We start from the raw sequence: 57,671 nt of genomic DNA on the forward strand, positions 1-57,671 counted from the left end.
AACCGGTTGATATTCCGGTACCCGCTGTGAAGCGTCAAACATCGAGCATCGTGATGCTAAGGCCGTGAAACCGCCGGGTGCGTCTTCGGACAATCTCGGAGTGGTGGAGCCGCCGGCCCAAGCGGTTAGTAGGTGAGTGATGGGGTGACGCAGGAAGGTAGTCCATCCCGGGCGGTGGTTGTCCCGGGGTAAGGGTGTAGGCCGGACGGTAGGTAAATCCGCCGTTCATTAAGGCTGAGACCTGATGCCGAGCCGATTGTGGTGAAGTGGATGATCCTATGCTGTCGAGAAAAGCCTCTAGCGAGTTTCATGGCGGCCCGTACCCTAAACCGACTCAGGTGGTCTGGTAGAGAATACCGAGGCGTTCGGGTGAACTATGGTTAAGGAACTCGGCAAAATGCCCCCGTAACTTCGGGAGAAGGGGGCCATGTCTGGTGAGCCGTCTTGCACGGTGAGCTGGGTGTGGCCGCAGAGACCAGCGAGAAGCGACTGTTTACTAAAAACACAGGTCCGTGCGAAGCCGTAAGGCGATGTATACGGACTGACGCCTGCCCGGTGCTGGAACGTTAAGGGGACCGGTTAGTCACTCTTCGGGGTGGCGAAGCTGAGAACTTAAGCGCCAGTAAACGGCGGTGGTAACTATAACCATCCTAAGGTAGCGAAATTCCTTGTCGGGTAAGTTCCGACCTGCACGAATGGCGTAACGACTTCTCGACTGTCTCAACCATAGGCCCGGTGAAATTGCACTACGAGTAAAGATGCTCGTTTCGCGCAGCAGGACGGAAAGACCCCGGGACCTTTACTACAGTTTGATATTGGTGTTCGGTTCGGCTTGTGTAGGATAGCTGGGAGACTGTGAAGCTCGGACGCCAGTTCGGGTGGAGTCGTCGTTGAAATACCAGTCTGGTCGTGCTGGATGTCTAACCTGGGTCCGTGATCCGGATCAGGGACAGTGTCTGATGGGTAGTTTAACTGGGGCGGTTGCCTCCTAAAGGGTAACGGAGGCGCCCAAAGGTTCCCTCAGCCTGGTTGGTAATCAGGTGGTGAGTGTAAGTGCACAAGGGAGCTTGACTGTGAGACCGACGGGTCGAGCAGGGACGAAAGTCGGGACTAGTGATCCGGCGGTGGCTTGTGGAAGCGCCGTCGCTCAACGGATAAAAGGTACCCCGGGGATAACAGGCTGATCTTCCCCAAGAGTCCATATCGACGGGATGGTTTGGCACCTCGATGTCGGCTCGTCGCATCCTGGGGCTGGAGTCGGTCCCAAGGGTTGGGCTGTTCGCCCATTAAAGCGGTACGCGAGCTGGGTTTAGAACGTCGTGAGACAGTTCGGTCCCTATCCGCTGCGCGCGTAGGAGTCTTGAGAAGGGCTGTCCCTAGTACGAGAGGACCGGGACGGACGAACCTCTGGTGTGCCAGTTGTTCTGCCAAGGGCATGGCTGGTTGGCTACGTTCGGGAGGGATAACCGCTGAAAGCATCTAAGCGGGAAGCCTGCTTCGAGATGAGGACTCCCACCCACTTGATGGGGTAAGGCTCCCAGTAGACGACTGGGTTGATAGGCCGGATCTGGAAGCCAGGTAACTGGTGGAGGTGACCGGTACTAATAGGCCGAGGGCTTGTCCTCAGTTGCTCGCGTCCACTGTGTTGGTTCTGAAACCACGAACGATCAGACCGTGTTTTGTTACCGGTTGCTGGTTGTGTGTTTCATAGTGTTTCGGTGGTCATAGCGTAGGGGAAACGCCCGGTTACATTCCGAACCCGGAAGCTAAGCCTTACAGCGCCGATGGTACTGCAGGGGGGACCCTGTGGGAGAGTAGGACACCGCCGAACAAATATTGAAAGAGCGGGTCCCTGAACTTCGGTTCGGGGACCCGCTCTTTTGCGTTGTGCGTCACTTGGTGTTCATCTCACCCCCGCACGATCGGTGCCATGGGGACCGTGGAATTGCTCAGGGCGGCCGGCGTGGGCGTCGGTGACGAGGTCGTCGTGCCGGCGTTCGGTGACAGCGAGCCCGCCGAGGCGGCACTACTGGCCGGCGCCGTGCCCGTCTTCGCCGACATAGATCCGGAAACGTACTGCCTCGATCCCGCCGCCGTGGAGGCCGTGGTGAGCCCGCGGACGGCGGCCGTGGTGGTCGTCCACCGCTTCGGTCTCCCGGCGCCGATCGACAGCCTGTACGCCGTGGGCCGACGGCACGGTCTGCTCGTGTTGGAGCAGAGCGAACACGGCTCGCGGTCCGCCGAGTTGACCTCGCGCAGGGAGCGGGCCGCGTATCTCGACCGGCGACTGCGCGGGGTGCGGACGCCGCAGGGCGGTGCCGCCCACACGTACGAGGAGTACGTCGTGCGGGTTCCCGGTAACGGCCGGCCGGACCGGGACGCGTTCGCGCGGGCCGTCCGCGCACGGGGGGTCGACTGCCGGGTGCCGGTGAAGACGCCCGTGCACCGCATGCCGGCCTTTCGGCGGGACGTCTTTCTGCCGGAGACCGAGCGGGCCGCCGACGAGACGCTGGCACTGCCGCTGGACGGGGCGTCGACGAAGCGCGAGCTGCAGCGGATCGTGTCCGTCTGCAATGCGCTCGGAGGGCTGCTGCAGAGTGCCTTCTGAGCGTGCCGCTCATGGTGCACGCGTGAAGGACACGTGGTTGGGAGCAGTCATCTGTTCGGGGTATGATCTCTCTCGTCGCCGCAGGGGAAACCCGAATGCGACAGGCCCCTATAGCTCAGTCGGTAGAGCGTCTCCATGGTAAGGAGAAGGTCAACGGTTCGATTCCGTTTGGGGGCTCCGACAGGAAGGCCCCGCCCTTTTGGGCGGGGCCTTTTTCATGCCCGTGCTGTCTCCCGGGGTCAGTTCTGCTGGGGCTCCGGAACGCGCATCGCGAGAATGGCCATGTCGTCCGAGGGGGCGGCGGAGGCGAAGCGCTCGACCGCCCGCATCACGCGCGCGGCGACCGCGCCCGCGGTCAGCCCCGTGCAGCCGGTGAGGACGTCGGCGAGGCCGTCGTCCCCCAGCATGCGCGTGCCCTCCCTGCGCTCGGTGACGCCGTCCGTGACGCACAGCAGCACGTCGCCGGGGTCCAGGGTCACCGTCTCCTCGTAGAGCTCCAGGTCGTCCATCACGCCCAGCAGCGGCTGCGGTTCGGCGGCCGACTCGACCGTGCCGTCCTGGCGCAGACGGAGCGGCAGCGGGTGGCCGGCACAGACGACCTTCAGGACCGCGCTGCCGTCCTCCTGCGGCCACAGCTCCCCGTAGAGCAGGGTGAGGAAGCGGCTGCGGGCTCCCTCGTCGAGGATCGCGGAGTTGAGGCGCTCCAGCACCGCCGGGCCGCCGAAGCCCTCGCGGGCGAGCAGTCGCAGGGCGTGCCGGGCCAGTCCGGTGACCGCGGCCGCCTCCGGGCCTGTGCCGCAGACATCGCCGATGGCGAAGCCGTAGGCGCCGTCGCGGATCGGGAACAGGTCGTAGAAGTCACCGCCCACCTCGTTGCCCTCGCCGGCGGCGCGGTAGATGACCTCGACCTCGACGCCGTCGATGCTCGGGAGCTCCGGCGGGAGCAGGCTGCGCTGGAGGGACTGGCTGATGGCCGTGCGTTCCGAGTACAGGCGGGCGTTGTCCAGGGCCAGGGCGGCCCGGCGGGAGAGGTCCTCGGCCAGTTCCAGGATCTCCTGGCGGAAGTGGTCGTCGGTGGGCTTGCCGAGCGTCAGCATGCCGATGACGCGGTTGCGGGCCACCAGGGGCAGCACCACCGTCTCGCCGCCGACCGCGGAGGCCGTGGCCAGAGTCGTGCCGACACCCGAGGTGGCGCTCGCGGGTTCGCCGAGGCCGAGACTGCGCATGGAGGTGCGCAGCGCCGCCTGGTGGGCGGCCTGGGCGGGGGCCGTCCAGACGCGGGCGCCGGGGGTGGGGATGGGCTCTGGCGGGTCGATCTTGGAGAGCAGGGCCTTGAGGCCGTCGATGCGCTCCTCGTCCTCGTGGAGGACGTAGGACAGGTAGGGGTCGGAGGAGGGTTCGGCGATGGTGTAGACGGCGCACCAGGTGGCGAGGGTGGGGATGGTCATCTGCGCCATGAGGGCGAGCGTCTGGTCGCGGTCCAGGGTGCCGGCGAGGAGGTCGGAGGCCTCGACGAGGAAGCTCAGCGAGCCCCGGCGCAGGCGTTCGAGTTCGCCGAGGCGGGCGGACTCGACGGCGAGCGCGATCCGGTCGGCGGCGAACTGGAGTCTGAGCGCCTCCTCGTTCGAGTACCGGGAGGGGGACTCCGCGGCGACGCCCAGGGAGCCGGTGAGGCGGCCCTCGACCTTGAGCGGGACGGTGACCACGGAACGCATGCCGGTGCCGCCGAGCAGGGGGACGGCACCGGGCACGGCGGCGAGGTCGTCGTGGACGGAGGGCATGCGGGCCGAGCCGTAGCGTCCGGGGCCGGCCTCGACGGGGACGCGGGCGAAGCGCTGGCGGGCGGAGGGCAGGCCGGTGGAGGCGCGGACCTCGAGTTCGGTCTCGTCGTCGGTGGCGAGGAGGAGGAAGGCGGCGTCGCCGTCGAGCATGTCCCGGGCGCGTTCGACCGTGCGCTGCAGGAGGCCGTCGAGGTCGTCGGGGGCGGGGGAGCCGATGAAGACCTCGAAGGGGTCCGCGGACTGGCCCTCGGCGGAGCTCGTGGTGTCGGTGTTCGGGGTGCGCAGGGGGGTCTGCAGGACGGCGCGTTCGTGGTCGCGCACCAGGAGGCAGACGGTGGACGGCTCGCCCGCGGTGTCCCGTACGCGCAGGTGGGAGGCGTAGACGGGGATCACCCGGCCGGTGGTGGCCCGGATGCCGTAGCTGCCCTCCCAGCGGGAGAGCTGGAGGGCCTCCGCGATGCCGGTGCCGGTGCCGGGGGTGTGCGGCCAGGCGGCCAGATCGGTGAGGGGCTTGCCGATGACCTGTTCGCCGGAGTAGCCGAAGAGCTCCTCCGCGTCCTCGTTCCACGCGGTGATGGCGGAGGCGCGGTCGATCTGGACCACCGCCACCCGGACCCGGCCGTCGGTGAGGGGGAGCAGGTCGGCGGGGAGCGCGGGGCCGGCGGCGCGGGTGCCGACGGGGCGGTCGGGGAGGTCGAGCTGGAACCAGACCTGCTTGTGGGTGGGGGTGTACTCGACGCCCCAGCGGGTGGCCAGGGCCGCGCAGAGCTGGAGGCCGCGACCGCCCTCGCGGTCGGGGCTGCCCATGGAGACGGCGGAGTTCTGCACGGGGAGCTCGCGGTCGGGGTAGAGGTCCGAGACCTCGACGCGGACGCCGTCCTCGGTGCGCAGGCACAGGACGTCGGCGGAGGTGCCCGCGTGGATGACGGCGTTGGTGACGAGTTCGCTGGTGAGGACGACCGCGTCGTCGACGATGTCGGCGAAGCCCCAGCCCTGGAGGGTGTCGCGGACGAAGGAGCGGGCGGTCGCCACCGACCGTCCGACGGGCTTGAAGCTGGCGGCCGCGCGCGCGGTGATCACAGCACTCCCCATGTGTCGGCGCCCCCTGGCTCCCATGCCCGATTCCCCGGTTGGATCACTACAGGGTAGTGGGGGCACCGGGTCCGTGTTCAGGGGTATCCCCATGTGGGCACGTCCCTGAACACTGGGGTGGCGCCTGTCGTGCCCGCTCGCGCCTTCCTGCGCCCCTCGCGCGCCCTCCGGGCGGTGGCGGGAGGCCGGGCGGGGTGCGGGGCGGGAGCGGGTGCCGGGGGCGCCGACCTGCGCGGTCGCCGTCCGAGGAGCCGGTTCTGGGCCGCCCGGGCGAGGTGTGGGACGGTGCCGGAGGGGCCCGCCCGGCGCGGTGTCACAGGAGCGCCGCCTAGGGTTACGGTCGTGGCCGGTCGTCCCGGTGCGTCATGGTGGAACACTGGGCAGGCTTCCAGGAAGGTCGCGCACACGGTGCGAGTGCCTTCCACGGCACCGGGCAGGCGCACGCGGCAGTGCCCGGCGGTCGGGTGGCGGCGACAAGCGGGCACGCGGAGTAACGGTCGATCCCTGCGGGAGGGACACAGTGGAGTCTGGCGCAGCGACGCGGAGTGCGAAGACGCGCGCGAAAGGCGGACAGTCCCTGGGTGGCGGGCGCTCGCGCGGTGGTACCACCGAGGTGGACACGGCGGCCCTGCACCGGCTGCTGGCCGCGCTGGCGGCCATGCGGGACGGCAACTTCCGCAGGCGGCTGACCGTCACGGGCGACGACGTCATGGCGGAGATCTCCGCGGTCTTCAACGAGGTCGCGGACCGCAATCTGCAGCTCACCGGTGAGCTGGCACGGGTCCGGCGGGTCGTGGGCCGGGAGGGCAAGCTCACCGAGCGGCTGGAGACGGGTGCCTGCGAGGGCTCCTGGGCGGCCGCGATCGACAATTCCAACGCACTCGTCGACGACCTCGTGCGGCCCGTCTCCGAGGTCGGCCGGGTGCTCACCGCGGTCGCGGAGGGCGATCTGTCGCCCCGGATGGACCTGAGGACGCCGGCGCCGGAGGGCGGCGGGAACGGTGCGCCGCTGCGGGGCGAGTTCCTCAAGGTGGGGCGGACCGTCAACAACCTGGTCGACCAGTTGTCGACGTTCACCGACGAGGTCACGCGCGTGGCCAGCGAGGTGGGCACCGAGGGCAAGCTGGGCGGGCAGGCCCGGGTGCGCGGGATGTCGGGTTCGTGGAAGGACCTCACGGACTCCGTCAACACGATGGCGTACCGGCTGACGGCCCAGGTGCGGGACATCGCGCTGGTGACGACGGCGGTCGCCAAGGGCGATCTGTCGCGCAAGGTGACGGTGCACGTGGCCGGCGAGATGCTGGAGCTCAAGGAGACCGTCAACACGATGGTCGACCAGCTCTCCTCGTTCTCCTCGGAGGTGACGCGGGTCGCCCGCGAGGTCGGGGTCGAGGGCGAACTCGGTGTGCAGGCGCAGGTGCCCGGCGTGGCCGGGGTGTGGAAGGACCTCACCGATTCGGTGAACCTGATGGCCGGCAATCTCACGGCCCAGGTGCGCGGGATCGCGGAGGTGACCACGGCGGTCGCCAACGGTGACCTGTCGCGGAAGGTGACGGTGAGCGCGCGCGGCGAGGTGGCGCAGCTGGCCGACACGATCAACCAGATGACGCTGACGCTGCGGACCTTCGCGGACGAGGTCACGCGCGTGGCCAACGAGGTGGGCGCCGAGGGGCAGCTCGGCGGGCAGGCGAACGTGCCGGGTGCCGCGGGGACGTGGAAGGACCTGACGGACTCCGTCAACACGGTGTTCCGGAACCTGACGACGCAGGTCCGTGACATCGCCGCGGTGACGACGGCGGTGGCCAACGGTGATCTGTCGCAGAAGGTCACGGTGGACGTGGCCGGCGAGATGCTGGAGCTGAAGAACACCGTCAACGGGATGGTGGACCAGCTCTCCTCGTTCGGTGCCGAGGTGACGCGGGTCGCGCGCGAGGTCGGCGTCGAGGGCAAGCTCGGCGGCCAGGCGCAGGTGCCGGGCGTGGCCGGGACGTGGAAGGACCTGACGGATTCCGTCAACACGGCGTTCCGCAACCTCACCGGACAGGTGAGGAACATCGCCACGGTGACGACGGCGGTGGCCAACGGTGATCTGTCGCAGAAGGTCACGGTGGACGTGGCCGGCGAGATGCTGGAGCTGAAGAACACCGTCAACACGATGGTGGACCAGCTGTCCTCGTTCGCCGACCAGGTGACGCGGATGGCCCGGGACGTGGGCACCGAGGGCCGTCTCGGCGGTCAGGCGCGCGTGGACGGGGTGTCGGGCACCTGGAAGGAGCTGACGGACTCCGTCAACTTCATGGCGGGGAACCTGACCTCCCAGGTGCGGCAGATCGCCCAGGTGACGACGGCGGTGGCGCGCGGTGACCTGTCGCAGAAGATCGACGTGGACGCGCGCGGGGAGATCCTCGAGCTCAAGAACACCATCAACACGATGGTGGACCAGCTCTCCGCCTTCGCCGACCAGGTGACCCGGGTGGCCCGCGAGGTGGGCACCGAGGGCCGCCTCGGCGGCCAGGCGCAGGTGCCCGGCGTCGCGGGCGTGTGGCGGGACCTGACCGACTCGGTGAACGGCATGGCCGGCAACCTCACCGCGCAGGTGCGCAACATCGCCCAGGTCGCCACGGCGGTGGCGCGCGGTGACCTGTCCCAGAAGATCGACGTGGACGCGCGCGGGGAGATCCTCGAGCTCAAGAACACGCTGAACACGATGGTCGACCAGCTCTCCAACTTCGCGGAGCAGGTGACCCGGGTGGCCCGCGAGGTGGGTACCGAGGGCATCCTCGGCGGTCAGGCGGAGGTGCAGGGGGTCTCCGGGACCTGGAAGGACCTCACCCAGTCCGTCAACTTCATGGCGAACAACCTCACCATTCAGGTGAGGAACATCGCCGAGGTGACGACGGCGGTGGCCAAGGGCGATCTGTCGAAGAAGATCACCGTCGACGCCAAGGGCGAGATCCTGGAGCTCGTCACGACCGTCAACACGATGGTCGACCAGCTGTCGTCCTTCGCCGAACAGGTGACGCGGGTCGCGCGCGAGGTGGGCACCGAGGGCATCCTGGGCGGCCAGGCCCATGTGCCCGGGGTCACCGGCATCTGGAAGGACCTCAGCGACAACGTCAACCTGATGGCCAACAACCTGACCGTGCAGGTGCGCAACATCAGCCAGGTCGCGGCGGCCGTCGCCAACGGCGATCTGACCCGCACGGTGAAGATCGAGGCGCGCGGCGAGGTCGCCCAGCTCGCCGACACCTTCAACACGATGGTGAAGACGCTGAGTTCGTTCGCCGACCAGGTCACCAAGGTGGCCCGCGAGGTGGGCACGGACGGCATCCTGGGCGGCCAGGCGCGGGTGCCGGGTGTGGCGGGCACCTGGAAGGACCTCACCGAGTCGGTGAACCAGATGGCGTCCAACCTGACCGGGCAGGTGCGCAACATCGCCATGGTGACCACCGCCATCGCCAAGGGCGACCTCACGAAGAAGATCGACATCGATGCCCGCGGGGAGATCCTCGAGCTGAAGACGACCATCAACACGATGGTCGACCAGCTCTCCTCCTTCGCCGACGAGGTCACCAGGGTGGCCCGCGAGGTGGGCACCGAGGGGCAGCTCGGCGCCCAGGCCCGCGTGCGGGACGTCGACGGAACCTGGCGGGACCTGACCGAGTCGGTGAACGAGATGGCCGGGAACCTGACCCGGCAGGTGCGCGCCATCGCCCGCGTGGCCACCGCGGTGACCCGGGGCGACCTCAACCTGAAGATCGACGTGGACGCCTCCGGCGAGATCCAGGAACTTCAGGACTACATCAACAAGATGATCGCCAACCTGCGCGACACCACGATCGCCAACAAGGAGCAGGACTGGCTCAAGGGCAACCTGGCGCGCATCTCCGCCCTCATGCAGGGCCGCCGCGACCTGGAGGACGTCGCCTCGCTCATCATGAGCGAACTGCCGCCCCTGGTCGCCGCGCAGCACGGCGCGTTCTTCCTCGGCATGCCGCTGGTCGACGGCCGGGACACCCGGGACGCGCGGGAGCTGGAGACGGGCAACGGCGACGCGTACGAGCTGCGGATGCTCGGCTCGTACGGGTACTCGATGGGCTCCATGCCGACGTCGTTCCGGCCGGGTGAGGCGCTCATCGGGACGGCGGCGCTGGAGAAGCGCACGATCCTCGTGGAGAACGCGCCCAGCGGCTACCTGAAGATCTCCTCCGGGCTCGGCGAGGCCCCGCCCGCGCAGGTCATCGTGCTGCCGGTGCTCTTCGAGGGGACCGTGCTCGGGGTGATCGAGCTGGCGTCCTTCACGAGGTTCACCGAGATCCAGCGCGACTTCCTCAACCAGATCGCCGAGATGATCGCGACCAGCGTCAACACGATCTCCGTCAACACCAAGACGGAGGTGCTGCTGAAGCAGTCGCAGGAGCTGACCGAGCAACTGCGCGAGCGGTCGGAGGAGTTGGAGCAGCGGCAGAAGGCGCTGCAGGCCTCGAACGCCGAACTGGAGGAGAAGGCGGAGCTGCTCGCCCAGCAGAACCGCGACATCGAGGTGAAGAACACCGAGATCGAGGAGGCGCGGCAGGTACTGGAGGAGCGTGCGGAGCAGCTCGCGGTCTCCATGCGCTACAAGAGCGAGTTCCTGGCGAACATGTCGCACGAGCTGCGCACACCGCTGAACTCGCTGCTGATCCTCGCCAAGCTGCTCGCCGACAACGCCGAGGGCAATCTCTCGCCGAAGCAGGTGGAGTTCGCCGAGACCATCCACGGCGCCGGTTCGGACCTGCTGCAGCTGATCAACGACATCCTGGACCTGTCGAAGGTCGAGGCGGGCAAGATGGACGTCTCCCCGACGCGCATCGCACTCGTCCAGCTCGTGGACTACGTGGAGGCCACCTTCCGGCCGCTGACCGCGGAGAAGGGCCTGGACTTCTCGGTGCGGGTCTCGCCCGAGCTGCCCGCCACGCTGCACACCGACGAGCAGCGGCTGCTGCAGGTGCTGCGCAACCTGCTGTCGAACGCGGTGAAGTTCACCGACTCCGGGGCGGTCGAGCTGGTGATCCGGCCGGCCGGCCAGGACGTGCCGCAGGCGATCCGGGAGCAGTTGCTGGAGGCCGGTTCGCTGGCCGACCCGGAGGCCGACCTGATCGCGTTCTCCGTCACCGACACCGGCATCGGGATCGCCGCCAGCAAGATGCGCGTCATCTTCGAGGCGTTCAAGCAGGCGGACGGCACGACCAGCCGCAAGTACGGCGGCACGGGCCTCGGGCTCTCCATCTCCCGGGAGATCGCCCGGCTGCTCGGCGGGGAGATCCACGCGCAGAGCGAACCGGGGCGCGGTTCCACGTTCACGCTGTACCTGCCGCTGCACCCGAGCGAGCTGCCGCCCCAGGGGTACGCGCAGCTCGCCCCCACCATGGAGCCGGGGGAGCTGCTCGCCTCCGAGGCGGAGACGGCCGGGAGCGAGGGTGCCGGGGCGCCCGCCGAGCCGAGGCGGCGTCAGGAGTCCCCCAACGGGACCGCGGCGCTGTTCCGGCGCCGTCGTGCGGCGCTGGAGGAGGCCTCGCCCGCCGAGCGGGGGCAGGCACTCGAACGGGGCTCCCAGGGGTCCGGAAGCGCGGCGGACGAGCCGGAGGCGGCCTCGCGGGCGAGTGCGGCCGTGCGGTTCGAGGGCGAGAAGGTGCTGATCGTCGACGACGACATCCGCAACGTCTTCGCGCTCACCAGCGTCCTGGAGCAGCACGGGCTGTCGGTGCTGTACGCCGAGAACGGCCGGGAGGGCATCGAGGTCCTGGAGCAGCACGACGACGTCGCGGTCGTCCTGATGGACATCATGATGCCGGAGATGGACGGCTACGCGACGACCACCGCGATCCGGCGGATGCCGCAGTTCGCCGGGTTGCCGATCGTCGCGCTCACCGCTAAGGCGATGAAGGGCGACCGGGAGAAGGCCATCGAGTCCGGCGCCTCGGACTACGTCACCAAGCCCGTCGACCCCGATCACCTGCTGTCGGTGATGAACCAGTGGATGCGGGAGGAGTGAGGGCAGCCGTCGCGCGCGGGACGGCAGTGGCGAGGAGCGGAGCGCGACGGCGGTGACGTGAGGGGCGTGGTGCGGTGCGCGAGAAGGTGCGGACACGAGATGTTCACCGTTCACCGCTGACGGACCCTGGTGGTTCGCGTGTAGAACTGCGGGAACCGGGGAACCTTCTGGTCTTCCGCCGCGTTTCCGCTACGTGCACGGTGACATCGCGGTGACAGGGTGTGGCGACGGGCGGGGTGCGGCTACCATGACCGGCACAAGGACGGACGGCGCAAGGGAGCCGTCCTCCGGGGCGGCGTCCGGTGCCGGCCCCAGTCCTTATGACAGGGGAGGCCCCACGCCGGGGCGAGGAGGGCGGGCCATGGTGCAGAAGGCCAAGATCCTCCTGGTCGATGACCGGCCGGAGAATCTGCTGGCGCTGGAGGCCATCCTCTCCGCGCTCGATCAGACGCTGGTGCGGGCATCGTCCGGGGAGGAAGCGCTCAAGGCGCTGCTGACGGACGACTTCGCGGTCATTCTGCTGGACGTCCAGATGCCGGGCATGGACGGTTTCGAGACCGCCGCGCACATCAAGCGGCGGGAGCGGACCCGGGACATCCCGATCATCTTCCTCACCGCGATCAACCACGGGCCGCACCACACCTTCCGCGGATACGCGGCGGGCGCGGTGGACTACATCTCCAAGCCGTTCGACCCGTGGGTGCTGCGCGCGAAGGTCTCGGTCTTCGTCGAGCTCTACATGAAGAACTGCCAGCTCAAGGAGCAGGCCGCGCTGCTGCGCCTCCAGTTGGAGGGGAACGGCGGCAGCAACGGCAGTGGCGGAACCGGCAAGGACGTGGTCGGCGACAGCAAGGAGGCGGCCGGCATCCTCGCCGAACTCTCCGCGCGCCTTGCGGCGGTCGAGGAACAGGCCGAGGCGCTGTCCAAGCAACTCGACGACGAGTCGGCCGACGCGGCGGCGGTGGCCACCGCCGCTCATCTGGAACGCAAGCTGACGGGGCTGCGCCGCGCCCTGGACGCGCTGGAACCCGGCGCCTCCGGCGGACCGACGGCGGTGTCGTAGCGTCCGGCGGACGCGACTGCCGGAGGGCGGGGCGCCCGTCGGCGGCCGCACCGCCCGCCGGACGGATGGTGATCCCGTGTCAGCAGGGCCTGCCGGTACGGGCGACACGAACGGGTGAAGCCGTGGGCACACGTGTCCATTGCCGTCTCCGACGGTAATCTCACACCCATGGCCCCACGTCCCGCAGCCAAGAAGCCGCCCGCGAAGAAGGCGGTCGCTCCCGCGAAGGCTCCGGCGAAGAAGGCCGTCGCGAAAAGGGCCGCGGCGAAGAAGGCGCCCGCCAAGAAGGTCCCGGCGAAGAAGCCCGCGCCCGCGGCGGCCCCCAGCCCGACCGCGGGCGTGTACCGGCTCGTGCGCGCCCTCTGGCTCGGTCTCGCGCACGCCGTCGGCGCCCTCTTCCGCGGCATAGGGCGGGGCGCGAAGGGACTCGACCCGGCGCACCGCAAGGACGGCGTCGCGCTGCTCCTCCTCTCGCTCGCGCTGATCGTGGCCGCCGGCACCTGGGCCAACCTGCGGGGTCCGGTCGGCGACCTGGTCGAGATCCTGGTGACCGGTGCCTTCGGGCGGCTGGACCTGCTCGTGCCGATACTGCTCGGCGCGGTCGCGGTGCGCCTGATCCTGCATCCCGAGAAGCCGGAGGCCAACGGCCGTATCGTCATCGGCCTGTCCGCGCTCGCCATCGGGGTGCTCGGCCAGGTCCACATCGCCTGCGGCTCGCCCGCCCGCAGCGGCGGCATGCAGGCGATAAGGGACGCCGGCGGCCTCATCGGCTGGGGGGCGGCGACTCCGCTGACGTACATGCTGGGCGAGGTCCTGGCCGTGCCGCTGCTCGTGCTGCTCACGTTCTTCGGGCTGCTCGTGGTGACGGCGACGCCGGTGACCGCGATCCCGCAGCGGCTGCGGCTGCTCGGGATCAAGCTCGGCATCCTGGCCGACCCGGAGGACGACCTCGTCGACCCGATGGACGCGGCCGAAGGAGCCGAAGGGGCGTACGCGGAGGGCCGGTACGAGGAGCAGTGGCGTGACGAGGTGCCCGCACGCCCCCGCAGGCGCCGGTCCGCCCCCGCCTCGCAGGGCCCGGCCGAGGCCGAGGAGGAGGCGCTCGCCAAGCGGCGCGGCCGCCCCAGGCGTTCCGCCGTGCCGCAGCCCGACATGCGCCGCCCGATGGACGCGGTGGACGTCGCCGCGGCGGCGGCCGCCGCCCTCGACGGCGCCGTCCTGCACGGCATGCCGCCCTCCCCGGTCGTCGCCGACCTCACCCAGGGCGTCGGCGGTCCCCGCGAGCCGTACGAGGAGACCACTCCCGTTCCGGCCGCGCGCACCAAGGAGCCCGTCGACGCGAAGCCGAGGCAGGACCGGCTTCCGGCCGGCAAAGCTCCCCAGCCGCCGAACGACGCCGCCGTCCCCGACCTCACCAAGAGGTCCCCGCAGGAACCCCGCGAACTGCCGCCGCGCGCCGAACAACTGCAGCTCGCCGGCGACATCACCTACGCGCTGCCCGCTCTGGACCTGCTGGAGCGGGGCGGGCCGGGGAAGTCCCGCAGTGCGGCCAACGACGCCATAGTGGCCGCCCTGACCAATGTCTTCACCGAGTTCAAGGTCGACGCCCGCGTCACTGGCTTCACCCGCGGTCCCACGGTCACCCGGTACGAGGTCGCCCTCGGCCCCGCCGTCAAGGTGGAGCGGATCACCGCGCTCGCCAAGAACATCGCGTACGCGGTCGCCAGTCCGGACGTGCGGATCATCAGTCCCATTCCCGGGAAGTCTGCGGTCGGCATCGAAATCCCCAACACGGACCGGGAGATGGTCAACCTCGGCGACGTGCTCCGGCTCGCGGAGTCCGCGGAGGACGACGACCCGATGCTGGTCGCCTTCGGCAAGGACGTCGAGGGCGGCTACGTGATGCACTCCCTGGCGAAGATGCCGCACATGCTGGTCGCCGGCGCCACCGGCTCCGGCAAGTCCTCGTGCATCAACTGCCTCATCACCTCGGTGATGATGCGGGCGACGCCCGAGGACGTGCGGATGATCCTCGTCGACCCCAAGCGCGTCGAACTGACCGCCTACGAGGGCATTCCGCACCTGATCACGCCGATCATCACCAACCCCAAGCGGGCCGCCGAGGCACTGCAGTGGGTCGTGCGCGAGATGGACCTGCGCTACGACGACCTCGCCGCCTACGGCTACCGGCACATCGACGACTTCAACCGGGCGGTGCGCGAGGGGAAGGTCAAGCCGCCCGAGGGCAGCGAGCGCGAGCTGCAGCCCTACCCGTACCTGCTGGTGATCGTCGACGAGCTGGCCGACCTGATGATGGTCGCGCCCCGGGACGTCGAGGACGCCATCGTGCGGATCACCCAGCTCGCCCGCGCGGCCGGCATCCACCTGGTGCTCGCCACCCAGCGGCCCTCCGTCGACGTCGTCACCGGTCTGATCAAGGCGAACGTGCCCTCGCGGCTCGCCTTCGCCACCTCCTCCCTCGCCGACTCCCGCGTCATCCTCGACCAGCCCGGCGCCGAGAAGCTGATCGGCAAGGGTGACGGGCTCTTCCTGCCGATGGGCGCGAACAAGCCCACCCGCATGCAGGGCGCCTTCGTCACCGAGGAGGAGGTCGCGGCCGTCGTACGGCACTGCAAGGACCAGATGGCGCCCGTCTTCAGGGACGACGTCACCGTCGGCAGCAAGCAGAAGAAGGAGATCGACGAGGACATCGGCGACGACCTCGACCTGCTCTGCCAGGCGGCCGAGCTGGTCGTCTCCACCCAGTTCGGATCCACGTCCATGCTCCAGCGCAAGCTGCGCGTCGGCTTCGCCAAGGCGGGCCGGCTGATGGACCTCATGGAGTCGCGCAACATCGTCGGCCCGAGCGAGGGCTCCAAGGCGCGCGACGTCCTCGTGAAGGCGGACGAACTGGACGGCGTGCTCGCGGTGATCCGCGGGGAGAGCGGGGAGTAGGACGGGGTGCCACGGTGGGTCACGGCAACGGGAACGTGACCCACCCGTAAGTGATCCGTGAGCAACCCTTCTCCTTGCGCGTACGTCAAGTTGAGGGGGGTAGGAAAGACCTCCCGGCGTCGGGACGACCGGCCATTCCGATGGCGTACAAAGTCCTACCGCCCGGTTGCCCCACCCTTTCGCACCCCCCCTAGACTGAGCTTCCAGCACAGGTGGCTACACCCTCGAAAGGCGCCCCCGTGTCCATCGGCAACTCCCCTGACGACAACCCCTCCAAGGACGCACGCCCGGTCGAAGACGCATCCTTCGGCGAGGGCGGTTCCGGCGACGACCACGAGGCCACCCGTGCCGCCGACCGTCCCTCGATCGGCACCGCCCTGCGCAGGGCACGCATCGACGCCGGTCTGACCGTCGACGAGATAAGCAACGCCACCCGGGTGCGCACCACCATCGTGCACGCGATCGAGCGGGACGACTTCGCGCCCTGCGGCGGCGACGTCTACGCGCGCGGGCACCTGCGCACCCTGGCGCGCGCCGTCCACCTCGATCCCGGACCCCTGCTCGAGCAGTTCGCCGAGGAACACGGCGGGCGCCCCGCGCCGACCCCGGCCGCCCCGCTCTTCGAGGCCGAGCGGATCCGCCCCGAACGCCGCGGGCCCAACTGGACCGCCGCCATGGTCGCCGCGATCGTCGCGGTCATCGGCTTCGTCGGCTTCACCCTGTTCAGCGGCGGTGACGACGAGGGCGGCACCGAGGCCAAGGTCGCCGGCGGGGCCACCGCCACCGCGAGCAAGCCCGCCAAGTCCGCCACCCCCAAGTCCGGCAAGCCCGCCGACCCCAAGCCCGACCCCACGGACAGCGCCATCGCGGCGGCCCCGCAGGACAAGGTGACCGTCAAGGTGAGCGCCACCGACGGCCGGAGCTGGATATCGGCCAAGGACCACAACGGCCGCACCCTCTTCGACGGCACCCTGGAGAAGGGCGACTCGCAGACCTTCCAGGACAAGGAGCGGGTCGACCTCGTCCTCGGCGATGCGGGCGCGGTACGGCTCCACGTCAACGGCAAGGAGATCAAGGACGATTTCCGGGCCGGCCAGGTCCAGCGGCTGACCTACACCAAGGGCGACCCCGAGGCCGGATGACCGGGCCGGGTCCGCGGCGCCCCACCCGGGCCGGGAGGATCCGGCAAGGGGGTACCGACAGGGCCAACCCCGTCGACGTGGGATGTCGGCGGGACGAAGTAGTCTTGAGCCCATGCCTGAACGCCGTACCGTCGCACTCGTCACTCTCGGCTGCGCCCGTAACGAGGTGGACTCGGAGGAGCTCGCAGGCCGTTTGGAGGCGGACGGCTGGCAGCTCGTAGAGGACGCCGAGGACGCGGACGTCGCCGTCGTCAACACCTGCGGATTCGTCGACGCCGCCAAGAAGGACTCCGTCGACGCCCTCCTCGAGGCCAACGACCTCAAGGACCACGGCAGAACCCGGGCCGTCGTGGCCGTCGGCTGCATGGCCGAGCGGTACGGCAAGGAACTCGCCGAGGCCCTGCCCGAGGCCGACGGCGTCCTCGGCTTCGACGACTACGCCGACATCTCCGACCGCCTGCAGACCATCCTCTCCGGCGGCATCCACGCCGCGCACACCCCGCGCGACCGGCGCAAGCTGCTGCCGATCAGCCCCGCCGAGCGCCAGGAGGCCGGCACCGCCGTCGCCCTCCCCGGGCACGGCCCCGTCGACCTCCCCGAAGGTCTCGCCCCCGCCTCCGGGCCGCGGGCACCGCTGCGCCGCCGGCTCGGCGGCGCGCCGGTCGCCTCCGTGAAGCTCGCCTCCGGCTGCGACCGCCGCTGCTCCTTCTGCGCCATCCCCTCCTTCCGCGGCTCCTTCATCTCCCGCCGCCCGAGCGACGTGCTGAACGAGACGCGCTGGCTGGCCGAGCAGGGCGTCAAGGAGGTCATGCTCGTCTCCGAGAACAACACCTCCTACGGCAAGGACCTCGGCGACATCCGGCTCCTGGAGTCCCTGCTGCCCGAACTCGCCGAGGTCGACGGCATCGAGCGGGTGCGCGTCAGCTACCTCCAGCCCGCCGAGATGCGCCCCGGCCTGATCGACGTGCTGACCTCCACCCCCAAGGTCGCCCCCTACTTCGACCTCTCCTTCCAGCACTCCGCGCCCGGCGTGCTGCGCGCGATGCGGCGCTTCGGCGACACCGACCGCTTCCTGGAACTGCTCGACACCATCAGGAACAAGGCCCCCGAGGCCGGTGTGCGCTCCAACTTCATCGTGGGCTTCCCCGGCGAGTCGGAGGCCGACCTCGCCGAACTGGAGAGATTCCTGAACGGCGCCCGCCTGGATGCGATCGGCGTCTTCGGGTACTCCGACGAGGACGGCACGGAAGCCGCCACGTACGAGAACAAGCTCGACGCGGACACCGTGGCCGAGCGGCTGGACCGGGTCTCCCGGCTCGCGGAGGAACTGGTCGCGCAGCGCGCCGACGAGCGCCTCGGATCGACCGTGCACGTGCTCGTGGAGTCCGTCGACGAGGACGGCGTGCACGGCCGCGCCGCGCACCAGGCGCCCGAGACGGACGGCCAGGTGCGGCTGACGGGCGGCGAGGGTCTGGACGCCGGCCGTATGGTCGAGGCGAAGGTGGTCGGGGCCGAGGGCGTCGACCTGGTGGCCGAGCCGCTCCCGGGCTCCCCGGGATGTACCAAGGAGGCGGGCAGATGACCGGAGTCCCGGCATCCGCGGCGGGCGGCCCTTCCGGCGCCCGTGGGACGGCTCCCGCCTCCGAGGCCCCCGGAGCGACGGCGGCGGATGTCGCGCGCGCGAGCGTGCGGGACTCCGGTGCGGGCGAGGGGACCACGGCCGTGCAGCCCGGGGCCGGGCCGCGTGAGGGCGCGCGGGCGGTGCGGGGCGGGAAGATCGGCGCCGCGGCGGTCGACCAGGCGAGCGTCTGGAACGTGGCCAACCTGCTCACCATGCTCCGCCTGCTCCTCGTGCCGGGCTTCGTCGCGCTGATGCTCGGGAACGGCGGCCACGACCCGGCCTGGCGCTCCTTCGCCTGGGCGGCCTTCGCCGTCGCCATGATCACGGACCTGTTCGACGGGCACCTCGCGCGTACGTACGACCTGGTCACCGACTTCGGCAAGATCGCCGATCCCATCGCGGACAAGGCGATCATGGGAGCGGCACTCATCTGCCTGTCCGCCCTCGGTGACCTGCCCTGGTGGGTGACGGCGGTCATCCTCGGCCGCGAACTCGGCATCACCCTGCTGAGATTCCTCGTCATCCGCTACGGCGTCATCCCCGCGAGCCGCGGCGGCAAGCTGAAGACCCTCACTCAGGGCGTGGCCGTCGGCATGTACGTGCTCGTCCTCACCGGATGGCTCGCCTCCCTGCGGTTCTGGGTGATGGCCGCGGCGGTCGTTCTGACGGTGGTGACCGGGCTCGACTACGTGAGACAGGCCATTGTGCTGCGCCGCCGGGGAATCGCCGAGCGCCGGGCCGCGTTGGAAGAGGCGCGAGGGTGACGTCCGGGGCCGCCGAAGTGCTGCGACTACTCACGGTGAGGGGCGAGACGCTCGCCGTCGCCGAGTCGCTGACCGGCGGTCTGGTGGCCGCGGAGATCGCGTCCGTGCCGGGGGCCTCGAAGGCCTTCCGCGGTTCGGTCACCGCGTACGCCACCGACGTGAAGCGGGACGTCCTCGGAGTCGAGGGCACCCTACTGGCCGAACGCGGTGCGGTGGATCCGCAGGTCGCGGCCCAGATGGCGGCCGGCGTACGCCGACTGCTGGGCGCGGACTGGGGAATCGCCACGACCGGTGTGGCCGGCCCCGAACCCCAGGACGGACAACCTGTCGGCACGGTCTACGTGGCCGTCGACGGCCCCTTCGAGACAGTTTTCGGAGAACCTGGTGGCGAGAAAGTGGTGTCGCTGCGGTTGAACGGTGACCGTACGGAAATTCGTATGGAGAGTGTACGGAGCGTACTCGCACTCCTCCTGGAGGAGCTCGCGGGCGAACAGACCGGGAATGAGCGGGCACAGGATACGGAACGGAACGGGGGGACTTGATGTTTGCAGCCCTGAGTGAACACGACAGCGCTCCCCGCACGGCCGCGGCGCGAGGCGGTACGGTGGGGCGTGAAGGATGCGGTTACGCGGTCCGAGGAGGGAGCCACCGATGATTCTGCTCCGTCGCCTACTGGGTGACGTGCTGCGTCGGCAGCGCCAGCGCCAGGGCCGTACTCTGCGCGAAGTCTCCTCCTCCGCCCGAGTCTCGCTCGGTTATCTCTCCGAGGTGGAGCGGGGGCAGAAGGAGGCTTCCTCCGAACTGCTCTCCGCGATCTGCGACGCGTTGGACGTACGGATGTCCGAGTTGATGCGCGAGGTGAGTGACGAACTCGCGCTCGCCGAGCTGGCGGCGTCGGCCGCGGTCACCGAACCGGTGCCCGCTCCGGTGCGTCGTCCCATGCTCAATTCCGTGTCCGTCGCCGGCGTCCCGCCGGAACGGGTCACGATCAAGGCACCCAGCGAAGCGGTGGACGTGGTCGCCGCCTGACGCGCTGTCCCGCGCGACATGACGAGCCCCGGTGGGGAGTTCCGGTTTAGTACGGAACTCCCCACCGGGGTTTTCGCATGCCATGGCGCTCGGCCGCCCGGCGCGCGGGTGCGTTTGCCGGGGTACGGCGGGGCGGTCAAGGTGGAGGGATGATCCGGACGGACCCGACCGGTGCGGGAGGTGCCGTGCGCGCACCGCGGGTGTGCGGTGACGGCACGACCGGCCGTGACGGTGCGCCCGTGTGCCGTCGGTGCGCCCTCCCCCTCCCGTGTGACGGGCGGCTAGCGTCTGGCGGCAGGTGGCGGCCATGACCGGGCGCGCGGCGCGCTGGGGGGTGGCGCTGGCGCTCGGCGGGCTGTGGTGGTGGGGACTGCTGCGGCTCGTCCTGGCACCCGAACCGGGACTGCTGGAGGGGGCGGTCGCCACCGGGGGGTGGGGGCTCAGCCTGCTGCCGGTGCACTGTGTGCCGAAGGCCCGCGTGGCGGGCCGGACCGATGGGGGGAACCCTGGCGGTGGCGGAGGCTGGGCATCGGCCGTGCGGCGGCGTGACGAGGGGGAGCCGGGCCGCCGCACGGCCGAGGGGGAGGCAGGACCCTCTACGAGCGCCGAGTGACCGTACGGGGAGCGGGGGCGGGCGCCGGGCCCGATTGGCACACGGGGCACCAGTACGTGGGGCGCTCGCGGGAGCCGTCGCCCTGGTCGGCCAGCCGGATGCGGGTGCCGCAGCGCAGACAGGGCCGTCCCGCGCGGCCGTACACGAACAGGGGCTGCTCGCGGCGGCCGGTGGTGTTGCGGACGGGGCGCTCGCGGTTGGCCTCCAGGACCTTCCGCGCGAGCGCGGGCAGCGCGGCGAGGTGACCGGGGGGCAGCTCGCCCAGCGGGAGCCAGGGGGTGGCCCGCAGCAGGAAGCACAGCTCGCTCTTGAAGACATTGCCGATGCCGGCGAGATTGCGCTGGTCGAGCAGGGCCTCGCCGAGGGGGCGCGTGGGCTCGCGCAGGAGGTGGGCGAGGGCCGTGTCCGGGTCCCAGTCGGGGCTGAGCAGGTCCGGGCCCAGATGGCCCACCGCGCGGGACTCGTCCTCGGTGCGCAGAAGCTCGAGGACGGGCAGGCGGTAGCCGACGGCCGTGCGCTCCTCGGTGCCGAGGATCGCGCGGATCTGGTGGGCGGGGCCGCCGGTCCAGCGCTTGCCGGGCGCGTACAGCTTCCACGCGCCGTCCATGCGCAGATGGGAGTGGAGGGTGTAGCCGCCCTCGATGCGGGTGAGCAGGTGCTTGCCGCGGGGGGTGACGTCCAGGACGGTGTGGCCGGTGAGGTCGGAGGTGGCGAACCGGGGGACGCGGAGGTCGAACCGGGTCAGCCGCCTGCCCGCGAGGGCGGTGTGCAGTCGGGCCGCGGCCTGATGGACGGTGTCGCCTTCGGGCATGGGTACAGGGTGACACGGTGGCGGGCGGGAGGGGGACCGCCCTCCCCGCCCCTGCCCTTGCCCCCATCGGGGGTCCGTCCACCGGGGGCTTCGCCCCCTTCGACCTCGGGGGGCGCCGTACCCCGTGGGCCGGGCCCGCGCCCGGGCGGGGCTGCTCCGCCCGCACCCGAGGAGGCACGGGCTCGCCGCCGGGTGTCTCCGCGGTCGCCTCAGGCTCTGATGCGCAGGCCCCTCGGGGTGGCCACGAAGCCCGAGGTCTCCAGCAGGGTGCCCCAGTCAGACGTGAGGGCGGCGACGCCGTTGATGCGTTCGACGGTGAGGGTGCCGAGGGAGCCGGCGCGGGCGGCGGCGGACAGCGCCTCCGCGGCGGCGGGCAGACGGGGGTCGTCCCGTGGCGCGGTGTCCGGTGCCGCGGGCCAGGCGAGGAGGGTCTTTCCCCCGCGCTCCATGTAGAGCGTCAGCTCGCCGTCGACCAGGACCACCAGGGAACCGGCCTTCCGGCCCGGCTTGTGCCCGGCGCCCTCCGGCGGCTCGGGCCAGGACAGTGCCGCGCCGAAGGCGTTCGCCGGATCCGCCGCGGCCAGGACGACCGCCCGGCTCCGGCCGCCGGCGGAGCGGCCGCGCCCGTGGCCGGGCGGGGAACCGGGGGGACCCGGCTGCCGTGCCGGACCGCCGCCGCCCGTGCCGGAGCGCGGGCCGCCGTAGCCGGGGGCGGACCAGGGATCGTCCGTGTCCACCGGCCCGCCCGCGTCGCCCTCGCCGTCGTAGGGGGTGTCGAAGGCGTCGAGGAAGCCCTCACCGGCGACCGAGCCGGTGGCCGCGCCCGTTGGGACGGGTGGTGTTCCGCCGCGTTCGCGGGCGTTGGCGACCGCGCGCAGCCGGTCCACCGCGCCGTCCATCGCGAACTGTGCCGCGCCGAGCCCCTCGACCACATAGCCGCGGCGGGCCTGGCCGCTGTCCTCGAAGGCGGACAGGACGCGGTACACCGCGGAGAAGCCGCCCTCGACGCCCTCGGCGCCGACCGCGCCCCGGGTCACCACCCCGTGCCGGTCGAGGAGGGTGCGGGCGAGCGCGTGGGCACGCACGGTGGGGTCCGCCTCCGGTGAGGGGAGCAGCGACCAGCGGCCCGCGACCGTGGGCGGGCCCGTGCGCGACTGGGGGCGTGCGGAGGCTGTCAGGGAGCCGTACCGTCCGCGCGGGACGGAGCGCTTGGCGCGGTGTGCCGTGGAGCCCGCGGTGCGGCCGGAACCGAGGAGGGAGCGCATCGGTGCCAGCGTGTCGTTGGTGAGCCGCCCCGACCAGGCCAGGTCCCAGATCGCGTCGGCCAGTTGGGGGTCGGTGGCCTCGGGGTGGGTGGTGGCGCGGACCTGGTCGGCGATCTGACGGAAGAACAGGCCGTAGCCGCCGGAGAGCGTGTCGAGCACCGACTGGTGGAGCGCGGACAGCTCGACGGGGTGGGGTGGGGGCAGCAGCAGGGGAGCCGCGTCGGCCAGGTAGAGGGAGACCCAGCCGTCCTTGCCGGGCAGGGCGCCCGCGCCGGCCCACACCACCTCGCCCGCGGCGGTCAGTTCGTCGAGCATCGCGGGCGCGTAACCGGCGACGCGGGAGGGCAGGACGAGCTTCTCCAGGGCGGACGCCGGCACGGACGCCCCCTGCAACTGCTCGATGGCGCGCACCAGTCCGTCGATACCGCGCAGGCCGTGCCCGCCGCCGACGTGCTGCCACTGCGGCAGGAACTGCGCCAGCGCGGCGGGCGGCACCGGCTCCAGCTCGTGCCGCAGCGCGGCCAGCGAGCGGCGCCGCAGCCGGCGCAGCACCGTCGCGTCGCACCACTCCTGGCCGATGCCCGCCGGGTGGAACTCGCCCTGCACGACCCGGCCGCTCGCCGCCAGCCGCTGCAGCGCGCCCTCGGTGACGGCGGTGCCCAGGCCGAAGCGGGCGGCGGCCGCGGCCGAGGTGAACGGGCCGTGGGTGCGGGCGTAGCGGGCGAGGAGGTCACCGAGGGGGTCCTTCACCGGCTCGGTGAACGCCTCGGGCACGCCCACGGGCAGCGCGGTGCCGAGCGCGTCGCGCAGCCGGCCGGCGTCCTCCACCGCGGCCCAGTGCTCGGCGCCGCCGATGCGCACCCGGATGGCCCGCCGGGACGCGGCCAGTTCGGGGGCCCATCCGGGGGCGGCGCCCCGCTCGGCGAGTTCCGCGTCGGTGAGCGGGCCCAGCAGCCGCAGCAGGTCGGCGACGCCCTCGGCGTCCTTGACGCGGCGGTCCTCGGTGAGCCACCGCAGCTCCCGCTCCAGCTCGGTGAGCACCTCCGCGTCGAGGAGTTCGCGCAGCTCGGCCTGGCCGAGCAGTTCGGCCAGCAGCCGGGAGTCCAGCGACAGGGCGGCGGCGCGCCGTTCGGCGAGCGGAGAGTCCCCCTCGTAGAGGAACTGGGCGACGTAGCCGAACAGCAGGGAGCGCGCGAAGGGGGAGGGCTCCGGGGTGGTCACCTCGACCAGGCGCACCTTGCGGGACTCGATGTCGCCCATGAGTTCGGTGAGCCCGGGGACGTCGAACACGTCCTGGAGGCATTCGCGGACCGCCTCCAGGACGATCGGGAACGATCCGTATTCGCTCGCCACCTGCAGCAGTTGGGCCGCGCGTTGACGCTGCTGCCACAGGGGGGTGCGCCGGCCGGGGCTGCGGCGCGGCAGCAGCAGCGCGCGGGCGGCGCACTCGCGGAACCGGGAGGCGAAGAGGGCGGAGCCGCCGACCTGGTCGGTGACGACCTGGTCCACCTCGCCCTTGTCGAACAGGACGTCCGAGGCGCCCACGGGGGCCTGATCGGCCTCGTGGGCCGTGCCGGTCGCCGAGGGTTCCCCGTCCAGCAGGTCCAGGCCCATCAGATCGGCGTCGGGCAGGCGCAGCACGATGCCGTCGTCGGCGTGCATGACCTGGGCGTCCATGCCGTACCGCTCGGAGAGCCGGGCGCCGAGCGCGAGCGCCCAGGGGGCGTGGACCTGCGCCCCGAAGGGGGAGTGCACCACGACCCGCCAGTCGCCCAGCTCGTCGCGGAACCGCTCCACGACGATCGTGCGGTCGTCCGGGACGTGACCGCAGGCCTCGCGCTGCTCCGCGAGGTAGGAGAGCACGTTGTCGGCCGCCCAGGCGTCGAGTCCCGCCGTCAGCAGCCGCAACCGGGCGTCCTCCTCGGACAGCGCGCTCACCTCGCGCAGGAACGCGCCCAGCGCGCGGCCCAGTTCCAGTGGCCGGCCCAGCTGGTCGCCCTTCCAGAACGGCAACCGGCCCGGGACGCCGGGGGCGGGGGAGACCAGGACCCGGTCGCGGGTGATGTCCTCGATGCGCCAGGAACTCGTGCCGAGCGTGAACACGTCGCCGATCCGCGACTCGTAGACCATCTCCTCGTCGAGTTCGCCGACCCGGCCGCCGCCCTTCTTGGGATCGGCTCCGGCGAGGAAGACGCCGAAGAGTCCGCGGTCCGGGATCGTGCCCCCGGAGGTGACGGCCAGGCGCTGGGCGCCGGGGCGGCCGGTGACGGTGCCCGCCACGCGGTCCCACACCACGCGGGGGCGCAGTTCGGCGAAGGCGTCCGAGGGATAGCGGCCCGCGAGCATGTCCAGGACCGCCGTGAACGCCGATTCCGGCAGCGAGGCGAAGGGGGCCGCGCGGCGGACCAGGGCCAGCAGGTCGTCGACCTGCCAGGTGTCCAGCGCCACCATGGCGACGAGCTGCTGCGCGAGCACGTCCAGCGGGTTGGCGGGGACGCGCAGCGACTCGATGGAGCCCGTGCGCATCCGTTCGGTGACCACCGCCGCCTGCACCAGGTCGCCCCGGTACTTGGGGAAGACCACGCCGGTGGAGACCGCGCCCACCTGGTGGCCGGCGCGGCCCACGCGCTGCAGCCCGGAGGCCACCGAGGGCGGCGACTCCACCTGGATCACGAGGTCCACCGCGCCCATGTCGATGCCCAGTTCCAGGCTCGAGGTGGCCACCACCGCGGGCAGCCGGCCCGCCTTGAGGTCCTCCTCCACCAGAGCGCGCTGCTCCTTGGAGACCGAGCCGTGGTGGGCGCGCGCGAGGACCGGGGGCGCTCCCTGGGCCGCGCCGGAGTTGCCCATCAGCTCGGCGGGGGAGTGGTGTTCGTCCAGGGGCTCGCCGGTGGCGCGTTCGTAGGCGATCTCGTTGAGCCGGTTGCACAGGCGCTCGGCGAGGCGGCGCGAGTTGGCGAAGACGATCGTCGAGCGGTGCGCCTGCACCAGGTCGGTGATGCGCTCCTCCACGTGCGGCCAGATGGAGGGGCGTTCGGCGCCCTCGTTGCCCTCGGCCACGGGGGAGCCGCCCAGCTCGGCGAGGTCCTCGACGGGGACGACGACCGACAGGTCGAACTCCTTGCCGGACTCCGGCTGGACGATCTCCACCTTGCGGTGCGGCGAGAGGAAGCGCGCCACCTCGTCCACCGGGCGGACGGTGGCCGACAGGCCGATGCGGCGGGCGGGGCGCGGCAGCAGTTCGTCCAGCCGCTCCAGGGACAGCGCGAGGTGTGCGCCGCGCTTGGTGCCCGCGACCGCGTGCACCTCGTCCAGGATCACCGTCTCCACGCCGGTCAGGGCGTCCCGCGTGGCGGAGGTGAGCATCAGGAACAGCGACTCGGGGGTGGTGATCAGGATGTCCGGCGGGCGCGTCGCCAGGGCGCGGCGTTCGGCGGCCGGGGTGTCGCCGGAGCGGATGCCGACCTTGACCTCCGGCTCGGGCAGGCCGAGCCGCAGCGCCTCGTGCCGGATGCCGGTCAGAGGGCTGCGGAGATTGCGCTCGACGTCGACCGCGAGGGCCTTCAGCGGGGAGACGTACAGCACCCGGCAGCGCTTGCGGGGTTCGGCCGGGGGCGGGGCGGAGGCGAGCTGGTCGAGCGCGGCGAGGAAGGCGGCCAGCGTCTTGCCGGAGCCGGTGGGGGCGACGACGAGGACGTCCGAACCCTGCGCGAGGGCCTGCCACGCGCCGGCCTGGGCCGAGGTGGGCGCGGGGAACGCCCCCGTGAACCAGCCGCGGGTCGCGGGCGAGAAGCCGTCCAGGGCTCGATGGGCGGAGCTGACCATGGGTCCATGGTGCCCTGCCCCACTGACAATGCGCGTGACCTGCGGCTTCGGCCGCCACCGGGTCGGCCGGGGGCCGCCCCCCACCCGGGGCGCGCGCGGTGTCCGGCGCACGGCGGACAATGGAGGCATGGCGGGTGGCGAGGAGCGGGCACGGCACTGGCGGTACGAGGAACTGCCGGGCGTCGACCTGCTGCGCGCCCGATACGTGGAGAAGCGGTTCGTGCGCCACACCCACGAGGAGTTCGTCATCGCCGCGATCTCCTCCGGCGTCGAGGTCTTCCACCACGGCGGCAGCGACCAGTACGCGGGCAGCGGCGCGCTCGCCCTGGTCAACCCCGACACCCCGCACACCGGCCGCGCCGGAGTGCCCGAGGGCTGGCGGTACGGCGCCGTCTACCCCTCGCCGGACCTCGTGGCGGACATCGCCGCGGAGACGACCGCGCTCCGCGGCACCCCCGGCTTCGTCAGCCCCGTGCTGCACGACCCCTACGCGGCCGGACTGGTCCACGAGGTGCTGCGCGCGGCCGAGGAGGGCAACCCGCTGGCCGCCGACACCCTGCTGCGGGTTGCCGTGACGCGCCTGCTCCGGCGGAACGGCGGAACCCTGCCGCGGCGGACCGTGCGGACGGCGGGCGCCCGGCTGGCGGCACGCGCGCGTGCCGTGCTGGAGGAGCGGATGGCCGAGCCGCCGAGCCTGGACAGACTCGCCGCCGAGCTGGGAACGGGTCCCTTCGCGCTGCTGCGGGCCTTCCGCGAGGCCTATGGGATGCCGCCGCACACCTGGCTCACCGACGCGCGGGTGCGCGCGGCCCGCCGGCTGCTGGACGCCGGTGTCCCGCCCGCCGAGGCGGCCGTCGCCGTCGGCTTCACCGACCAGCCGCACCTCGGCCGGCACTTCACCCGGATCGTCGGGGTTCCGCCGGGGGCGTACCGGCGGGAGCGCAAGAACATACAAGATTCCAGGCCGCGCGCTTCGTAGCGTGGGACGGGTGGCAGAACAGACAGCTTTCGCGGACGAAGGAGCGGGGACGGCGGGGGCGACGGCGGCGGAGGCGGACGGGAAGCCCGACGCGGCCGTGGTTCGGGACGCCCTGGGCGTCGGGATCGCCGTCGGACTCTCCGGGTTCGCCTTCGGAGTGACCTCGGCCGGCAGCGGCCTGACCCTCGCGCAGACCTGCGTACTCAGCCTCCTGGTGTTCACCGGAGCCTCCCAGTTCGCCCTGGTGGGCGCCCTCGCGGCCGGGAGCAACCCGCTCACCGCCGCCGCCGGGGCCTTCTTCCTCGGCGTGCGCAACGCCTTCTACGGGCTGCGGCTCTCGCAATTGCTGGCGTTGCCCCGCGTGGTGCGTCCGTTCGCCGCCCACTGGGTCATCGACGAGACGACCGCCGTCTCGCTCGCCCAGCCCTCCCGGCGGGCCGCCCGGCTCGGCTTCACGGTCACCGGCCTCAGCCTCTACGTGCTGTGGAACCTGACCACGCTGCTCGGCGCCCTGGGCGCGGAGGCGATCGGCGACACCGACGCGTGGGGACTCGACGCCGCGGGTCCGGCCGTCTTCCTCGCGCTGCTCGCCCCCATGCTGCGAACCACCACCGAGCGCGTCGTGGCCGGCCTCGCCGTACTGCTGGGGCTCGGGCTGCTGCCCGTCCTGCCCGCCGGCGTACCGGTGCTGGCCGCGGCGCTCGCCGCCCCGCTGGTGCTCTTCCTGAAGGGCCGGCGGAAGGCCGCACGGCCGGGAGGGGAGGAGCGGTGACCGTCTGGTTCGCGATCGCGGCGACCGCGGTCGGCGCCTATGTCGTCAAGCTCGCCGGTCTGCTGGTGCCCCAGGGGGTCCTGGAGCGGCCCCTCGTGCGGCGGCTGGCCGCCCTGCTGCCCGTCGCCCTGCTGGCCGCCCTCACGGCCCAGCAGACCTTCGCCGACGGCCGTGCGCTCGTCCTGGACGCCCGCGCGGCCGGGCTCGCCGCGGCAGCGGTCGCCCTGGTGCTGCGCGCCCCCTTCCTGCTGGTGATCGCCGCCGCGGTGGTCGTCACGGCGGGGGTGCGGGCGATGACGGGCTGACCCGGCCCGGGAGCCCTGCCGGGGCGCTCCCCGGGAGCGGGATACTGGTGCCATGCGGTTGACGGTTTTCTGGCAGCGGATGTCGGAGCACTTCGGTGCGGGCTACGCCGACACCTTCGCGCGCGACCACGTGATGACGGAACTCGGCGGCCGCACGGTCCACGAGGCGCTGGACGCGGGCTGGGACGCCAAGGACGTGTGGCGCGTGGTGTGCACCGCCATGGACGTCCCGCAGGAGCGGCGCTGAGCCCCGCCCGGCGGGCGAAACCGGCGGCTCGCGCCCTTCCCCGGCGCCGTGCGGTGTGTCCCGGGTCACGTCAGGGACGGGCGGTGACCGGGTTGTCGGTGGAGTAGGCGAGACTTGCCCCGTGGCCCCGACTGACGAGACCGCGCAGGTCCCCCCGCACCCGGCGCCGGCCGACCCGCCCCGGCCGCCCGGACCCCCGCCCGAGGGCGCGGCCGGGCGTCCCGCCCGCATGCCGCGCTGGCTGCCCCGGGCGATGGTGCTGGCGCTGGCCCTGATCGCCGCCTTCCAGCTCGGCAGCTGGGCCTTCCACCAGCTCACGGGACTGCTGATCAACATTCTGATCGCGTTCTTCCTCGCGCTCGCCATAGAGCCCGCGGTGAGTTGGATGGCCTCCCACGGCCTGCGCCGGGGACTGGCCACCTTCCTGGTCTTCCTCTGTCTGCTGCTCCTGACCGCGGGGTTCGTCGCCCTGCTGGGCTCGATGCTCGCCGGGCAGATCATCAAGATCATCGAGGGCTTCCCGGAATACCTGGACTCGCTCATCCAGTGGACGAACACGACCTTCCACACCGAGCTCAGACGGGTCGACGTCCAGAACAACCTGGTGCACTCCGACTGGCTGCGGAAGTACGTGCAGAACAGCGCCACCGGCGTGCTGGACGTCTCCGCGCAGGTGCTGGGCGGCCTGTTCAGACTGCTGACGATCACCCTGTTCTCGTTCTACTTCGCGGCCGACGGGCCCCGGCTGCGGCGTGGCCTGTGCTCGGTGCTGCCGCCGGCCCGGCAGGCGGAGGTGCTGCGCGCCTGGGAGATAGCGGTCGACAAGACCGGCGGCTACCTGTACTCGCGCGGCCTCATGGCACTGATCTCGGGCGCGGCGCACTACGTCCTGCTGCAGGCCCTGGAGATCCCCTACGCGCCCGTGCTCGCCGTCTGGGTCGGCCTCGTCTCGCAGTTCATCCCGACCATCGGCACGTACCTGGCGGGCGCCCTGCCCATGCTGATCGCGTTCACCGTCGACCCCTGGTACGCGCTGTGGGTGCTGGGGTTCGTGGTGGTGTACCAGCAGTTCGAGAACTACATGCTGCAGCCGAAGCTGACCGCGCGGTCCGTGGACATCCACCCCGCCGTCGCGTTCGGCTCGGTCATCGCGGGCACCGCCCTGCTCGGCGCCGTCGGCGCGCTGGTCGCCATCCCGGCGATCGCCACGCTCCAGGCGTTCCTGGGGGCCTATGTGAAGCGGTACGACGTCACGGACGACCCGCGCGTCCACGGGCACCGCAACCGGCGTCCGCCGGGCGGGGTCTCCCGGGGGTTGCGCCGGCTCTGGGCGGCCAGGCGGGGAACCGGACCTCGGGGAGAGGCCTGACCGCGCGCCCTCGGCGCGGCCAAGGGGTCCGCGGTCTCGGCGGGGTGGTCAGGGGCTGACGAGCGCCCACAGCCCCGCCGCCAGGACGGCCACCGTGCAGCAGGCGATCGCCGCGCCCACGGTGCGGCGCCGCACCGTGGCGCTCCACGTGGTGCGGGACAGCAGCCGGGCCACGGCCGGCAGCACCAGCACCGCGTGCAGGCCGACCCCGTGCAGCGGCTTGAGCGGGGCGGTCGACCGGTAGGCCGCCTCCTGGTGTCCCGTGCGGGTCAGCAGGACGCCGTGGGCGATCATCGCGGCGCCGGAGAGCAGGGCCACGAGGAGGAGCGCGAAGCCCGCGCGCACGGCGGGGGCCATGCCCTCCGGTCCGGACGGGCGGTGCCGGAAGGCGGCCAGGGCGAAGGCCGACAGGACGGCGACCAGAACACCGCCGCCCACCGCGAGGGACATGGCGACCGCCGTGTCGAAAGGGGTCTCCATGTTGAGGTGCGAGGGCACCCGGCGCCACGCCTGGAGCGTGATCCCGGCCACCTCCACCACGCAGTCGACGGCGAGGACGGCGAGCAGGACGGTACGGGCCCGGACACCGAGGCGCACCCATGAGGTGACCCAGGTGAGCGCGGCCAGGGTCAGGCCGAAGGACAGCCCGAAGGTGACGGGCTTGCGCCAGGAGACCGGGCCGTACCAGGGGCCGCCGTCGACGGCGAACACCGCCAGGTGCGCCAGCCCCGACAGGACGAGCAGGGCGCCGATCGCGTAGCAGAGGCGCTCGACGGGGCGTGGGGCGACGGCGGCGGTCCGGCCGCTGGACTCGAGGATTGCCATGCCACCAGCCTCGTGGCGGGACGCCGCCCCGTCGTCCTCCGGCCGAAGGCGGCGACCGTACGTCCGGTGGAGTAGAGGGGAGGCCGCCCCGCCGTGGATCGAGTTCCCGCCGCCGGCCGAGGCCCTGTGCGTGGCGGCGGTGACCGACGACGAGCGCTTCACCGGAGGGCGCCTCGTCCGGGCCTCCCGCCGTGAGCTGCTCGGACGGCCGGGCGCGTACGGCCTGGGCCCCGAGCGAGGCCGCGGCGGCGGAGGAGTGGCCCGGCAGCCCGAGGAGTGGCCTCCGGCTGACGGGGGCACCGGCACGGCACCGACGTGACACCGGTGCCGCGTGGCACGCTTGACACGAAAATCGAACATCCGTTCATATGGGAGTTCCGGCGGAACGCTCGGTGGAGGGAACGTCCGTGTGATTCGCGGCGAAGTGCCCGAGTTATCCACAGGCCGGAGGGCGTCGAGGCGCATTGTCAGTGGCAGGCGTTAGCGTCTTTGACGTGAAGCGATCGACACAAACGAACCGGGTGGAACCCATGGCAGGAACCGACCGCGAGAAGGCGCTCGACGCCGCGCTCGCACAGATTGAACGGCAATTCGGCAAGGGCGCGGTCATGCGCATGGGTGACCGGACGAACGAGCCCATCGAGGTCATCCCGACCGGATCCACCGCGCTGGACGTGGCCCTCGGCGTCGGTGGCCTGCCGCGCGGCCGAGTGGTGGAGATCTACGGCCCGGAGTCCTCCGGCAAGACGACCCTCACCCTGCACGCCGTGGCGAACGCGCAGAAGGCCGGCGGCCAGGTCGCGTTCGTGGACGCCGAGCACGCGCTCGACCCCGAGTACGCGAAGAAGCTGGGCGTCGACATCGACAACCTGATCCTCTCCCAGCCGGACAACGGCGAGCAGGCCCTGGAGATCGTGGACATGCTGGTCCGCTCCGGCGCCCTCGACCTCATCGTCATCGACTCCGTCGCCGCGCTCGTCCCGCGCGCGGAGATCGAGGGCGAGATGGGCGACAGCCACGTGGGTCTGCAGGCCCGTCTGATGAGCCAGGCCCTGCGGAAGATCACCAGCGCGCTCAACCAGTCCAAGACCACCGCCATCTTCATCAACCAGCTCCGCGAGAAGATCGGTGTGATGTTCGGCTCACCCGAGACCACGACCGGTGGCCGGGCGCTGAAGTTCTACGCTTCGGTGCGCATCGACATCCGCCGCATCGAGACGCTGAAGGACGGCACGGACGCGGTCGGCAACCGCACTCGCTGCAAGGTCGTCAAGAACAAGGTCGCGCCGCCCTTCAAGCAGGCCGAGTTCGACATCCTCTACGGCCACGGCATCAGCCGCGAGGGCGGCCTGATCGACATGGGCGTGGAGCACGGCTTCGTCCGTAAGGCCGGCGCCTGGTACACGTACGAGGGCGACCAGCTCGGCCAGGGCAAGGAGAACGCCCGCAACTTCCTGAAGGACAACCCCGACCTCGCCAACGAGATCGAGAGGAAGATCAAGGAGAAGCTGGGCGTCGGTGTCCGTCCGGCGGAGCCCGCCCCCGCCGAGCCGGGCGCGGACGCGGCCGCGGCGGCTCCCGCGGCGGACGCCAAGGCGGTGCCCGCACCGGCGGCCAAGGCCACCAAGGCGAAGGCCGCGGCGGCGAAGTAGCGGAGCATGACACGACGCACCGAGTGGGCCGAGCACACCCACGAGCCCCCCGCCCCCTCCGGTCGGGGGAGCGGTGACGCCGGTGGCCGGGCCGGCGCGGAAGGAGACGGGGGACGCGAGGAGCGCCCGTACGGCGCCTACGGGGGGCCGGGGGACGGGACCGGCGAGGGCGGCACGCGGCGCGGCGGCGCACGCCGCGCCGGGGGCGCGTACGCGGGACGGGGCCGAGGACGGCGGCGCGGTTTCGGTGAGGGAACCGGCGCCGCACAGGACGGGGGCTCCTCCGCCTCGTCGAGGGCCGAGCAGGAGGAGCACCCGGGGGACCCGGTGGAGCGGGCGCGGGCGATATGCCTGCGCCTGCTCACCGGGACCCCGCGCACGCGGAAGCAGCTCGCGGACGCCCTGCGCAAACGGGAGATCCCGGACGACGTGGCCCAGGGCGTGCTCGACCGGTTCGCCGAGGTCGGTCTGATCGACGACGGGGCGTTCGCGGACGCCTGGGTGGAGTCCCGGCACCACGGCCGGGGGCTGGCCCGGCGGGCGCTCGCCCGGGAGCTGCGGACGAAGGGCGTCGACCCGACGCTGATCGACGAGGCCGTGGGGCAGCTCGACGCCGAGCAGGAGGAGGAGACGGCGCGGGAACTGGTCGCCCGCAAGCTCCGGGCGACGCGCGGGCTCGACCGCGAGAAGCGGCTGCGCCGCCTCGCCGGGATGCTGGCCCGCAAGGGCTATCCCGAGGGCATGGCCCTGCGAGTGGTCCGGCGGGCGCTGGAGGAGGAGGGGGAGGACACGGAGGATCTGGGGTTCGAGGGGGATTGAGGGGGATTGAGGCGAGGGAGGCCCGCTGCCGCGGGTTCCGGCCCGGCGTCTCCCCTCGCCGGCCGCCCGGCCCGCCCCACCGGCACCCGCCTGTCCCGGTCCCTCTCGTGGTGGGACCGAGCGCGGGCACCGGAGGGACCAAAGGCCGTTCCGCCTCAGCCGGACGTGGGGGGCATCGGCGCCGTCGGGGGACGTCCCGGCTCGAACGTCACCGGCAGGCCCTCGGCGCGCCACGCCTGGAAGCCGCCCGTCAGGTCGGTGGCCCGGTGCAGGCCCAGTTGCCGCAGCGACGCGGCGGCCAGGCTGGAGGCGTACCCCTCGTTGCACACGACGATCACCCGCAGGTCGTGGCCGGTGACCTCGGGGATGCGGTGGCTGCCGTTCGGGTCGAGGCGCCACTCCAGTTCGTTGCGCTCGACCACGGCGGCGCCCGGGATGAGGCCGTCGCGGTCGCGCAGGGCGGCGTACCGGATGTCCACCAGCAGGGCGCCCTCGTTCCGCGCCGCCTCGTGGGCCTGCCGGGGCCCGAGGCGGTCGAGCCCGGCGCGGACCTGTTCCAGCAACTCCTCCACGCTCCGCGGAGGTCGGGGGCGGTGGGGTCCGGGGCGAGAGGTCACTGCCAGTCCTCCGGGCTCTCGACCTGCTCCAGGCGCAGTACGTGGCCCGAGCGGGAGTAGCGGCGGATGCGCGGCAGGGGCGGGTAGTAGGCGTGCACGGAGACGGCGTGCGCCTCGATGGACTCGTTGAGCACCTCGTGCACGTGGTGGCGGCCGAAGGCGCGGCCCTCGCCCGCCGGCAGCCGGCGCTCCCGGTCGACGCCCTCTGTCAGTTCGAGGGTCTTCCAGCCGTCGGTGGGCAGCCGGGCGGCGAGCGCGTGCTCCTTCAGTTCGCCGCGAGCGGTGAGGAAGGCGCCGACCGAATCGGCGTGGTCGTGCCAGCCGGTGCCGGTGCCGGGGGGCCAGCCGATCAGCCAGGCCTCGCTGCCGCCGGGGCCGTCGAGACGGATCCAGGTCCGGCCCTCCGGGTCGAGCGGGAGGGAATCGACAAGCTCCGCGTCGGCGGCGGTGCGGCGGACGAAGTCGAGGAGTTCGGCCTGGGTGGGGGCGGTGCCGGGCCGGCCATCGGCGGGGTGGGCGGAGCCGTCGTGGCCGGCGGAAACGTAAGGGGTCGCGGAAGGCGTTGCAGACATCGGGAGACCGTCCTGAGTCGTCCGTGGCTTCTCCGCGCCACGCGGCGGCCGTACATGGGCATGCGTGCGCGGGGGCGGAGAGCCGGAGATGAACCTGGGGGCCGGAAAGACCGGCCGGGGAAAAGGGGTTCAGCAGGACGGGCTACATACGCAGCCTGCGTAGCGGACGAGGTCCATGTGGACCCTCCGCCAGAGGTGTACGCAGGTGTCGGTCATGGTCGGGAGTAGACCACGGGGGCGGCGAGTGGTCAATTCCGGGGCGGGAGTGTTGTTTCGGGCGTGTTGCACCCCCGCCGTCAGGAGGTGTACGCGGTGGGTTCCCGCGCCGCCAGTGCCGCCGCCGTGGCCGTGTACAGCGCGGCGGGGTGGACGCCCGCCTGGGCGGTGACCAGGTGGCCGTCCGGGCGGATCAGCAGGACCGTGTGGGGGGCGGCGCCCGGGTAGCCCTCCGTGACCAGCAGCTCCGCGGGGTGGGGCAGCGCCGTCACGGCCGCCGCGAGCCGGGGCATGATCCCGGCCGACATCCAGTGCCGCCGCGCCCACACCCCGGTGCCCGGGGCGACCAGCACCACCAGCAGCGCCCCGCGTCCCAGCCGGTCCCGCAGCCGCACGAACGTGCCGTCCTCCGCCGTCACCGTGACGTCGGCCACCGGCGCCCCCGGCGGGGTGGCCACCGGCACCGTCGCCTCCTCCTCGGGCGCGGCCAGGGGCGATTCGGCGTACGTGCCGGGACCTCCCAGCGGGCCCTGCCCCAGGTGGCCCTCGGCGAGGAGCGTGTCGTGGCCGCGCGCCGATCCGGGGACGTAGGAGCGCAGGCCGCGTCCGCCGCGCACCACCGGCAGCATCTGGTCGGCGGCGCGCAGCCGGGCGGAGACCACCGCGCGCCGTTCCTCCTGGTAGCTGTCGAGCAGGGCGTCCCGCCCGCCCTGCGGCTGGTGCCAGACCGCCGCCAGCTTCCAGGCGAGGTTGTCCGTGTCCCGCAGCCCCTCGTCCAGCCCCTGCGTGCCGAGCGCGCCGAGGAGGTGCGCGGAGTCGCCCGCCAGGAAGACGCGGCCGGCGCGCCAGCGGCGTGCGAGCCGGTGGTGCACGGTGTGCACGCCGGTGTCCAGGAGTTCGTACGCCGGTGTCGTGTTCCCCGTCCAGCCGGTGAGGGTCTCGCGGACGCGGCCGACGAGCAGTTCCGGTGTCACGAGGTCCTTGCCGGGGGGCAGCAGCCAGTCCAGCCGCCACACCCCCTCGGGGAGCGGCCGTGCGGTGACCTCGCCGGCCGAGGGGCCCGAGGTGCGCCACGGCGGCAGACGGTGCAGCAACGCCTCGCCGTCCCAGGGAAGTTCGGTGCGCAGGGCGGCGACGGCGTACCGTTCGACGGCCGTGCGGCCCGGGAAGCGGATGTCCTGGAGCTTGCGGACCGTGGAACGGGGACCGTCGCAGCCGACCAGGTAACTCCCGCGCCACCAGGTGCCCTTGGGTCCTCGTGTGTGGGCGGTGACCCCGGAGGAGTCCTGTTCGACACCGTCGAGCCGGCTCTCCACCGCGACCTTCACCAGCGGTTCCCGGGCGAGGGCCGCCCGCAGGAGGCCGGTCAGGACGTGCTGGGCGATGTGCAGGGGCGCGGGACCGGCGTCCGCGCCCTCGGGGCCGACGGCTCCCTCGGCCGCACTCCCGCGCCCGGTGCCCGCGCCTCCCGCGCCGGGAACGGAACCGCCGCTCGCGCCGAGGCCGTAGCCGCCGCTCCCGTCGCCGCCGCCGAGCGCCTCGCCCGCCGCGCCGTCGAACACCAGGTGACGCACCACCTGCCTGCGCCGCATGGACCGCCAGCCGGTCCAGTGGACGCCCGCCCCGTCGAGCGGTGCACCGGTCAGCCGTTCGACGAGAGCGGTGGTGTCCTCGCGCAGCACGGCGGTGCGGGCGAGCCGGGGCTCGTCCTTGCCCGGGCCGTCGTCGAGGACCACGGAGGGGACCTCCTGGCGGGCCAGCGCGAGTGCCAGCGTCAGCCCCACGGGCCCCGCACCGACGATGATCACCGGGTCCACGACGCGGCGCCCCCCGCCCATGACGAAGTCCTCGGGAACGGACGGGAACAGGCAGGTGGAGCGGGGTGCACGATCACAGAACGTATGCAACCCATTGCCGCTGTCCGCGTCAAGCGACCGAGTCGGCCTTGATCATCGCGGGTTCGGACGTGCCCGCCAAGTGGGTCAGAGCCACCGTGCAAACGCGCGACGAGGCCCGCCGGTTCCCCGGCGGGCCTCGTTCACGGAAGGTGACCGCTCGTCACCTCTTGCCGACGTCGTCGGCGGGACCACCGGCCCCGGCCCCGGCGCCGACCACGGCACCGATGTCGGTCGAGTTCAGGTCCTCGACGTCCTCGGCACTCAGCACCGTGCCGGTGCCGCGCTTGCTGCGCCGCAGCCTCCGCTCCAGCCAGCCCGCGAAGGTGGTGAGGGCCAGGTTGAGCAGGATGTAGATCAGCCCCACCACGACGAAGCTGGGGATGACGTTGGCGTAGAACGCCGCCTCCGTCTTGCGGGCGTTGAGCAGATCGGTGAAGTTCAGCATCGCGCCACCGAGCGCGGTGTCCTTCACGATGACGACGAGTTGGCTGACGATCGCCGGCAGCATCACCGTGACCGCCTGCGGCAGCAGGATCGACGTCATGGTCTGCGACTTGCGCAGACCGATCGCGTGCGAGGCCTCGCTCTGGCCCTTGGGCAGCGACAGGATGCCCGCGCGGACGATCTCCGCGAGCACCGAGGCGTTGTACAGCACCAGGCCGGTGACGACCGCGTAGAGCGGGCGGGTCTCACTGCTGAGGTCCGTGGACTGCACGTAGACCTGGTTGGCGAAGACCATCATCAGCAGCACGGGGATGGAGCGGAAGAACTCCACGATCACCCCGGCCGGCACCCGGACCCACCTGTGGTCGGAGAGCCGCGCGATGCCGAAGAGGGCGCCCAGCGGAAGTGAGATCACCATGGCCAGGGCCGCGGCCTTGAGGGTCTCACCGAGACCGGGCAGCAGGTACGTCGTCCACGTCGTCGAGAGCGTGAACGGCTTCCACTTGGCCCAGGCCATCTGCCCGGCGTCGTCCATCTGCTGGTAGACCCACCACAGCAGCAGGCCCAGGAGGACCACGAAGGCGACGGTGTACAGGATGTTGCGCTGCTTGGCCCGGGGACCGGGCGTGTCGTACAGGACGGAACTCATCGCTTCACCGCCAGGCGCTTGCCGAGCCAACCGAGGATCAGACCCATCGGCAGCGTGAGGACCACGAAGCCGAGGGCGAAGATGAACGCGATGAGGACCGTCGCGGCCTCGTTCTCGATCATCTCCTTCATCAGCAGGGCGGCCTCGCCCACGCCGATGGCCGCCGCGACCGTGGTGTTCTTGGTCAGGGCGATCAGGACGTTGGCGAGCGGCACGATGACCGCGCGGAACGCCTGGGGGAGCACGATCATCCGCAGGACCTGGGTGAAGCTCAGCCCCAGGGCCCGGGCCGCTTCCGCCTGTCCCATCGGCACGGTGTTGATGCCGGACCGCAGCGCCTCGCAGACGAAGGCCGCGGTGTAGGCGCTCAGACCGAGGATGGAGAGCCGGAAGGACAGGGCGTCGAAGTCGTCCGACGCGCCCAGGGTCATGCCGAAGACGTCGGCCAGGCCCAGGGACGAGAACACGATGATGACGGTGAGGGGGATGTTGCGGACGGTGTTCACATAGAACGTACCGAAGCCGCGCATGAGCGGGACGGGACTGACCCGCATACCGGCGAGCAGGGTGCCCCATACCAGCGAGCCGATGGCGGAGAAGAGGGTCAGCTTCACCGTCACCCAGAACGCCGCGAGGACGTCGTAGCCTTCAAGAAAATCGAACACGATCTCCCGCGCTTCCACGAGTGCCGAGGGATGTCGGGATGTGCCGCGCCCGCGCGCTGCGGGCGCGGCACATCATGCGTACTGGCTCACCTGCCGTTTTCACGCCGGCCTGCTCGCCGTACCGGTTGCCGCAGGACGAGTGCCTACTTGACGATGTTGCCGATCTTCGGGGCGGGCTCGTTCTTGTAGTTCGCCGGGCCGAAGTTGTCCTTCACGGCCTTCTCCCAGGCACCGTCGGAAGCCATCTTCTCGAGCGCCTTGTTGATCTTGTCGGTCATCTTGGTGTCGCCCTTCTTGACACCGATGCCGTAGTTCTCGTTGCTGAGCTTCAGACCGGCCAGCTTGACCTTGCCCTTGTACTGGTCCTGCGAGGCGTAGCCGGCGAGGATCGAGTCGTCGGTGGTGACGGCGTCGACGGCGCCGCTGGTCAGTCCGTCGAGGCACTCGGAGTAGGTGCCGTACTTCCGCAGCTGGGCCTTCGGAGCGATGCTCTTCTTGACGTTCTGCGCGGAGGTCGAACCGGTCACCGAACACAGCTTCTTGCCGTTGAGGTCGGCGCCCTTGGCGATGTTGTCGTCCGCGCGGATCAGCAGGTCCTGGTGGGCGAGCAGGTAGGGGCCGGCGAAGTCGACCTTCGCCTTGCGCTCGTCGGTGATCGAGTAGGAGGCGACGATGTAGTCGACGTCGCCGCGCTGCAGCGCGTTCTCGCGGTCGGCGCTCGGCGTCTCCTTGAACTCGATGTTCTTCTCGTCGTAGCCGAGCTCCTTGGCCACGTACTTGGCGACGTCGACGTCGAAGCCGGCGTAGCTTCCGTCCGGCTTCTTCAGGCCGAGACCGGGCTGGTCGAACTTGATGCCGACCTTGACCTTGTCGCCGCCACCGGAGGAGCCGCTGTCCTTGTCGTCCGAACCGCAGGCGGTGGCGGTGACGGCGAGCGCGAGCACGGCGGCCGAGGCGGCGGTGATCTTGCGGAAGTTCATGTGTGTGTCCTTTGACTCGTGAAAAGCGGTGTGCCGAGGCCGGCGGTGCGGGTGCGGTGCGCCCAGCGGGTGCTGGTGCCGGTACGGAAGTCTGTGTGCGGGGGAGCTGCCCGGACGTCTCCGGGGCCGTCCCGCGCGGTACGAAGGTGTTGCGGGGGGGGGGGGGGGGGGAAGGAGGCACGAGCCGGTGCGGGCGGCGGGGTGCCGTGAAGCGGGGACGACCGGCCGGGCGGGCCGGCGTGGAGCAGTGGTTCAGTGGATCAGTGGTGCAGGATCTTCGACAGGAAGTCCTTCGCGCGGTCGCTGCGCGGGTTGCTGAAGAACTGGTCCGGGGTCGCCTCCTCGACGATCCGGCCGTCCGCCATGAACACCACGCGGTTGGCCGCCGAGCGTGCGAAGCCCATCTCGTGGGTGACGACGACCATCGTCATGCCCTCCTGGGCGAGCTGCTGCATGACCTCGAGGACCTCGTTGATCATCTCGGGGTCGAGCGCAGAGGTCGGCTCGTCGAACAGCATGACCTTGGGGTCCATCGCCAGCGCCCGGGCGATGGCGACACGCTGCTGCTGGCCGCCGGAGAGCTGCGCGGGGTACTTGTCCGCCTGGGTGCCCACCCCGACGCGGTCGAGAAGGGCGCGCGCCTTCTCCTCGGCCTGCTTCTTGTCCGCCTTGCGGACCTTGAGCTGGCCCAGGGTCACGTTCTCCAGCACCGTCTTGTGGGCGAAGAGGTTGAACGACTGGAAGACCATGCCCACGTCGGCGCGCAGCCGGGCCAGCTCCCGCCCCTCCTGGGGCAGCGGCTTGCCGTCGATGGTGATCTCGCCGGAGTCGATCGTCTCCAGACGGTTGATGGTGCGGCACAGGGTCGACTTGCCGGACCCGGAGGGCCCGATCACCACGACGACCTCGCCGCGGGTGATGGTCAGTTCGATGTCCTGGAGCACGTGAAGGGCGCCGAAGTGCTTGTTGACGCTTTTCAGGACCACAAGGTCACTGGTCGAGGCCGTACTGTTCTTGGCAACTGCTACTTCGGTCATTGCTGACTGGCTCCGTCCTCCTCGGTTTCGGAGGACAGTAATCAGCCAGGAAAGTGACCGTCAGCACATCTGAGGGAAGGTTGAGCATCACGATCGGATATCGTTCGGTCGCGTGCCGTCATAGGAGCGTGCCGGGCCCGTACCGGGTGGATAACAGAAGCCGCCCCCGGCCCGATCACTCTTGACGGGGTCCCGCGTCATCGGCGTCACTTCCATGTGCACACGGCACGGCCTCGTGTCCGCGTGACCACGGCGTCCGCGCGTCCGTACGCCCGTGCACCACCGTAGACGCAGCCGCAAGACCACCGAGGGACCGGAGGGCGCCACCGGATGAGACTGCTCCTCGTCGAGGACGACAACCACGTGGCCGCCGCCCTGTCCGCCGTACTGGCCCGGCACGGCTTCGAGGTCACCCACGCCCGCAGCGGCGAGGAGGCGCTGCGCGCGCTCGTCCCCGAGAGCGCCGGCTTCGACGTCGTCCTCCTCGACCTGGGCCTGCCCGACCAGGACGGCTACGAGGTGTGCGGCAAGATCCGCAAGCGCACCAGCACCCCCGTGATCATGGTGACCGCCCGCTCCGACGTGCGCTCCCGCATCCACGGCCTCAACCTCGGCGCCGACGACTACGTCGTGAAGCCCTACGACACCGGCGAGCTGCTCGCCCGTATCCACGCCGTCAGCCGGCGCACCCCGCACACGGACGACACCGGGAACGTGGAGACCGCGCTGCGCCTCGGCGCCGTGCACATCGAGCTGCCCACCCGGCAGGTCCGGGTGGACGGCACGCCGGTTCAGCTCACCCGCAAGGAGTTCGACCTGCTCGCGCTGCTCGCACAGCGTCCCGGTGTCGTCTTCCGCCGCGAGCAGATCATCAGCGAGGTCTGGCAGACCAGCTGGGAGGGCACCGGACGCACCCTGGAGGTGCACGTGGCCTCGCTGCGTTCCAAACTGCGCATGCCCGCGCTGATCGAGACCGTGCGCGGCGTCGGGTACCGGCTCGTCGCCCCGGCCGCCTAGCGGGGCCGCGTGCACGCACGTCTCCTGCCGCTGCTCATCGTCCTCATGGCGGCGGTCCTGCTCGCGCTCGGCATCCCGCTCGCGGTCAGCCTGGCCGCCGGGGAACAGCAGAAGGTCGTCGTCGACCGGATCGACGACACCGCGCGCTTCGCCGCGCTCGCCCAGTTCGTCACCGACCGGCCCGCGGGCTGCGCCACGCTCGCCGAGAGCGATGAGCGCGGCGCGACCCTCCAGAAGGAGCTCGCCACCTACCACGAGGTCTACGGCATCAACGGCGGCGTCTTCTACCGTGACGAGTGCCCCATGGCCCGCGCTCCCGGCGACTGGGAGGTGCCCGAGGAGGGCGAGGGCCGCGCCGCCTTCGACGAGGCCCTCGCCGGCCGCCGCAGCCACGACCCCCAGCAGGTCTGGCCCTGGCAGCACAGCTCCCTCTTCGTGGCCTCCCCGGTCATCCGCGACGGCGACGTCGTCGCCGTCGTCGTCACCGACTCGCCCACCGGGCAGATGCGCTCCCGGATCCTGCACGGCTGGGTGGTCCTCTTCGCCGGTGAGTTCGCCGCGATGCTGCTCGCCGTGGGCGCCGCGCTGCGGCTGGCCGGCTGGGTGCTGCGGCCGGTGCGGGTCCTGGACGCCACCACGCACGACATCGCCACCGGGCGGCTGAAGTCCCGGGTCGCGGCGGCCGGCGGACCGCCCGAACTCAGGCGCCTGGCCCGCTCGTTCAACGAGATGGCCGACAACGTCCAGAGCGTGCTGGAACAGCAGCGCGCCTTCGTCGCCGACGCCTCCCACCAGCTCCGCAACCCCCTCTCGGCACTCCTGCTGCGGATCGAACTGCTCGCCCTCGAACTGCCCGAGGGCAACGAGGAGATCGCCTCCGTGCGCACCGAGGGCAAGCGGCTCGCGCATGTCCTCGACGACCTGCTGGACCTGGCGCTCGCGGAACACGCCGAGGCGCAGCTCCGGCTCACCGACGTCGGGGCGCTGACCGCCGAGCGCGTCGCGGCCTGGGAGCCGGTCGCCCACGCCAAGGGCGTCCGGCTGGAGGGACAGTGCCCGGCCACCACGGCCTGGGCCGATCCCGTGGCCCTGTCCAGTGCGCTGGACGCCGTCATCGACAACGCGCTGAAGTTCACCCCCGAAGGGGAGCGCGTGGAGGTGGAGGTGACCGCCGAGCGCGAGACCGCGAGCATCGTCGTCCACGACCTCGGCCCGGGCCTCACCGACGAGGAACTCGGCCGGATCGGCGACCGTTTCTGGCGCAGCACCGCACACCAGAACATCAAGGGTTCCGGACTCGGCCTGTCGATCTGCCACGCCCTGCTGTCGGCCGGCGGCGGCACCATCGCGTACGCCCACCACGCCCCGCACGGCCTGACCGTGACGGTGACGGTGCCGCGGACGCACGTGCAGCGGGGGGCGTGACGGGCCGCCGGGGCCCTTCCGCGTCCCGCGCTGTCTCCCCGGCCTCCGCTACGGCTTCACGGACCTGTAGTACCGGCGGGCGCCCTCGTGCAGCGGCAGCGGATCGGTGTAGATCGCGGTGCGCAGGTCCACCCGCTGCGCCGCGTGCACCTTGCGCCCGATGCGGTCCCGGCTGTCGATCACCGTGCGGGTGAGCTGCTCGGTCAGGTCCGCGCCCGCACTCGCGCGGGTCACCAGCAGGTTCGCCACCGCGAGGGTGGGCACCGCGTTGCCGTGCTGGGCGTCGGGGTAGGCGTCGGCCGGCATCACCGCGGCCCGGTAGTAGCGGGAGGCGCCGCCCTGCGCGTGCAGCCTGCGCACCAGATCCGTGCCGATCGGCACCAGCCGTACCGGGAAGCGCCTGGAGAGCTGCGTCAGGGCGGCGGTGGGCAGCCCGCCCGACCAGAAGAACGCGTCCACCCCCCGCTCCTGGAGCAGCCGGGGCGCGTCACCGATGCCCTTGGGCAGCGGCGTGATGTCGCGCCGCGGATCGAGCCCGGCCGCGGCCAGGACATGGTCCGCTATCAGCCGCACCCCGGAGCCGGACTCCCCGACCGCGACCCGGTGCCCCTTGAGATCGGCCACGGACCGTATGCCGCTGGAGCGCGCCACGACGAGGTGCACGTAGTCGTCGTACAGCCGGGCGCAGCCGCGCAGGGCGTCCGCGCCCTGCCGGTTCGCCAGCTTGTACTCCTCCACGGCGTCGGCCGCGGCGATGGTGAAGTCCGCCTTCCCGGTGGCCACCCGGCGGACGTTCTCCTGCGAACCGTCGCTGTTCACGAGGCGCATGTCGAGCTGCGGCATCTGCTGGGCGACCTCGCGCTGGAGCAGGACGCCGTACTTCTGGTAGACGCCGGTGGGCGAGCCGGTACTGACCCTGATCGTGCCGCTGGGCGAGGTGCCCCCCAGTGGCAGCAGCCACCACAGCAGCAGCCCGAGCACGAGAAGCACGGCCCCCGCCGCGTACAGCATCCGGCGCCGGCCGAGCCCGGCGAGACCTGTGAACATGCGGGCGATCCTGCCAGCAGGAAGGCCGCGTCGGCCAGGGCGGTCCGCACGCGCCGCACCGGGAGCGGGCCCACGAGGCCCGTCGGAGGGCGGTGACGGGCGCGGTCGGGAGGCCTCCAGGAGGGCGGGGCGCGGGAGTGGTGACGGGGCGGCGGGGGCCGCCGCGGGACGGCCTACCCTGGAGGGCATGACCAGCAGCAGCGACCGGAGCCCGGCAGTGGACGTTCCCGCACCCAAGAGCTACGAGATCCGCACCTACGGGTGCCAGATGAACGTCCACGACTCCGAAAGGCTCTCCGGGCTGCTGGAGGACGCCGGGTACGTGCGGGCCCCAGAGGACTCCGACGGCGACGCGGACGTCGTCGTCTTCAACACCTGCGCCGTGCGCGAGAACGCCGACAACCGCCTCTACGGCAACCTCGGCCGCCTCGCCCCCAGGAAGGCCTCGCGGCCCGGCATGCAGATCGCCGTCGGCGGATGCCTGGCGCAGAAGGACCGCGACACCATCGTCAAGAAGGCGCCCTGGGTCGACGTCGTCTTCGGTACGCACAACATCGGCAAGCTGCCGGTCCTCCTGGAGCGCGCCCGCGTGCAGGAGGAGGCGCAGGTCGAGATCGCCGAGTCGCTGGAGGCCTTCCCCTCCACGCTGCCGACCCGGCGCGAGAGCGCCTACGCGGCCTGGGTCTCCATCTCCGTGGGCTGCAACAACACCTGCACGTTCTGCATCGTCCCGGCGCTGCGCGGCAAGGAGAAGGACCGCCGGCCCGGGGACGTCCTCGCCGAGGTCGAGGCCCTGGTCGCGGAGGGCGTCTCCGAGATCACCCTGCTCGGCCAGAACGTCAACGCCTACGGCTCCGACATCGGCGACCGCGAGGCGTTCAGCAAGCTGCTGCGCGCCTGCGGGAACATCGAGGGCCTGGAGCGGGTCCGCTTCACCTCGCCCCACCCGCGCGACTTCACCGACGACGTGATCGAGGCGATGGCCGAGACCCCGAACGTCATGCCGCAGCTCCACATGCCGCTGCAGTCCGGCTCCGACACGGTCCTGAAGGCCATGCGCCGCTCCTACCGGCAGGAGCGCTACCTCGGGATCATCGAGAAGGTGCGCGCCGCCATCCCGCACGCCGCGATCACCACGGACATCATCGTCGGCTTCCCCGGGGAGACCGAGGAGGACTTCGAGCAGACCCTGCACGTGGTGCGCGAGGCCCGGTTCGCCCAGGCGTTCACCTTCCAGTACTCCAAGCGGCCCGGAACCCCAGCGGCCACCATGGAGGACCAGATCCCCAAGAAGGTCGTCCAGGCGCGCTACGAGCGGCTCGTCGCCCTCCAGGAGGAGATCTCCTGGGAGGAGAACAAGAAGCAGGTCGGCCGCACCCTGGAGCTGATGGTCGCCGAGGGCGAGGGCCGCAAGGACGGCGCCACCCACCGCCTCTCCGGCCGCGCCCCCGACAACCGCCTGGTGCACTTCACCAAGCCGGAGCAGGAGGTCCGCCCCGGCGACATGGTCACCGTCGAGGTCACCTACGCCGCCCCGCACCACCTGCTCGCCGAGGGCGTCGTGCTCGGCGTGCGCCGGACGCGCGCGGGAGACGCCTGGGCGCGGCGCAACGCCCGGGAGCAGGAGACGAAGCGACACGGCGTCCTGCTCGGCCTGCCGAAGATCGGCGTGCCCGAGCCGCTGCCGGTGGCGGCGAGCGGCTGCGGCTGCGACTGATCCGGGGCGCGGCCGCTCCGAGGAGGACGGCGGCGCGAGGAGGACGGCAGCGCGACAAGGGCGACAGGAGCGACGGGAGCGACGAGGGCGACGGGGGAGGGGAAGGCACCGGCCGGGCTGAGGGCGCCGGGGGTCGGCGTTAGGCTGCCGATCATGCTTGTCGCCGCAGCCGTCTGCCCCTGTCCGCCCCTGCTGGTGCCCGAGGTGGCCGGGGGAGCCGCGCCCGAGCTGGAGGAGGCGCGGGCCGCGTGCGCGGACGCCCTCGGCGTGCTCGCCGCCGCCCGCCCCGAGCTGCTCGTCGCCGTGGGGCCCGCCGAGCGGCCGGCAAGGGGCCCGCACCCGGAGGGCACCCCGGGATCGTTCCGCGGCTTCGGCGTCGACCTGGACGTCCGGCTGGGCCGTGACCTCGGCACCGTGCCGGGGACCGTGCTGCCGCCCTCGCTGGCCGTCGCCGCCTGGCTGCTGGAGCGGAACGCGTGGTCGGCCGCGCCGGTCGAGGGGCTGGGTGTGGGTGCGCCGCTCGCTCCGGAGCGGTGCGCCGAGGCGGGCCGGGACCTCGCCACGCAGGCGGCCCGGGTGGCCCTGCTGGTCATGGGGGACGGCAGCGCGTGCCGGTCCCTGAAGGCGCCCGGTTACCTCGACGAACGGGCCGAACCGTTCGACGCACGGGTCGCCGAGGCCCTCGGCGCGGCGGACCGGGACGCCCTGATGGCGCTCGATCCCGAACTGGCCGGTGCCCTGAAGGCCTCGGGACGGGCCCCCTGGCAGGTCCTCGCGGGCGCCGCCGACTCGGTCGGCCTGGCGGGCACCCTGCTGTACGACGAGGCCCCGTACGGGGTCGGCTACCTGGTGGCGGCCTGGTCATGAGGAGCGCGGCGGCGTGAGGAGAGCGGGGCGGCGGTGGGGACACCCACGCCGCACCCCCGCCCCTCAGGACACCGGTGGCGGAGCCGCCCCGCCGTTGTCGCCCTCGTCGCCCGGCTCACGGCGGCCCAGCCGCTCCATCGCGTGCTTCGCCTTCCCCGAGCCGGTCCGGATGCGGTCGCGGTACTTGCCGCCGGTCTTCTCGTCGACGACGCGCGCCGCCCTGTCGATGCCCCGCTCGATCCTGTCCCCGTGCTGATCGGCGAGGTCCGAGACCTTGTCCTTGGCCGGGCCCAGCCTGGCCTTCACGTTGTCGAACAGACCCATGGCGCACCTTCCCCTCACAGGACGGTCATGTGCGGGCGCCCTCGCCGGCCTCCTCGTCGGCCGTCCGTCCGGCGGACTGCTGCTCCGGGATCCCCGCGCGCTCCCGTCCGGCGGGAACGGTCTCGGCGGCCGTCCCGGCCACCGGGGCCTCCACCTCGTCCGCCCCGTCCGCCCGGTCTTCCTCGGGCGTGGCCACGGCCTCTGCCGCCGCGGGCCCGTCGGCCTCCGAGGGCTTCGTGTCCTCGGCGACGGACCCGGCGGAGGCGGTGTCCCCTTCGGACCCTTCGGACCCGGCGGACTTGGCGGACTTGGCGGACCCGGCGGGGGCCGGGGTCCCCGGTGCCGGCGTGGCCTCCGCTTCGCTCCCGGAGGCGGTGGCCTCCGCGACCGTCGAGGCCTCCCCGGTCCCCGGAGCCGCGGGTGCCCCCTCACCCTCCGAGGACGACCGGCTCTCCGGCTCCCCCGAAGACGCCGGGCCCTCCGAGGACTTCGGGGACTCCGGGGATTCCGAGGTCTGCGAGGATCCCTCGGTCTCCGTCAGCTTCGACTTCCGAAAAAGTCGCGCAAAAACACCCATTTCCACTCCATACGGTACTCGTGCGGGCGAAATCCCGCGTGGCTCCGGTGCGCCTGTTCGCGCTGTCCGGAACGCCGGCGCCCATGAACGGCGGCCGGAACCCCGCATCGGGCAACGACCCCGCTCCGGTGGCGTCACGTAACTCGTTCGAGGAGCGCGCGCGGGGTTTGCGAGACTGGGGCGGTGAGTAGCGCAGCCCCCGCCCCGCGGGTCATCGCCGTCGTCGGGCCGACCGCGGCCGGAAAGTCCGATCTGGGTGTCTTCCTCGCCCGGCAACTGGGGGGCGAGGTCGTCAACGCCGACTCCATGCAGTTGTACCGGGGGATGGACATCGGCACCGCCAAGCTGACGCCCGAGGAGCGGGCCGGCGTCCCGCACCACCTCCTGGACATCTGGGACGTCACCGTCACCGCCTCCGTCGCCGAGTACCAGCGACTCGCCCGCGCCCGCATCGACGCGCTCCTCGCCGAGGGCCGCTGGCCCGTGCTCGTGGGCGGTTCGGGGCTCTACGTCCGCGGGGCCGTCGACAACCTGGAGTTCCCCGGCACCGACCCGGAGCTGCGGGCCCGGCTCGAGGAGGAGTTGCTGCTGCGCGGCTCCGGTGCCCTGCACGCCCGGCTGGCCGCCGCCGACCCCGAGGCCGCGCACGCCATCCTGCCCAGCAACGGACGGCGGATCGTACGGGCCCTGGAGGTCATCGAGATCACCGGCAAGCCGTTCACCGCCAACCTCCCCGGACACGACTCGGTGTACGACACCGTGCAGATCGGGGTCGACGTGGCGCGGCCCGAGCTCCACGAGCGCATCACGCGCCGGGTGGACCGCATGTGGGAGGCGGGGCTCGTCGACGAGGTGCGCGCGCTGGAGGCGCGGGGCCTGCGCGAGGGGCGCACGGCCTCCCGCGCGCTGGGCTACCAGCAGGTGCTCTCGGCGCTCGCCGGGGAGTGCACCGAGGAGGAGGCGCGCGCCGAGACCGTGCGTGCCACCAAGCGCTTCGCGCGCCGTCAGGATTCATGGTTCAGACGCGACCCGCGGGTGCATTGGCTGAGTGGGGCCGCGGCCGACTCGGGGGAACTTCCGCGGCGGGCGCTCGCGTTGGTCGAACGACCGGTTACAGCCTGATCACGTGATGGCATCGGGAAGCTCCGGCCGTCATCCGGGCCATCGGGGGCGTGCCATCATCGAGCTTCGATCGCAAGTGGAGTCCGAGTGGGGAGGGCGCGTGGCGATGGAGGCCGGCCCTCGTGACACCGCACACGCCGCGGCGCACGGCACCGCGGAGAGCACCGGGCATCCGCGGCCGGAGCCGGACGGCGACCTCGACGAGGACGCCCCCGAGTTCGGCGACCCCCCGTCCCTGCCGGACGAGGACCGGCTCGGTGTGGACGCCGGACCGCTCAGTTCCGACGGCCCCGAGGACGAACCGGAGCCGGTCGGCGTGAGCGACGACGGCCCCGGCCCGGAGGAACTGTCGCCCGGCCCCGAGGTCGAGGTCGAACTGCGTCCGCAGCGGAGGCTGCGCATCTGGCAGCTCGCCCCCATCGTCGCCCTGGCCGCGGGCGGTTCGCTGATGTTCGCCTTCCCGCTGGCCTTCGAGTTCGGTGACGGCGGCGCCGTGGTCGCCATGCTCGGCCTGCTCATCTGCTCCTGCGCCGCGGGGTGGGGCATGATGGCCGCCCGCCGGGTGGGCTACGCCTGGCCCGGACTGCCGGCGCGCGGATCCGGCCGACGGCCCGAGTGGCGGGTCGTCCTGGCCTACGCGGTGGTGGTCGCCGCGGTGGCGGTGCTCGCCGTGTGGCGCGTGGCCCGCCTGCGCTGACCGCGAGAACGCGGCGGGGAGCCGGCTTGCGGGGGTCGCCCCCCGGGGCCGCCGGTGTCTGTCCTGCCCACGCCGTACGATCGAGGAATGAGCACGCGGATCGCCTTCCTCAAGGGACACGGCACGCAGAACGACTTCGTGATCGTCCCCGACCCCGAGAACGCCCTCGACCTGCCCGCGGCCGCCGTCGCAGCGCTGTGCGACCGCCGCGCGGGCATCGGCGGGGACGGCCTCCTGCACGTCGTCCGGTCCGCGGCCCACCCCGAGGCCCGGGAGATGGCGGCCGAGGCCGAGTGGTTCATGGACTACCGCAACTCCGACGGCTCGGTCGCGGAGATGTGCGGCAACGGCGTCCGCGTCTTCGCGCGCTACCTCCAGCGCGCCGGGCACGTCGAGGCCGGGGACCTCGCGATCGCCACGCGGGGCGGCGTGAAGCGGGCCCACCTCGACAAGGACGGGGACGTGACCGTCGGCATGGGGCGGGCACGCCTCCCCGAGGGAGAGGTCACCGTGAGCGTCGACGGGCGCACCTGGCCCGCCCGCAACGTCGACATGGGCAATCCGCACGCCGTGGCCTTCGTCGACGACCTCGCCTACGCCGGGGAGCTGCTCGCGCCGCCGCCCGTCGCCCCGGCGGGGACCTACCCGGACGGCGTGAACGTGGAGTTCGTGGTCGACCGGGGCCCGCGGCACGTCGCGATGCGAGTGCACGAGCGGGGCTCGGGCGAGACGCGGTCGTGCGGCACGGGCGCCTGTGCGGTGGCCGTCGCGGCGGCGCGCCGTGACGGGGCGGACCCGGAGGTGACGGGCGAGGCATCGACGTACACGGTGGACGTGCCGGGCGGCCGGCTGATGATCACGGAGTACCCCGGGGGCGAGATCGAGATGACGGGGCCCGCCGTGATCGTGGCGGAGGGCGAGATCGACGAGGAGTGGCTGCGGGCGGCCGGCCTCTGAGGGCACGCCCACCCGGCCGGGGCACCCGCCGACCGCCGTGCGGGACGTGGCCGCCTCACCCTTCCCCGGCCCTGCACCGAGGGCAAACGGCACCCTGACCAGGACCGACGAGGTCGGGCGCCGGATGCGGGAAGGGTCGGGACGGCCCACGCGTTGACGTGAGGGCAAGCACAACCGGCGAGATGTAAACCTCGTACGACGTCGCTCGATTGGGTGATCCGTTTCACGCTCGGCGGGAGGCGGTCGGACAGCGGTGGTGGGCTCGGTAGCATCAAGCACCGGCCCGGACGGGGAACAACACCGGTCCCCGAGCCGCGCACCGCCCAGGGGAACCCGTCCGCCGGTCTAGCAGCCGGAGGTGCCCATTGAGTGCGGAGGCCACGACCCCTGCCACGCCCGCCCCGACGACGCCCGCGCCCGGAGCGTCCGCGACACCCCCGGCGCGCGCCCCGCGCCCGGCGCCTCCCACGCCCCCGGCCCCCGAGCCCGGGAGCACACCAGCGGCCCCCGCCGGCCCCCGCCGCAAGAGCCGCCACCTCGACCTCCGCCGCCTCAGCCGCGCCGCCCTCCGCGGGACCGCCGCGCGCGACCGGCTCCCCGACGCCATCGGACACGTCGTCGAGGCGCACCGTGCCCATTACCCCGAGGCCGGGCTCGACCCCCTGCGCCGCGCCTATCTCCTCGCCGAGTCCTCCCACCGCGGCCAGATGCGCAAGAGCGGCGAGCCGTACATCACGCACCCGCTCGCCGTCACCCTGATCCTCGCCGAGCTGGGCGCCGAGACCACGACGCTGACGGCCTCCCTCCTCCACGACACGGTCGAGGACACCGACGTCACCCTCGCCCAGGTCGGCGAGGAGTTCGGCGAGGAGGTCCGCTTCCTCGTCGACGGCGTCACCAAGCTGGAGAAGGTCGACTACGGCGCCGCCGCCGAACCCGAGACCTTCCGCAAGATGCTCGTCGCCACCGGCAACGACGTCCGCGTGATGTCGATCAAGCTCGCCGACCGGCTGCACAACATGCGCACCCTCGGCGTCATGCGCCCCGAGAAGCAGGAACGCATCGCCAGGGTCACCAGCGACGTCCTCATCCCGCTCGCCGAACGCCTCGGTGTGCAGGCGCTCAAGACCGAGCTGGAGGACCTGGTCTTCGCGATCCTGCGCCCCGAGGACTACGCGCACACCCGCGCGCTGATCGACCGGAACGCGGAGCGCGGCACCGACCCCCTCACCGAGGTCGCCGAGGAGGTCCGCGCGGTCCTGCGCGAGGCCGGCATCACCGCCGAGGTCCTCATCCGGCCCCGCCACGTCGTCTCCGTGCACCGCGTCTCCCGCAAACGCGGCACCCTGCGCGGCACCGACTTCGGCCGGCTCCTCGTCCTGGTCGCCGAGGACGCCGACTGCTACGCCGTGCTCGGCGAACTGCACACCTGCATGACGCCGGTCGTCTCGGAGTTCAAGGACTTCATCGCCGTCCCCAAGTTCAACCTGTACCAGTCGCTGCACACCGCCGTCGCCCGCCCGGACGGCGAGGTCGCCGAGGTGCTCGTGCGCACCCACCAGATGCACAAGGTCGCCGAGGCGGGCGTGGTCGCCCTGGGCAATCCCTACGCCCCCGGCGCCGAGGACCCGGCCGACGGCGAGCGCGCCGACCCCACCCGCCCCGGCTGGCTCTCCCGCCTCCTGGAATGGCAGGAGGCCGTCCCCGACACCGACATCTTCTGGTCGGCGCTGCGCGAGGACCTCGCCCAGGACCGCGAGATCACCGTCTTCCGCCCCGACGGCGGCACGCTCGGCCTGCCCGAGGGCGCCACCTGCGTCGACGCCGCCTACGCCCAGTACGGCGAGGACGCGCACGCCTGCATGGGCGCCCGCGTCAACGGCCGGCTGGCCACGCTCAGCACGGTGCTGAAGGACGGGGACGCGGTCGAACTCCTCATGGGCCAGGACGCGGCCTCCGAGCCCTCCAGGGAGTGGCTGGAACACGCGCACACCCCCGCCGCGCGCATCGCCATCCAGCGCTGGCTCACCGCCCATCCGCCGACGCCGCCCGCGGCGTCCCCCGCCGAGGCGCCGCCCGCCGCCCCGGCCGAGGGCCCCCAGGCCGCGCGCCGGGCGCCCGTGGCCACGCCGGACACGGAGACCCGCCCCGCCCGGACCGCCCCCGGTGTCGTCGCCGACCGCCCCGAGGCACCCGTACGGCTCGCCGGATGCTGTACGCCCGTACCGCCCGACGAGATCACGGGCTTCACCGTCCGCGGGGGAGCGGTGACCGTCCACCGCGTCCAGTGCGCCGGAGCGGCGCGCATGAAGAGCACCGGGCGCGCGGAGGTCGGCGTGCGCTGGGGGGACACCACCGACTTCCGCGTCACGCTGGTCGCCGAGTCCTTCGGCCGGCCCCATCTGCTCGCCGACCTCACCGAGGCGATCGCCCGTGAGGGCGTCGGCATCGTCTCGGCCACCGTCGCACCGCCCAGCCAGCAGCGGGTGCGGCACACCTACACGCTCCAGCTCCCCGACGCCACGCAGCTCCCCGCGCTGATGCGGGCCATGCGGGAGGTCCCCGGCGTCTACGACGTCGACCGCGCCCAGCACACCGAGTCCACGGCCCGAAGCCTCGAACAACGCTGACCGGGGCGTGAGCCGCCGGGCGCGGCCGGTCCCTCCCGGCATCCCCGGCACCTCCGGCCGTAGCCGTACCGGGCCGCGCGGTCGGGGCGGAGCATGCCCGCCGCCCCGCCGCCCCGGCGGGTGGGCGTGCGCGCGGGCGTACTCCGCACCCGGGGCGCCGCCGCCTACGTTCCCGGGGCTCCCGCGCGCCCCTCTTTCGGGTGGGCCCGGCGCGCGTCTGCGCCCTCCGGCGTGCGGGCGCTGATAGCCGTGATCCATGCCGCACACCGTGGATCCGCAGCACCCGTCCGCCCCGCCCTCGTCCCCGCCGTCCTCCGGCACCCGCAGGTCACGCCGTTCCCGTCGCGCCGGCCGGCTGCGTGCCGCGCTGTGCGCCTCGGCCGTCTCCGTCGGCCTCCTCGCGGCCTCGGCGCCCTCCCCCGCCGAGCCCCTCGGCCTCGGCGACCGGCTCTACCCGCACCTCGGCAACCCCGGGTACGACGTCCGCGCGTACGACCTGTCCTTCACCTACGGCGGCGACAACACCAAGCCGCTCACCGCCGTCACCAGGATCGACGCCCGCGTCACGGAGAACCTCGAGCGGTTCAACCTCGACTTCTCGCACGGCACGGTGCGGTCCGTCGCCGTCAACGGCGAGCCCGCCTCGTTCACCACCGCGGGGGAGGACCTGGTCGTCACCCCGGAGACCCCCCTCGTACGCGGAACGCCGCTCCTCGTCACCGTCCGGCACACCAGCGACCCCCGCAAACCCGCCGAGAACCGGGACGGCGGCTGGGTGCGGACCACGGACGGCCTCGCCATGGCCAACCAGGCCGACGCCGCCCACCTGGTCTTCCCGTGCAACGACCACCCCGCGGACAAGGCCGACTTCACCTTCCACGTGACCGCGCCCGAGGGCTACACGGCCGTCGCCAACGGCCTGCCCGCCGGGGTCGAGCGCACCGCCCGCACCACCACCTGGTCGTACCGCACCGCGCACCCCATGGCCACCGAGCTGGCCCAGGTCTCCATCGGCCGTTCCAAGGTGCTGCACCGCGAGGGCCCGCACGGGCTGCCGGTCCGCGACGTCGTCCCCGCCGCGGACGAGAAGGCGCTGGAGCCGTGGCTCGCCCGGACCCCCGGTCAGATCTCCTGGATGGAGAGCAAGGTCGGCCCCTACCCGTTCGAGACGTACGGGCTGCTCATGGCGCAGGCGCAGACCGGATTCGAACTGGAGACACAGACCCTCTCGCTGTTCGAGAAGGAGGTGTTCACCCAGCCCGGCTACCCGGCCTGGTACGTCGAGTCGATCATGGTGCACGAGCTGTCCCACCAGTGGTTCGGGGACAGCGTCAGCCCGCGCTCCTGGTCCGACCTGTGGCTCAACGAGGGGCATGCCACCTGGTACGAGGCGCTGTACGCCGAGGAGAAGGCGGACCGACCGCTTCAGGCCCGGATGAAGGCCGCCTACGGGGCCTCCGACGGCTGGAGGGCCTCCGGCGGCCCGCCCGCCGCGCCGAAGCCGCCCAAGGCCGGCCAGAAGATCGGCATCTTCCGCGCCAACGTCTACGACGGGGCCGCGCTCGTGCTCTACGCGCTGCGTCAGGAGATCGGCGCGGACGCCTTCCAGCGCGTCGAGCGGCAGTGGGTGGGTACGCACCGGGACAGCACGGCGACGACGGCCGACTTCGTGCGGCTGGCGTCCGAGGTCGCGGGCCGGGACCTCAGCGGCTTCCTGCGGCCGTGGCTGTACGGAGCCAAGACACCGCCGATGCCGGGCCACCCGGACTGGCGGCCCGCCACCGACGCCGGCTGACCCGGGCCGTGCGGACCGCGTCCCCGGGCACCGCCCGGTCCGGGGACGCGCGCGGGGCCCGCCCGGGGCGGCGGCCACGCCCGGGTGATAACACGGTGACGGAGGCCGGGGGCCCGTGGGACCATCGAGGGGTCGACGGCACGGCCGCGCCGGGGAATCCCACGGCACGCCCGGACGTTGACACAAGCGACGGCGGATGCCGCCGCCACCTCATTCCCACGACGTAAGGACCGCATGACCTCCTCCTCTTCCTCTTCTCAGGCCACCAAGCGCCTCGCGCGCACTCACCCCGAGGGTCTCCGGGCCGATGCCCTGATGGAAGAGGACGTCACCTGGAGCCACGGGATCGACGGAGAGCGGGACGGCGACCAGCTCGACCGTTCCGAGCGCGCGGCCCTCCGCCGCGTCGCCGGCCTCTCCACCGAGCTCGAGGACGTCACCGAGGTCGAGTACCGCCAGCTCCGCCTGGAGCGGGTCGTCCTCGTCGGCGTCTGGACCACCGGCACCATCAAGGACGCGGACAACTCCCTCGCGGAGCTCGCCGCCCTCGCGGAGACCGCCGGTGCCCTCGTGCTCGACGGCGTGACCCAGCGCCGCGACAAGCCCGACGCGGCGACGTACATCGGCTCCGGCAAGGCCGAGGAGCTGCGGGACATCGTCCTGGAGAGCGGCGCCGACACCGTCATCTGCGACGGTGAGCTGAGCCCCGGCCAGCTCATCCACCTCGAGGACGTCGTCAAGGTCAAGGTCATCGACCGTACGGCCCTGATCCTCGACATCTTCGCCCAGCACGCCAAGTCCCGTGAGGGCAAGGCGCAGGTCACGCTCGCGCAGATGCAGTACATGCTGCCGAGGCTCCGCGGCTGGGGTCAGTCCCTGTCCCGCCAGATGGGCGGCGGCAAGGGCGGCGGCCTCGCCACCCGCGGTCCCGGTGAGACCAAGATCGAGACGGACCGGCGCCGGATCCGCGAGAAGATGGCGAAAATGCGCCGGGAGATCGCGGAGATGAAGACCGGCCGCGAGATCAAGCGCCAGGAGCGGCGCCGCAACAAGGTGCCCTCCGTCGCCATCGCCGGCTACACCAACGCCGGCAAGTCCTCGCTGCTCAACCGCCTCACCGGCGCGGGCGTCCTGGTCGAGAACGCGCTGTTCGCGACCCTGGACCCGACCGTGCGCCGGGCCGAGACCCCGGGCGGGCGGCTGTACACCCTGGCGGACACCGTCGGCTTCGTCCGGCACCTGCCGCACCACCTGGTCGAGGCGTTCCGCTCCACCATGGAGGAGGTCGGCGACTCCGACCTCATCCTGCACGTGGTGGACGGCTCGCACCCCGTCCCGGAGGAGCAGCTGGCCGCCGTGCGCGAGGTGATCAGGGACGTCGGTGCCACCGACGTACCCGAGATCGTCGTCGTCAACAAGGCGGACGCGGCCGACCCGCTGGTCCTCCAGCGGCTGCTGCGGAACGAGAAGCGCGCGATCGCCGTCTCCGCCCGCACGGGCCGCGGCATCGACGAACTGCTCGCCGTGATCGACGCGGAGCTGCCCCGCCCCGCGATCGAGGTGGAGGCGCTGGTGCCGTACACGCAGGGCAAGCTGGTCGCCCGCGCCCACGCCGAGGGCGAGGTCCTCTCCGAGGAGCACACCCCGGAGGGCACGCTGCTCAAGGTGCGGGTGCACGAGGAACTGGCGGCGGACCTCGGGCCGTACACCCCGGCGCCGCTCGCCTGATCCGGGCGGTCACCCAGGCACACGACAAGGGCCCGGCCCCCGCGTACTCGCGGGGGCCGGGCCCTTGTCGTTCTTCCCGGGCCGGCCGGGCGGCCGAGGGCTACTGCGCGGCGGCGAACTTCCTGCTCACCGCGTCGTACACGCCCTTGGCCACGTCACCCAGCCGCGGGCCGGCCAGCCAGCCCGCGCTCACCGGGCCGATCGAGGTGTTGGAGACCAGCGCGGGCTTGCCGTCCGTGCCCGTCTCCACCCAGCCGCCGCCGGAGGAACCGCCGGTCATGGTGCAGCCGATGCGGTACATCGTCGGGTCGTCCCGTTCGACCGAGAGCCGGCCCGGCTTGTCCTGGCACTGGTACAGCTTCTGCCCGTCGAAGGGCGGCGCCGCCGGGTAGCCGGTGGCGGTGAGGCTGTCCACGTCCGGCACGGCGGGCGCGGAGAAGTTCACCGGCAGGGCCGAACCGACCGTCTCCTCCAGCGACCTGCCGTCACTGCCCTTCTCCGGCGTCACATGGATCACGGCGTAGTCGTACGAGGCGCCCTGGCCCCCCGTCTCGCCGCCCTGTTCGATCCACTGCTGCGAGGTCTGCGCCCAGTCGCCCCACCAGATCCGGTACGGGGCGACCTCCTCCTCGCCGGCGCCCACCAACTGGTCGGCCGTCTTGCCCGCGTTGTTGTACGAGGGCACGAAGGCGATGTTGCGGTACCAGCCGCCCTTCTTGCCCGCGTGCACGCAATGGCCGGCGGTCCACACCAGGTTGGACTTGCCCGGGTGCGCGGGGTCCTTCACGACCGTCGCCGAGCAGACCATCGTGCCCTGGGGGGCGTCGAAGAAGACCTTGCCGGCCGTGGCCGCGTTGTCGTGGTACGGCGCCGCGACCGGCCTGGCCCGCACCGGCGCGGGCGTCGGATCGGTGACGCCCTGGTCGGCGGCGAGGTCGGCGGTGTCGACGCCCTTGTCCGGGTCGTCGGCCTTGCGCATCCGGTCCGGGTCCCACAGACCCTCGATCACGGGGTTGATGTACTCGTTGGCCTCGCGCAGCCAGTCTTCCTTGTCCCAGTTCTTCCAGGCGCCCCCCTTCCACTTGTCCAGGTCGAAGCCGTGCTCCTTGAGCTTCTGCT

The 57,671-nt window shown here is 72.2% G+C and carries 44 protein-coding genes, 1 tRNA gene and 2 rRNA genes (2 of these 47 only partly in view); 31 read left to right on the forward strand and 16 right to left on the reverse strand.

Features of this window, described 5'->3' with window-relative positions:
* The 4 genes from OHB09_RS24610 to OHB09_RS24625 form a co-directional block, all read left to right on the forward strand.
* Nucleotides 1-1,625: ribosomal RNA gene (locus OHB09_RS24610) — 23S ribosomal RNA — on the forward strand; it begins 1,498 nt to the left of the window's first position.
* Between the two features lie 89 nt (nt 1,626-1,714).
* A 5S ribosomal RNA gene (gene rrf / locus OHB09_RS24615) occupies nt 1,715-1,831 on the forward strand.
* 99 nt (nt 1,832-1,930) lie between these two features.
* Complete coding sequence (locus tag OHB09_RS24620) at nt 1,931-2,608, forward strand: DegT/DnrJ/EryC1/StrS family aminotransferase (RefSeq protein WP_328922533.1); 678 nt, start codon at nt 1,931-1,933, stop codon at nt 2,606-2,608.
* Nucleotides 2,609-2,712: 104 nt separating this feature from the next.
* Nucleotides 2,713-2,785 (forward strand) — tRNA-Thr (locus OHB09_RS24625).
* Nucleotides 2,786-2,847: 62 nt separating this feature from the next.
* Here OHB09_RS24625 and OHB09_RS24630 read toward each other — a convergent pair.
* The gene (locus OHB09_RS24630) at nt 2,848-5,505 is read right to left on the reverse strand and encodes a SpoIIE family protein phosphatase (protein WP_407077348.1); all 2,658 of its coding nucleotides are present in this window, start codon (nt 5,503-5,505) and stop codon (nt 2,848-2,850) included.
* Between the two features lie 496 nt (nt 5,506-6,001).
* Here OHB09_RS24630 and OHB09_RS24635 point away from each other — a divergent pair, with 496 nt between their 5' ends.
* The 9 genes from OHB09_RS24635 to OHB09_RS24675 all read left to right on the forward strand — a co-directional run bounded on the left by OHB09_RS24635 (nt 6,002) and on the right by OHB09_RS24675 (nt 20,702).
* On the forward strand, nt 6,002-11,515 hold the full coding sequence (locus OHB09_RS24635) for a HAMP domain-containing protein (protein WP_093600058.1): 5,514 nt from the start codon (nt 6,002-6,004) through the stop codon (nt 11,513-11,515).
* A gap of 361 nt (nt 11,516-11,876) precedes the next feature.
* Nucleotides 11,877-12,578 (forward strand): response regulator, encoded by a 702-nt coding sequence (locus OHB09_RS24640; RefSeq protein WP_006142538.1) that lies wholly within the window; start codon nt 11,877-11,879, stop codon nt 12,576-12,578.
* Between the two features lie 168 nt (nt 12,579-12,746).
* Complete coding sequence (locus OHB09_RS24645) at nt 12,747-15,533, forward strand: DNA translocase FtsK (protein WP_191852115.1); 2,787 nt, start codon at nt 12,747-12,749, stop codon at nt 15,531-15,533.
* A gap of 239 nt (nt 15,534-15,772) precedes the next feature.
* The gene (locus tag OHB09_RS24650) at nt 15,773-16,675 is read left to right on the forward strand and encodes a helix-turn-helix domain-containing protein (RefSeq protein WP_006142540.1); all 903 of its coding nucleotides are present in this window, start codon (nt 15,773-15,775) and stop codon (nt 16,673-16,675) included.
* 112 nt (nt 16,676-16,787) lie between these two features.
* On the forward strand, nt 16,788-18,257 hold the full coding sequence (gene rimO / locus OHB09_RS24655; protein WP_191852113.1) for a 30S ribosomal protein S12 methylthiotransferase RimO: 1,470 nt from the start codon (nt 16,788-16,790) through the stop codon (nt 18,255-18,257).
* Complete coding sequence (gene pgsA / locus OHB09_RS24660; RefSeq protein WP_191852112.1) at nt 18,254-19,060, forward strand: CDP-diacylglycerol--glycerol-3-phosphate 3-phosphatidyltransferase; 807 nt, start codon at nt 18,254-18,256, stop codon at nt 19,058-19,060. Before rimO ends, pgsA begins: the two co-directional genes overlap by 4 nt.
* A complete protein-coding gene (locus OHB09_RS24665; RefSeq protein ID WP_006142543.1) occupies nt 19,057-19,602 on the forward strand; it encodes a CinA family protein in 546 nt (181 codons plus the stop codon). The genes pgsA and OHB09_RS24665 overlap by 4 nt, the downstream gene beginning before the upstream one ends.
* A gap of 109 nt (nt 19,603-19,711) precedes the next feature.
* Nucleotides 19,712-20,089 carry a helix-turn-helix domain-containing protein gene (locus tag OHB09_RS24670; protein ID WP_006142544.1) on the forward strand — a complete coding sequence of 126 codons (378 nt, stop codon included), beginning with the start codon at nt 19,712-19,714 and terminating at the stop codon, nt 20,087-20,089.
* A 307-nt stretch (nt 20,090-20,396) separates the two neighbouring features.
* Nucleotides 20,397-20,702, forward strand: coding sequence for a hypothetical protein (locus OHB09_RS24675; protein WP_328922535.1), 306 nt, complete (start codon nt 20,397-20,399; stop codon nt 20,700-20,702).
* On the opposite strand, the gene OHB09_RS24680 is transcribed toward OHB09_RS24675, so the two are convergent.
* Both OHB09_RS24680 and OHB09_RS24685 read right to left on the reverse strand, forming a co-directional pair.
* Entirely contained in the window at nt 20,686-21,513 is an 828-nt protein-coding gene (locus OHB09_RS24680; RefSeq protein WP_328922536.1) for an Fpg/Nei family DNA glycosylase, read from the reverse strand. The two genes, OHB09_RS24675 and OHB09_RS24680, sit on opposite strands and share 17 nt — an antisense overlap.
* Nucleotides 21,514-21,722: 209 nt before the next feature.
* Nucleotides 21,723-26,603, reverse strand: coding sequence for an ATP-dependent helicase (locus tag OHB09_RS24685; protein ID WP_328922537.1), 4,881 nt, complete (start codon nt 26,601-26,603; stop codon nt 21,723-21,725).
* Nucleotides 26,604-26,730: 127 nt separating this feature from the next.
* On the opposite strand from OHB09_RS24685, the gene OHB09_RS24690 reads away from it, so the two are divergent.
* From OHB09_RS24690 to OHB09_RS24710, 5 genes are all read left to right on the forward strand, one after another.
* Complete coding sequence (locus OHB09_RS24690) at nt 26,731-27,582, forward strand: AraC family transcriptional regulator (RefSeq protein WP_328922538.1); 852 nt, start codon at nt 26,731-26,733, stop codon at nt 27,580-27,582.
* A gap of 10 nt (nt 27,583-27,592) precedes the next feature.
* Complete coding sequence (locus OHB09_RS24695; protein ID WP_167795023.1) at nt 27,593-28,354, forward strand: AzlC family ABC transporter permease; 762 nt, start codon at nt 27,593-27,595, stop codon at nt 28,352-28,354.
* Nucleotides 28,351-28,659 carry an AzlD domain-containing protein gene (locus tag OHB09_RS24700; RefSeq protein WP_006142550.1) on the forward strand — a complete coding sequence of 103 codons (309 nt, stop codon included), beginning with the start codon at nt 28,351-28,353 and terminating at the stop codon, nt 28,657-28,659. The genes OHB09_RS24695 and OHB09_RS24700 overlap by 4 nt, the downstream gene beginning before the upstream one ends.
* 52 nt (nt 28,660-28,711) lie before the next feature.
* Nucleotides 28,712-28,906: a DUF3046 domain-containing protein gene (locus tag OHB09_RS24705; protein WP_006142551.1), complete on the forward strand. Its 195-nt coding sequence runs from the start codon at nt 28,712-28,714 to the stop codon at nt 28,904-28,906.
* A 121-nt stretch (nt 28,907-29,027) separates the two neighbouring features.
* Nucleotides 29,028-30,275 (forward strand): AI-2E family transporter, encoded by a 1,248-nt coding sequence (locus tag OHB09_RS24710; protein ID WP_191852106.1) that lies wholly within the window; start codon nt 29,028-29,030, stop codon nt 30,273-30,275.
* A gap of 48 nt (nt 30,276-30,323) precedes the next feature.
* Here the strand turns inward: OHB09_RS24710 and OHB09_RS24715 are convergent, their stop codons facing one another.
* A complete protein-coding gene (locus OHB09_RS24715) occupies nt 30,324-31,100 on the reverse strand; it encodes a hypothetical protein (RefSeq protein ID WP_093600079.1) in 777 nt (258 codons plus the stop codon).
* Between the two features lie 139 nt (nt 31,101-31,239).
* On the opposite strand from OHB09_RS24715, the gene OHB09_RS24720 reads away from it, so the two are divergent.
* From OHB09_RS24720 to recX, 3 genes are all read left to right on the forward strand, one after another.
* Entirely contained in the window at nt 31,240-31,419 is a 180-nt protein-coding gene (locus OHB09_RS24720; protein WP_328922539.1) for a hypothetical protein, read from the forward strand.
* Nucleotides 31,420-31,630: 211 nt separating this feature from the next.
* A complete protein-coding gene (recA, locus tag OHB09_RS24725; protein WP_191852105.1) occupies nt 31,631-32,752 on the forward strand; it encodes a recombinase RecA in 1,122 nt (373 codons plus the stop codon).
* Between the two features lie 6 nt (nt 32,753-32,758).
* The gene (recX, locus tag OHB09_RS24730; RefSeq protein ID WP_191852104.1) at nt 32,759-33,571 is read left to right on the forward strand and encodes a recombination regulator RecX; all 813 of its coding nucleotides are present in this window, start codon (nt 32,759-32,761) and stop codon (nt 33,569-33,571) included.
* A 155-nt stretch (nt 33,572-33,726) separates the two neighbouring features.
* Here recX and OHB09_RS24735 read toward each other — a convergent pair whose 3' ends face one another.
* The 8 genes from OHB09_RS24735 to OHB09_RS24765 form a co-directional block, all read right to left on the reverse strand.
* Nucleotides 33,727-34,194: a rhodanese-like domain-containing protein gene (locus tag OHB09_RS24735; RefSeq protein ID WP_167795174.1), complete on the reverse strand. Its 468-nt coding sequence runs from the start codon at nt 34,192-34,194 to the stop codon at nt 33,727-33,729.
* Nucleotides 34,185-34,760, reverse strand: coding sequence for a cupin domain-containing protein (locus tag OHB09_RS24740; protein WP_191852102.1), 576 nt, complete (start codon nt 34,758-34,760; stop codon nt 34,185-34,187). The genes OHB09_RS24735 and OHB09_RS24740 overlap by 10 nt, the downstream gene beginning before the upstream one ends.
* Nucleotides 34,761-34,889: 129 nt before the next feature.
* Entirely contained in the window at nt 34,890-34,976 is an 87-nt protein-coding gene (locus OHB09_RS33340; RefSeq protein WP_367478593.1) for a putative leader peptide, read from the reverse strand.
* Nucleotides 34,977-35,056: 80 nt separating this feature from the next.
* A complete protein-coding gene (locus OHB09_RS24745; RefSeq protein WP_328923055.1) occupies nt 35,057-36,793 on the reverse strand; it encodes an FAD-dependent monooxygenase in 1,737 nt (578 codons plus the stop codon).
* Nucleotides 36,794-37,034: 241 nt separating this feature from the next.
* On the reverse strand, nt 37,035-37,967 hold the full coding sequence (locus OHB09_RS24750) for an amino acid ABC transporter permease (RefSeq protein WP_234527358.1): 933 nt from the start codon (nt 37,965-37,967) through the stop codon (nt 37,035-37,037).
* Entirely contained in the window at nt 37,964-38,632 is a 669-nt protein-coding gene (locus tag OHB09_RS24755; protein ID WP_191852100.1) for an amino acid ABC transporter permease, read from the reverse strand. The genes OHB09_RS24750 and OHB09_RS24755 overlap by 4 nt, the downstream gene beginning before the upstream one ends.
* A 143-nt stretch (nt 38,633-38,775) precedes the next feature.
* Nucleotides 38,776-39,612: a glutamate ABC transporter substrate-binding protein gene (locus tag OHB09_RS24760; RefSeq protein ID WP_191852099.1), complete on the reverse strand. Its 837-nt coding sequence runs from the start codon at nt 39,610-39,612 to the stop codon at nt 38,776-38,778.
* 260 nt (nt 39,613-39,872) lie between these two features.
* Entirely contained in the window at nt 39,873-40,649 is a 777-nt protein-coding gene (locus tag OHB09_RS24765; protein WP_006142564.1) for an amino acid ABC transporter ATP-binding protein, read from the reverse strand.
* Between the two features lie 330 nt (nt 40,650-40,979).
* Between OHB09_RS24765 and OHB09_RS24770 the strand changes: the two genes are divergently transcribed.
* Together OHB09_RS24770 and OHB09_RS24775 are read left to right on the forward strand one after the other, a co-directional pair.
* Entirely contained in the window at nt 40,980-41,666 is a 687-nt protein-coding gene (locus OHB09_RS24770; RefSeq protein WP_006142566.1) for a response regulator transcription factor, read from the forward strand.
* A gap of 9 nt (nt 41,667-41,675) precedes the next feature.
* Nucleotides 41,676-43,091, forward strand: a complete 1,416-nt coding sequence (locus OHB09_RS24775; RefSeq protein ID WP_006142567.1) for a sensor histidine kinase — start codon at nt 41,676-41,678, stop codon at nt 43,089-43,091.
* Nucleotides 43,092-43,139: 48 nt separating this feature from the next.
* On the opposite strand, the gene OHB09_RS24780 is transcribed toward OHB09_RS24775, so the two are convergent.
* Nucleotides 43,140-44,138 carry a TAXI family TRAP transporter solute-binding subunit gene (locus OHB09_RS24780; RefSeq protein WP_040896457.1) on the reverse strand — a complete coding sequence of 333 codons (999 nt, stop codon included), beginning with the start codon at nt 44,136-44,138 and terminating at the stop codon, nt 43,140-43,142.
* A gap of 187 nt (nt 44,139-44,325) precedes the next feature.
* Here OHB09_RS24780 and miaB point away from each other — a divergent pair, with 187 nt between their 5' ends.
* Together miaB and OHB09_RS24790 are read left to right on the forward strand one after the other, a co-directional pair.
* Nucleotides 44,326-45,855, forward strand: a complete 1,530-nt coding sequence (gene miaB / locus OHB09_RS24785) for a tRNA (N6-isopentenyl adenosine(37)-C2)-methylthiotransferase MiaB (RefSeq protein WP_319350652.1) — start codon at nt 44,326-44,328, stop codon at nt 45,853-45,855.
* A 153-nt stretch (nt 45,856-46,008) separates the two neighbouring features.
* Nucleotides 46,009-46,722 (forward strand): class III extradiol dioxygenase subunit B-like domain-containing protein, encoded by a 714-nt coding sequence (locus tag OHB09_RS24790; RefSeq protein WP_328922540.1) that lies wholly within the window; start codon nt 46,009-46,011, stop codon nt 46,720-46,722.
* A 63-nt stretch (nt 46,723-46,785) separates the two neighbouring features.
* Here the strand turns inward: OHB09_RS24790 and OHB09_RS24795 are convergent, their stop codons facing one another.
* Together OHB09_RS24795 and OHB09_RS24800 are read right to left on the reverse strand one after the other, a co-directional pair.
* On the reverse strand, nt 46,786-47,046 hold the full coding sequence (locus OHB09_RS24795) for an antitoxin (protein WP_006142571.1): 261 nt from the start codon (nt 47,044-47,046) through the stop codon (nt 46,786-46,788).
* Between the two features lie 25 nt (nt 47,047-47,071).
* Nucleotides 47,072-47,623, reverse strand: a complete 552-nt coding sequence (locus OHB09_RS24800) for a hypothetical protein (protein WP_328922541.1) — start codon at nt 47,621-47,623, stop codon at nt 47,072-47,074.
* Between the two features lie 183 nt (nt 47,624-47,806).
* Between OHB09_RS24800 and miaA the strand changes: the two genes are divergently transcribed.
* The 6 genes from miaA to hflX all read left to right on the forward strand — a co-directional run bounded on the left by miaA (nt 47,807) and on the right by hflX (nt 56,552).
* Complete coding sequence (miaA, locus tag OHB09_RS24805; protein ID WP_006142573.1) at nt 47,807-48,745, forward strand: tRNA (adenosine(37)-N6)-dimethylallyltransferase MiaA; 939 nt, start codon at nt 47,807-47,809, stop codon at nt 48,743-48,745.
* A gap of 106 nt (nt 48,746-48,851) precedes the next feature.
* Nucleotides 48,852-49,442, forward strand: coding sequence for a hypothetical protein (locus OHB09_RS24810; protein ID WP_328923056.1), 591 nt, complete (start codon nt 48,852-48,854; stop codon nt 49,440-49,442).
* 87 nt (nt 49,443-49,529) lie between these two features.
* On the forward strand, nt 49,530-50,399 hold the full coding sequence (gene dapF, locus OHB09_RS24815) for a diaminopimelate epimerase (protein WP_328922542.1): 870 nt from the start codon (nt 49,530-49,532) through the stop codon (nt 50,397-50,399).
* A 365-nt stretch (nt 50,400-50,764) separates the two neighbouring features.
* Nucleotides 50,765-53,029, forward strand: coding sequence for a RelA/SpoT family protein (locus OHB09_RS24820; RefSeq protein WP_328922543.1), 2,265 nt, complete (start codon nt 50,765-50,767; stop codon nt 53,027-53,029).
* Between the two features lie 256 nt (nt 53,030-53,285).
* Nucleotides 53,286-54,824 carry a M1 family metallopeptidase gene (locus OHB09_RS24825; protein WP_234528070.1) on the forward strand — a complete coding sequence of 513 codons (1,539 nt, stop codon included), beginning with the start codon at nt 53,286-53,288 and terminating at the stop codon, nt 54,822-54,824.
* Nucleotides 54,825-55,058: 234 nt separating this feature from the next.
* The gene (hflX, locus tag OHB09_RS24830; RefSeq protein WP_328922544.1) at nt 55,059-56,552 is read left to right on the forward strand and encodes a GTPase HflX; all 1,494 of its coding nucleotides are present in this window, start codon (nt 55,059-55,061) and stop codon (nt 56,550-56,552) included.
* 100 nt (nt 56,553-56,652) lie between these two features.
* Here hflX and OHB09_RS24835 read toward each other — a convergent pair whose 3' ends face one another.
* A protein-coding gene (locus OHB09_RS24835) for a trypsin-like serine peptidase (protein ID WP_040896458.1) crosses the window boundary here: on the reverse strand, nt 56,653-57,671 show its 3' portion. 211 nt of this gene lie beyond the right edge of the window; the window shows 1,019 of its 1,230 coding nt (coding positions 212-1,230); its start codon lies off the right edge, out of view; the stop codon is at nt 56,653-56,655.

This window comes from Streptomyces griseoaurantiacus, from assembly GCF_036189845.1.
Lineage (GTDB): Bacteria > Actinomycetota > Actinomycetes > Streptomycetales > Streptomycetaceae > Streptomyces > Streptomyces griseoaurantiacus.

Bases quoted from the DNA above. Each gene is read 5' to 3' on its own strand.
- OHB09_RS24620 (WP_328922533.1), top strand. From the start codon at position 1,931: ATGGGGACCGTGGAATTGCTCAGGGCGGCCGGCGTGGGCGTCGGTGAC.
- OHB09_RS24630 (WP_407077348.1), bottom strand. From the start codon at position 5,505: ATGGGAGCCAGGGGGCGCCGACACATGGGGAGTGCTGTGATCACCGCG.
- OHB09_RS24640 (WP_006142538.1), top strand. From the start codon at position 11,877: ATGGTGCAGAAGGCCAAGATCCTCCTGGTCGATGACCGGCCGGAGAAT.
- OHB09_RS24645 (WP_191852115.1), top strand. From the start codon at position 12,747: ATGGCCCCACGTCCCGCAGCCAAGAAGCCGCCCGCGAAGAAGGCGGTC.
- rimO (WP_191852113.1), top strand. From the start codon at position 16,788: ATGCCTGAACGCCGTACCGTCGCACTCGTCACTCTCGGCTGCGCCCGT.
- pgsA (WP_191852112.1), top strand. From the start codon at position 18,254: ATGACCGGAGTCCCGGCATCCGCGGCGGGCGGCCCTTCCGGCGCCCGT.
- OHB09_RS24670 (WP_006142544.1), top strand. From the start codon at position 19,712: ATGATTCTGCTCCGTCGCCTACTGGGTGACGTGCTGCGTCGGCAGCGC.
- OHB09_RS24675 (WP_328922535.1), top strand. From the start codon at position 20,397: ATGACCGGGCGCGCGGCGCGCTGGGGGGTGGCGCTGGCGCTCGGCGGG.
- OHB09_RS24680 (WP_328922536.1), bottom strand. From the start codon at position 21,513: ATGCCCGAAGGCGACACCGTCCATCAGGCCGCGGCCCGACTGCACACC.
- OHB09_RS24685 (WP_328922537.1), bottom strand. From the start codon at position 26,603: ATGGTCAGCTCCGCCCATCGAGCCCTGGACGGCTTCTCGCCCGCGACC.
- OHB09_RS24690 (WP_328922538.1), top strand. From the start codon at position 26,731: ATGGCGGGTGGCGAGGAGCGGGCACGGCACTGGCGGTACGAGGAACTG.
- OHB09_RS24705 (WP_006142551.1), top strand. From the start codon at position 28,712: ATGCGGTTGACGGTTTTCTGGCAGCGGATGTCGGAGCACTTCGGTGCG.
- OHB09_RS24715 (WP_093600079.1), bottom strand. From the start codon at position 31,100: ATGGCAATCCTCGAGTCCAGCGGCCGGACCGCCGCCGTCGCCCCACGC.
- recA (WP_191852105.1), top strand. From the start codon at position 31,631: ATGGCAGGAACCGACCGCGAGAAGGCGCTCGACGCCGCGCTCGCACAG.
- recX (WP_191852104.1), top strand. From the start codon at position 32,759: ATGACACGACGCACCGAGTGGGCCGAGCACACCCACGAGCCCCCCGCC.
- OHB09_RS24740 (WP_191852102.1), bottom strand. From the start codon at position 34,760: ATGTCTGCAACGCCTTCCGCGACCCCTTACGTTTCCGCCGGCCACGAC.
- OHB09_RS33340 (WP_367478593.1), bottom strand. From the start codon at position 34,976: ATGACCGACACCTGCGTACACCTCTGGCGGAGGGTCCACATGGACCTC.
- OHB09_RS24750 (WP_234527358.1), bottom strand. From the start codon at position 37,967: ATGAGTTCCGTCCTGTACGACACGCCCGGTCCCCGGGCCAAGCAGCGC.
- OHB09_RS24760 (WP_191852099.1), bottom strand. From the start codon at position 39,612: ATGAACTTCCGCAAGATCACCGCCGCCTCGGCCGCCGTGCTCGCGCTC.
- OHB09_RS24765 (WP_006142564.1), bottom strand. From the start codon at position 40,649: ATGACCGAAGTAGCAGTTGCCAAGAACAGTACGGCCTCGACCAGTGAC.
- OHB09_RS24770 (WP_006142566.1), top strand. From the start codon at position 40,980: ATGAGACTGCTCCTCGTCGAGGACGACAACCACGTGGCCGCCGCCCTG.
- OHB09_RS24780 (WP_040896457.1), bottom strand. From the start codon at position 44,138: ATGTTCACAGGTCTCGCCGGGCTCGGCCGGCGCCGGATGCTGTACGCG.
- miaB (WP_319350652.1), top strand. From the start codon at position 44,326: ATGACCAGCAGCAGCGACCGGAGCCCGGCAGTGGACGTTCCCGCACCC.
- OHB09_RS24790 (WP_328922540.1), top strand. From the start codon at position 46,009: ATGCTTGTCGCCGCAGCCGTCTGCCCCTGTCCGCCCCTGCTGGTGCCC.
- OHB09_RS24795 (WP_006142571.1), bottom strand. From the start codon at position 47,046: ATGGGTCTGTTCGACAACGTGAAGGCCAGGCTGGGCCCGGCCAAGGAC.
- OHB09_RS24800 (WP_328922541.1), bottom strand. From the start codon at position 47,623: ATGGGTGTTTTTGCGCGACTTTTTCGGAAGTCGAAGCTGACGGAGACC.
- OHB09_RS24810 (WP_328923056.1), top strand. From the start codon at position 48,852: ATGGAGGCCGGCCCTCGTGACACCGCACACGCCGCGGCGCACGGCACC.
- dapF (WP_328922542.1), top strand. From the start codon at position 49,530: ATGAGCACGCGGATCGCCTTCCTCAAGGGACACGGCACGCAGAACGAC.
- OHB09_RS24825 (WP_234528070.1), top strand. From the start codon at position 53,286: ATGCCGCACACCGTGGATCCGCAGCACCCGTCCGCCCCGCCCTCGTCC.
- hflX (WP_328922544.1), top strand. From the start codon at position 55,059: ATGACCTCCTCCTCTTCCTCTTCTCAGGCCACCAAGCGCCTCGCGCGC.